Genomic DNA, 44,075 nt, shown 5'->3' on the forward strand with positions numbered 1-44,075 from the left:
CGTCGGAGATCAGGGTGGTGTCCACGCCCATCTCGGCGAGGGTCTCGGCGGTCAGCCGGGCGCCTTGCAGGTACGGCCGGGTCTCGGTGCAGAAGAAGCGCAGGCGTTTGCCGCCGCGCTGAGCCGCCAGGACCAGTTCCACCAGGTAAAGATCCGCCCAGCAGTGGGTCAGCACGCCGCCCTCGGCCGGCAGCAACGATGCGGCCGCGGTCCCCAGTGCGCGGCTTCGGCCGCGGTACAACTCGTCGCCTGCCTTGGCCGCGGTCATCGCGGTCGAGACAAGCGATTCACCGGAACCGGACACGTGCGACAGCACCGCGTGCACAGCTTTGCGCAGGTGGTTGTTGGTCGACCGGGCCCGGAGTAACCGTGTGCCGGCTTGTTCCATGTAGGCGTACGCGGCGTGCGGGCGTAAGCCCGCCGCTTCGCGGGCGGCGAGCACCATGCCGTACAGCGCGGCGAAGTACGGGCCGGAGGACTGGGTGACCATGTCCTCAATGGCCTTGGCCACTTCGGCGGATGTACGGCACAGCATCCAGTCGCGCGTGAACGGGAAGTTGCGGCGGTCCAGGATCAGCACGCCGTCGTCGGTGAGTCTGACGCTGTCCGCCAGCACCGGAGTCATCAGCTGTATCCCGTGAACGGCGGGTGCTCGCCCGTCAGGAAGTACGCGCCGACTTCCCGTGCCTTGTAGACGACCGGGTCGTGCAGGGTCAAAGTCCTCGCGTTGCGCCAGAAGCGGTCGTAGCCGAACTTGGTCGCGGTCGCGCGGGCGCCCATGAACTCGAAGACCTTCGACGTGGTCTCGTTGACCACCCGGGTGGCGAAAACCTTGGCCGACGAGATGGTGACCGCCGTGCCGGCCCGCTGTTCGGCGGTCAGCTCGGCACCGGCGGCGGCGGACTGCCGCAGGGACTCCGCGGCCCGGTCGGCCAAAGTGCCCGCTGCCTCAAGGGAAGCGACCAGTTCGCCGTAGCCGGCGAGGATGTACGGGTCCGTCGACGCGGAGTCCACACCGGACAGGAACCACGGCCGGGCCTGGCCACGGGTGTACTCGGCGGCCTCGGCCAGCGCGCCCGCCGCGATGCCCACGTAGATCTGGGTCAGCGCGAGCTGGAAACCCAGCGCGGCAAGGGAAAGCCGGATCGAGTCGGCCGGCTGCGCGCCCAGGACGTCCTGGCTGTCGACCGCCACGTCGTCGAACACGATGCCGCCGCTGGCGGTCAGCCGCTGGCCGGTGTTGTCCCAATCGGACGGGTAGGAGATCCCGGACGCCTTGGCGTCCACCGTGAACGTGAGCTTCTCGTCGGTGTCCACCCGGGTCGCGGACACCACGAGCCGGTCGGCCACCGAAGCGCCGGTGGCGAAGGTCTTGCGGCCGTTGACGACAAATCCGTCCGAAGTGGGCGTCAGCTCGAGCGCGGCGTCCAGCGGGTTGCTCACGCCCGCCCAGAACCAGTTCGCGTCGGCGCGCATCCGCTCGGCGGCCGCGGGGTTGTCGAACAGCCGCGCTCGCCAAAGGTGCAGGTAGTGGTAGCCGATGAGGTGCCCGATCGACGCGTCCGCCGCGGAGATGATCCTGGTCACCGCGTCCGCCGCCGCCTCGTCCGCGGCCAGCAGGCCGGATGAGCGCAACAGGTCCACCTCCGCGGTGGGTGGCCGGTTCGCCCGGTCCCGTTCGGCCGCGTCCGCCTTCAGCTGCGCGGCGACCTCCTCGGCCAAGCCGATCCAGTCCGTCATGGCGGAAACGGTACTGGGCTTCGGCGTCCCCGCCGTGCCCTGTCCACTCCACGAAACCTGCGCAAAAAGCAAACTTGCGTGCCGCGCAGTTTTCTGGCAGTGTCGGGTGGTGTCAGGGCTGAGAGAACGCAAGAAGCGGGCCACGCGGGAGGCGCTGAGCTGGGAGGCGTTGCGCCTCGCGGTCGAGCGCGGCATCGAGAACGTGCTGGTCGAGGACATCGCGACGGCCGTGGGTGTGTCACCGCGGACGTTCAACAACTACTTCTCGAGCAAGTACGAGGCGATCGTCTGGCGTGAGCTGGACCGGATGGTGCGGATCGGCGACATCCTGCGGGAACGACCGCCGGACGAGCCGTTCTGGCAGTCGATCGAGCAGGCGGTGCTCGCGATCTACGGCAATGACGACGAGACGACACCGCCGGACAAGTCGTGGACCGAGGGCGTACGGGAGCTGGTGAGCTCGCCGTTGCTGACGGCCGAGTACCTCAAAGCCGACGCGGCGATGAGCCGTGCGCTCGCCGAGGCCATCGCCGACCGGCTCGGCATGGACGTCGAGCGGGACATGTACCCGCAAGTGGTCGCCGGTGCGGTCGGCGCGGCTTGCAGCGTCGCGCAACAACGGTGGATGAACGCCGATCCGCTGGTGCCGCTCGGGCCGCTGATCCGCGAGGCGCTCGGTCACCTGACCGACCTAAAAGGAGGAGAACCATGATCGCGATCGCCGGGGGCGGACCGAACGGCCTGATGCTCGCGTGCGAGCTGGCACTGGCCGGGGAACGTCCCGTCGTGCTGGAGAGACTGACCGAACGAAGCCAGGAGCCCAAGGCCAACGGGATGGTCGGCCAAGTGGTCCGGCTGCTGCACCAGCGTGGCCTGCTGCGGCGGCTGGGCGGTGGGGACGTTCCCTTTCGGGCACCTGGCTTCTTTTTCGGCATGCTGCCGTTGGACCTCAGCGGCCTTGAGGACAATCCGCTCACGATTCTGCCTGTGCCGCAACGACGTCTCGAACAGGTGCTGGAGGAGCGTGCGCTGGAGCTCGGTGTCGAGATCAGGCGCGGGCACGAGGTCGCCGGTCTCACCCAGCACGACCGCGGAGTCGACGTCGAAGTGACCGGCCCGCAAGGGAAATACGCGCTGAACGCCGAGTTCCTCGTCGGTGCGGACGGTGGCCGCAGCACGGTCCGCAAGCTCGCCGGGATCGATTTTCCCGGCGTGTCAACAGAGAAAGGCGTGAACAGGGCCGCGCATGTGACCTTACCCGGGCTCGTCGACGGTCAGCTGGAGGTGCCCGGTTTCGGCCGGATCCCACCCGGCGTGCACACCCGCACCGAGCACGGCGTGTTCCTGCACATCGAGCTTGAGCCGGGCAAACCACTGGTGGTGACAATCGAGTGGGACGCGGTTGACGACGGTCCGATGACGCTCGACGACCTTCGGCAGAGCGTCCGCCGGGTGCTCGGTGCCGACGTGCCGATCGGGCCGCCGGCAGGCGACGGCCCGCACCTGCTGCGCCGGCTGTCCGGCGGGAACAGCCGGATCGCGGAGAAATACCGCTCGGGCCGGGTGTTCCTGATCGGCGACGCGGCTCACGTGCACTCCGCGAACGGCGGTCCCGGCCTGAACCTGGGCCTGCAGGAGGCGGCCAACCTCGGCTGGAAACTCGCCGCGCACAGGCAGGGCTGGGCACCGGAAGACCTGCTGGACACCTACGAGACCGAGCGGCGTCCAGCCGCCGAACGGGTGGTGATGCACACCCAGGCGCAGTCCGCCTTGGCCGGGCCGGGCCCGGAAGTGACGGCACTGCGGGAGTTCTTCGCCGAGCTGATGACCAAGGTGGACGTTGCCGGGCACATCGCGCTGACCATGGCCGGGTCGGACATCCGTTACCGGACCGGCACGGACCACCCGTTGGCCGGGCGGTTCCTGCCCGACATCGGCGAGATCGGCGGGTTGCGCGACGCACGTCCGGTGTTGCTGGACTTCGCCCGTAACACCGCACTGAAGGACATCGCGGACGGCTGGCGTGATCGGGTTGACGTAGTCGAACTCGCATGGGATGAACGACTTGCGGATGTTGTGCTGGTGCGCCCGGACGGCTATGTGGCGTGGGCGGGTGACGGTGTCCTGAGTGGACTCCGTGAGGAACTGGCCGCCTGGTTCGGCAGGCCGCGAACCCTGACAGCGGTGTCGTAGCGCGTCCGTTCGTGTGCGCTGCGTGGTCGGCGGCTTCGGCTGTTACGGTATTGAGATCCTTGGGGCGTCATGATTTCGTGCTCTAGGCCGAACAGGCCAATGTGGACTGCGCGGAATAGGCCAGTTGTGTGATTGTCTTCGCAGCTGCGTGGGGATGTGCTTCGTGGGCAGTTTCTCGCCACGATCCCCATGAAGGGTTTGGCTGTGACATCAAGATCTCCACTGCGTACCCGCGCCGGGTGGGCGGTGCTGGCGATGAGCACCGCCGTGCTCGGCCTCGCCGCGCCGACGAGCGCGATCGCGGCGCAACCACCGGAACAGCCGGTGCCTGCCGGCCAGAAGCAGCTTGACTCCCGTGACCGCGGCCTGGTCGCCGAGGCGGAGAAGGCGGGCAAGAAGTCCGTCACCGTGCTCGTCGCCGCCGAGAAGGGCCGTGCCGACGCGGCCGCCGACGAGTTACGGTCGATCGGCGCGAACGTCAAGTCCGTCGAGAAGGACGTCGACTACCTCAAGGTGACCCTGCCGCCGGACAAGGCGCGCCAGGCCGCGAAACTCGGCTCGGTCCGGTCGATCGACGTGGACGGCCTGATCGCCCGCGACGAGCCGGGCACCGACGGGATGAGCAACCCGATCCCGCAGCCCGCGCCCGGGCCGAACACCCCGCGCGACAACCCGTACCTGCCGACCGGGGACACCCACGCCGCCCAGTTCGGCCAGGTCTTCCCGTTCTGGGACGGCAAGAACGTCCTCGTTGCCGTGCTGGACAGCGGCGTCGACCTGGACCACCCGGCGCTGGCCAGGACCAGTTCCGGCGAGCGCAAGATCGTCGACTGGTACAACGCGAACTCCCCGGACTCCGGTGACAGCACCTGGGTCGCGATGTCACAGCAGACCTACACCGGCCAGTTCACCGCGGCCGGCCGGACCTGGACGGCGCCCGCGACCGGCGGCCCGTACTCGGTCGGCGTGTTCACCGAGAACGCCGGTGTCAACGACTTCGCCTCGGCCAGCAGCGAGATCGGCGGCGACGTCAACCGTGACGGCGACAAGGCCGACCGGTTCGGCGTGCTGCAGGACGTCGCGACCAAGCAGGTCCGCGTCGACCTGAACGGCAACGGTGACTTCACCGACGACACCGCGATGATCGACTACAAGGTCAAGCAGGACGTCGGCCACTTCGGCACGGACAACCCGGCCACGCCGGGTGTCAGGGAGACGGTCCCGTTCGTCGTGCAGACCGACAGGTCGGTGTACGGCACGCCGGACACTCCGTTCGTCGGCCTCGGTATTGCCGCCGCCGCACACGGTTCGCACGTCGCCGGTATCACCACCGGTAACGCGATCCTGGACGGCAAGATGGCCGGTGCCGCGCCTGGCGCGAAGCTGATGGCCATCAAGGCCTGCCTGTCCACGCCGTCGTGCACCGACAGCGGCCTGACCGACGGCGTGCTCTACGCCGCCCGCAACGGCGCCGACGTCGTCAACATCTCCATCGGTGGCCTGCCGCCGCTCAACGACGGCAACAGCGCCCGTGCGCAGATCTACAACCGGGTCATCGCGCAGTACAACATCCAGCTGTTCATCTCGTCCGGCAACAGCGGTTCCGGTGCCAACACCGTCGGTGACCCGTCGGTGGCGAGCGACGCGGTGAGCGTCGGTTCGTACATCACCAAGGAGACCTGGCTGCGGAACTACGGTTCGGAGACGGCCAAGAAGGAAGGCCTGCACCCGTACTCGTCACGCGGCCCGCGTGAGGACGGCGGTTTCAAGCCGAACATCATCGCGCCCGGCTCGGCGATCTCGTCGATCCCGCTGTGGCAGGCGGCCCAGCCGCTGCCCGGCACGTTCACGCTGCCGAACGGCTACGCGCACTTCAACGGCACCTCGATGGCCGCCCCGCAGGCGACCGGCGCCGCCGCGCTGCTGGTGAGCGCGTACAAGGCGATGCACGGCGGCAAGCGGCCGAGCATGGCCGCGCTGCGCAACGCCATCTACTCGTCGGCGCGCTTCATCGACGGTGTTGGCGCCTACGAGCAGGGCAACGGCCTGTTCGACGTGTTCCGCGCGTTCATCCACCTCGCGGCCAACCCGAACCCGGACACCGTGACCAGCTCGGTCGAGGTGAACACGGCGCTGGAGGGCTTCCTGCCCAAGCCGGGCGTCGGTGTCGGCATCCACGACCGGGAAGGCGTGGTGCGGGGCAAGCAGTACACCCGCACCTACACGTTCACCCGGACCACCGGCAGCGACCGCACGGTTCCGTACCGTCTCAAGTGGATCGGCAACGACGGCACGTTCTCGTCGCCCGGCGTGGTGCACCTTCCGCTGAACAAGCCGGTCACGTTCGACGTGCGGATCAACCCGCGCGACACCGGCGTGCACTCGGCCGTGCTCGAACTGGACAACCCGTTCACCTCCGGCACCGACACGCAGCTGCTGAACACCGTGTTCGTGCCGCAGGAACTGAACGCGGGCAACCGGTTCAGCGTCACCAACAGCGGCCGGATCGACCGCAACCAGACCAAGAACTTCTGGGTCAACGTGCCGCAGGGCACCACCGGCCTGAAGATCGACCTGACCGGTGGCGGCGCGGCCGCGGGTGCCGGACAGGTCCGGTTCGTCCGGGTCGACCCGCGCGGTATCCCGATCGACGTGACCTCGACGACCAACTGCTACAACCCGGACGCCGGTGCGGGCTGTACGACCGGTTCGCCGTTGACCCGCACGGTCACCAACCCGATGCCGGGTGTCTGGGAGTTCTATGTGGAGGCTCGGCGCACCTCGGACGTCGCCTCGGCGCCGTTCTCGGTCACCGCGACCGCGATCACCACGAAGATCGCCCCGAACCCGGACACCATCGAGTCGACGCAGGCCGGAGTTCCGGTGGCGCGCGACTACACGGTGACCAACTCGGCCGGTGCGTTCAACGGCAGGCTGGCCGGCGGTCCGTTGAGCAGTGCGCTGACGTTGCGCCCGAACATCGCGGACCTGGCTCAGCAGCAGCGCCAGATCAACGTGCTGCCGGGCTCGACCTCGTTGCGGGTCGCGATCGGCAACCCGGCTGACGTGACCGCGGACCTCGACCTGTTCCTGTTCAACTGCACCACCGGAAGCTGTGTTCTGGTGACGCAGAGCGCGGACGCGGACTCCGAGGAATCGGTCAGCGTCGCCAACCCGGCCGCCGGCGTCTGGATCTCGTTGGTCGACGGTTACTCCGTGCCCGCCGGGACGACGGACTACGACTACACCGACGTGTTCTCCTCGCCTCAGCTGGGATCGGTGACCATCAACGACGCCAACGCGCAGCGTGGCATGGGTGCCGTGTGGAACGCGCCCGGCACGGTGACCGCCGCGTCGGTGCCGCCCGCCGGTCGCAAGCTGCGCGGTGACCTGACGGTCCAGACCGACACGGGCGGAATCGTCGGCAACGGTTCGGTCCAGATCAACGCTGTCACGCAGTAAAACTCGAAAACGCCGAGGGGCGGCCGGTCACGACTGGCCGCCCCTCGGTCATGTCCTTGGTGGATCGTGCTCCGGATGGTCAGAAGATGACGTCGTTGCAGAGGTAGAAGGCCTCGCCGCTGTCGGGCATCTGACGCTGCCAGATGGTGTAGATCAGATGCCTGCCGCTCTTGCCGCTCGGCAGCCTGGTGGCGATCTGGTAGACGCCGTTGCTGATCGGCGGGTTGGTCACCTGGTGGAACTGCACGAGGTCCGACCAGCGCAGCGGGGTCAACGGGTTGTAGCCGTCGCGGGTCACGTACATCGTCCACACGCCCAGGTGCGCGGCGGTCGCCTTGACCTGGAACGTGAAGTTCGCGCCCGAGGTCAGCCGGGTGGCGGGCCAGTCGTCGCGGGCCAGGTTCAGGCCGGTGTACTTGGCCCGGCCGGCGCCGCAGAGCTGGCCGTCCGGGATGAACGCGCGGTGGTTGCCCGCGACGTTGGGCAGGTTGACCTCGTGCCAGTCGTAGAAGGCCTGCGTGCCACCGGCGGCGACCGCGGCCCGGCACGCGGCCGACGTCGGGCTCTCCGGGCTCTCGTTGAACCTGCACTGGTAGGTGCGGCTCGGCGGGTTCATCGTCGAGCCGTGCGCGCTCGCCGAGGAGATCGGCAGGACGGCGGACAACAGGATGGGGATCGCTCCGAGCAGGGCGACCATCGCACTTCTACGGCGCTTGGTCATCAGGCGTCTCCTTGACAGCGTTGCCATGAAGGTCGTCGCGCCCGACCCATGAAGAAACAGGTGTTCACCAGTGTGAATTGGTCTAATCCAAGTGGATAGGCCCGTTCGGGCTAATACCCGTGCCCAGCTCCCCTCGTGAGTGTTTGTCAGGGTTAGAACACGGCTAAACACTCACGAGCTGGGCCTGGGGGTTTTGGTCTTGGACTTGGTGTTCCGCGGCTTGCCGTGCCCGTCCGTGCCCTCCTGGGTGCCGAACGGCTCGGCTTGGGTCTGCCCCGGAGGTTCCGAGGGCGGTCCGGTGGTGGGGGTCGGCTCCGGTGTCTTCACCACGGTCTCGGTGCCGGCCTGCCGTTGGTCCGACGGACGTTGCCGCTGGCTGCTGGGCGACTGCTGTTGCTGTTGTTGTTGCTGGGCTGCCGGGGTCGCACCGCTGATCGGGGAGTCGACCGGCTTGCCGCGGTCGGGCTGGACCTGCACAGGCGTGTCCGGCCGGTTGCCCGTCGTCGGCGCGGCCACGAAGATCGCGATCGCACCCGCCGTCAGACCGGCGCCGATGACGGCAGCGGCCCTCGGCATGGTGAACCGTCGTGGCCGCGGCAGGGGAACCGTCGGCCGGTCCGCACGCAGCAGGTCGGCGCATTCCGCGGCGGTCGGCCGTTCACCGGGCGTCGACCGGGTCATCAGGTCGAGCGTCTCGGCCAGGGACTGGGGGATGGTGTCGGGAATCCGTGGCCGCCTGTTCAGCCGGGCGAGCACGGTCTCGGCGTCCAGGCCCGGGTATTCGATCTCCCCGGTCAGGCATTCCAGCAGGATCAGGCCGAGGCCGTAGATGTCGGCGGGCGGGCCGACCTCCGTGCCCAGCACCTGTTCGGGTGACAAGTAGGCGGCGGTTCCCACCAGCCGGTCGGAAGCCGTGATACCGCTGCGCGCGAGCAGCTTGGCCAAGCCGAAGTCGGCGAGGTGCGGCAGGCCTTCGGCGTCCAGCAACACGTTGCCGGGCTTGATGTCGCGGTGCACGATCCCCTTGGAATGCACGTACGCCAACGCCTCGGCGACGCCGATGCCGATCCTGCGGACCTCGTCGGGTGCCATCGGCCCGAGGTCGATCCGGCGGCCGAGGTGCGGGCCCTTGATCAGTTCGAGGACCAGGAACGGCTCACCCGCCGCGACACCGGAGTCGAACACCTTGACCAGGCCGGGGTGATCGAATCCGGCCAGCATCTTGGCCTCGTCCTCGAACCGCAGCCGGCCGACCGGGTCGGCGTGCGGCTGGAAGATCTTGATCGCCACCTCGCGATCCAGCCGTTGGTCCCATGCCTTGAGCACGCGCGCGGTGCCGCCGCGGCCGAGTTGCGTGAGCAGTCTGTATCGATCGGCCAGCACGGGCGCGGCGCGTCCGCCGGATTCCTCGTACACTTGGGCCACACTAGTGACCATGGATCTCAAATCCATAGCGGACCAGCTCTACGCCTTGCGGCCGGCCGAGTTCATGGCGGCACGCACCGAGTTCGTGCGCTCGGCGAAGGAAGCGGGCGACAAGCAGGCGGCGACGGCGATCGGCAAGTTCCGCAAGCCGTCGCAGGCGGCGTGGGCACTGAACCTGCTGGCCCGCAGGGAACCCGCTGAGCTGCACCGTCTCGCCAACCTCGGCGTGGCGTTGCGCGACGCGCACAGCCGTTTCGACGGCGAGAGCCTGCGTGAGCTGTCGAAGCAGCGGCACCAGCTGGTGCGCGCGATGGCCGCCCAGGTCAGGTCGCTGGCCGCCGAAGAGGGCCAGAAGCTGAGCGAAACCGTGATGCGCGACATCGAATCGGTGTTCGCGGCGGCGCTGGCGGACCCGGCCGTGACCGAAGTGTTGCGAGCCGGAACCCTGTCGGCCACGAATGACTTGTCTCACCCGGAAGCGTGGCCAGAACCACCCGAACCGGTGATAGACGAAGTGGCCCAGCGCCGCGAGCAACGCGCGGAACGTCACCGTCAGGAGCTGGGCCGTGCCCGCGCGGAAGCGCAGCACACCGCGGAAGTCCGCGACCGCGCACAGTCCGCACTGGCCAATGCGGAGCAGAAAGCCGAACGCGCGGCCCGTCAGGTCGAGGAGCTGACGGCGGAGCTGGAGCGAGCACGCGCGGCCGAACAGCAAGCGTCCAGCGAGGTCCGTGAGGCTCGCGCCGTGTTCCGGACAGCGGAGAAGGCCGCCGAACGAGCCCGGCGGCAACTCGAGTCGCTGGAGTGAACCGCACCCGATGGTATTAAAATACCACCCATGTGTAGTGGGAGGAGCCATCGGTGCTGGAACTGAAGACACCACAGGAGATCGCGGCGATGCGAGTGACGGGCACGTTCATCGCCGAACTGCTCGACGACCTCGCCGGCCGCGTCCGTCCGGGCATGAACCTGCTCGACCTCGAACAGCGTGCCCGTGACCTGATCGCTCAGCGCGGCGCGGAGTCGTGCTACTGGGACTACTCACCGTCGTTCGGGCGTGGCCCGTTCCGCAACGTCATCTGCCTGTCGGTGAACGATGCCGTGCTCCACGGCATGCCGCACGACTACGTCCTGCAGGACGGCGACCTGCTGAGCATGGACATCGCAGTGTCGATCAACGGCTGGGTCGCCGACTCCGCGCGGAGCCTGATCGTCGGCACGCCGCGGCCCGAGGACGTGCGCCTGATCGAGGCCACCGAACAGGCCCTCGTGGCAGGCATCGCCGCCGCCCGGCCCGGCAACCGCCTGGGGGACATCTCCGCGGCGATCGGCGCCGTGGCCGCGGACTACGGCTATCCGGTCAACACCGAGTTCGGCGGGCACGGAATCGGCCGCACCATGCACGAGGACCCGCATGTGTCCAACCGGGGGCGTGCGGGCCGTGGGCTCGTGTTGCGGCCGGGGCTGACGCTGGCGCTCGAACCGTGGTTCGCGCGCGGTACCGACAAAATCGTGTACGACCCGGACGGGTGGACGATCCGCTCCGCCGACGGATCTCGCACCGCGCACAGCGAACACACCATCGCGGTCACCGAGGACGAGGCACTCGTGCTGACCTCTTTGGAACCCGTCGTAGCGCCCGCACGCCAGTCCAGCCCGCGCTGAGCCATGCGCCACCGCATCGACAATTCCCTAGGGGGAACCCCTAATTTTCACGCTACCGCAAGACACCGACAGTTTTGGGCGAGCGGACGGAGTTGTCCACAGGGCGGTGGATGAAGGAGCTCGAACCGCTGGTTTCGGGCCGTGCGAGACGAACAAGGGCCGATCCGCGGGCGTCTACTGGACGATGCGGCGTAGTGCCGAAACCGCCCCGGCTCGGTGCTCGTTCCACAACCGCACGACCTCGCCGGCATCCCCGGCGCGGATGGCCGCGATGATCGCCTGGTGCTCGGAGTGCACGCGGGCACGGTTGTCCGACGAGCTGTAGTACAACGCGCGGTAGGCGTCGGTCGCGTCCCACATGACCCGGACAAGGCGTGTCAGACGGGGCATGCCCGACGCTTCCAGCACCGTGAAGTGGAACCGCCGGTTCGCCGCTGCCATGCCGACGATGTCGTCGGCAGAAGCAGCTCGCGTGATGTCCTCTTCGGCCTGTTCGAGGCGTTCGATGTCCTCGGGCGACAGCAACGGCACGGCGCGCAGGGTCGCCTCGGTCTCCAGCAGTTCGCGGATTCGGTACACCTCAAGCAGGTCCTCCAGTGACAGGTCCGCCACCTGGTATCCGCGGTGTGGCCGGTAGATGACCTGCCCCTCGCCCTCCAGCGTCCGCAGGGCCTCGCGGATCGGCACCCGGCTGACGCCCAGCCGCTCGGCCAGAGCGTCCTGGCGGACGGGCGTGCCGGGCGGCATCTCGCCGGTCAGGATGGCCCTGCGCAGTTCGGCGAGGACAAATTCCTGTGTCGTGGGTGGACGTTTCACAGCGGGTTGCTCCGGTACACGGCGGGCGTGCGGCTCAGGCTGATCGGGTTCGCGATGTGCGACAGCCCGTCGATCGACACGACCGGCGACAGGCCGACCGAGGAAGCCAGCGACACGGCTTCCGCCACGTCGTTGATCGGTCCACACGGGACACCGGCGGCGTTCAGCACGGTGAACCAGTGCGCGGCGTCTGCCAGGCGCAGCTTGGCGTTGATCGCCGACGTCAGCGAATCCCGGTTCGCGACGCGCGAAGCGTTCGTGGCGAAGCGTGGATCGGCGGGAAGGTCAAGCGCCGAGCACAAAGCGGCGAACTGCTTGTCGTTGCCGACCGCCAGGACCAAAGGCCGGTCGCGCGCCTCGAACACCGCGTACGGCGCGACGCTCGGATGCGCGTTGCCCAACGCGGTCGGTACGACTCCGGCCATCACGTACCCCGCGGACTGGTTGACCAGCGCGGACAGCAGTGAAGAAAGCAACGAGACCTCGACGAGCTGTCCCTGCCCGGTCACCGAGACGTGCCGCAACGCCGCAAGGATGCCGGCCATCGCGTGCAGCCCGGTGATCACGTCGACCAGCGCGACGCCTGCTTTCGTGGGTCGCTCGGGCGTGCCGGTCACGCTCATCAACCCGCCGACGGCCTGCACGAGCAGGTCATATCCCGGCAGTGACGACGAAGGGCCGAAGCCGGTGATCGAGCAGTAGACCAGCCGTGGGTTCACCGCCGACAGCGACTCGTAGTCCAGGCCGTGGCGCGCCATCGTGCCGGGACGGAAGTTCTCGACGACCACGTCGGCCGTGGACGCCAGCTCCCACGCTTCCGGATCGCCCAGGTCCAACGACACCAAGCGCTTGTTCCGGTTGAGGCCCAGGAAGTACGTGGCCTGCCCGGCGGCGTGGGGCGGGCCCCAGGCGCGGGTGTCGTCGCCGGTGCCCGGCCGTTCGACCTTGACCACCGTGGCGCCGAGGTCGGCGAGCAGCATCGTGGCGTAGGGCCCGGCCAGCACCCGGCTGAAGTCGGCGATCGTCACGCCTGCCAAAGCTTGCACGTGCCGGAGGTTACCATTGGAGAATTGATATTGGATCCAATTTCGGGCTAGTCTGCCCTTCATGACTCGTACTGCCCCGCTGGACCTGGTCGCGGCCGACGACTTGTTCTCGGACGAGGAGCGCGCGATCCGTGACACGGTCCGTAAGTTCTGCGCCGACCGGATCCGTCCCCACCTCGCGGAGTGGTTCGAGAAAGGCGAGCTGCCCGCGCGCGACCTGGCGCGCGAGATGGGCGAGCTCGGCCTGCTCGGCATGCACCTGCAGGGTTACGGCGCCGCGGGCACGAACGCTGTCTCGTACGGCCTGGCGTGTCACGAGCTCGAAGCGGCGGATTCGGGCCTGCGCAGTCTCGTGTCGGTGCAGGGTTCGCTCGCGATGTACGCGATCTACGCCTACGGCAGCGAAGAGCAGAAGAACGAGTGGCTGCCCAGGATGGTCACCGGCGAGGCAGTCGGCTGCTTCGGCCTGACCGAGGCCGACTTCGGCTCCAACCCGGGCGGCATGCGCACCAACGCCAAGAAAGACGGCTCCGACTGGGTGCTCAACGGCACCAAGATGTGGATCACCAACGGGTCGATCGCGGACGTCGCGGTCGTCTGGGCCCGTACCGACGAAGGCATCCGCGGGTTCGTGGTGCCGACGACGGTCAAGGGCTTCACGGCCAACACCGTGCCGGGCAAGTTGTCGCTACGGGCGTCGGTCACCAGCGAGCTCGTCCTCGAGGACGTCCGGCTGCCCGCCGACGCGGTCCTGCCCCACAGCAAGGGCCTCGCCAGCCCGCTCGGCTGCCTGAACGAGGCACGGTTCGGGATCGTCTTCGGGTCGCTCGGCGCCGCCCGCGACTGCCTGGAGACCGCGATCGCGTACGCGTCCGACCGTGAGGTCTTCGACAAGCCGCTCTCGGCCTACCAGCTGACGCAGGCCAAGCTCGCCGAAATGGCGCTTGAACTGGGCAAAGGCATGCTGCTGGCGGTGCGGATCGGCCGGTTGAAGGACGCGGGCACGCTCAAGCCCGAGCAGGTCAGCATGGGCAAGCTGAACAACGTACGGGTGGCGCTGCGGATCGCCAGGGAGGCCCGCACGATCCTGGGCGCGAATGGCATAACCCTGGAGTATCCGGTCATGCGACATGCGAACAACCTGGAATCAGTGCTTACCTACGAGGGGACGAGTGAGGTGCACTTGCTCGTCATCGGCCAGGCGCTCACCGGTGTGGGCGCGTTCCGCTGAGGAAAAGACGGCCTCGAGGAAGACGGCACTGTAGGAGGCGCTAAATGGGGGCGTTGTGGCACCCGTTCTCGGACATGGGTGCGGTCACCCAGAACGGCGAGTTCGTCGTAGCCCGTGGCGAGGGTGTGTACGTGTGGGATACCGACGGGCGCCGGTATCTCGACTCGACCGCGGGTTTGTGGTTCGCCAACGTCGGCCACGGCCGTGCGGAGCTGGCTGACGCCGCGGCCAAGCAGATGCGGGAGATCGCGGCGTACTACACGTTTGGCGACGTGGCCACGCCTGCGACCGTGGAGCTCGCTGAACGGTTGTCGTCGATCGCGCCCATGGCCGACGCGAAGGTCTTCTTCACCAGCGGCGGCTCGGACTCGATCGACACCGCGCTGAAGCTGGCCCGCCGTTACTGGCACGAGCACGGTAAACCCGAGAAGAACATCGTGATCGGGCGGGAACGTGCCTACCACGGCACGCATGTCGGCGGCACCGCGCTGGCCGGTATCCCCGGCAACCGCGAGGGTTACGGCTCGCTCATGCCCGACGCCGCGACGGTGACGTGGGATTCCGCCGAGGCCTTGCGGTCGGAGATCGCCCGGATCGGGGCAGGCCGGATCGCGGCGTTCTTCTGCGAGCCGGTGATCGGCGCGGGCGGCGTGTACCCGCCGCCGGACGGGTACCTCGCCGAGGTCCGCGGGATCTGCCGGGACAACGACATCCTGTTCGTCGCGGACGAGGTGATCACCGGGTACGGCCGGATCGGCGGCGCGTGGTTCGCCAGCACGCGGTTCGACCTGTCGCCGGACATGATCACCACCGCCAAGGGCCTGACGTCCGGCTACCTGCCGATGGGCGCGGTGCTGATCGCCGGGCACGTCGCCGAACCGTTCTTCAAGCCGGGAGTCTGGTGGCGCCACGGCTACACGTACTCCGGGCACGCGACGAGCGCGGCCGTCGCACTGGCCAATTTGGACATCGTGGAGCGGGAGGACCTGCTGTCGTCGGCCGCCCGCCTGGAGTCCACTTTGGACAAGGAGCTGGCCGTGCTGGCCGGTCACCCGGCGGTCGCCGAGGTGCGCAGCGGTTTCGGCGCGGTCGCGGCCGTGCAGATGGTCGATCCCGCCGACGCCATGGTGATGATCCGCCTGCTGCGCAAGCACGGCGTGTCGGGCCGTGCGGTCGGCGCGGGCGGCCTGCAGGTCTCGCCCGCGTTGATCATGACGGACGCCGAGGTCGGCGAGATGCTCGCCGGATTCGACGACGCACTGCGCGAACTCCAGGCCTGACCCACCCCACCCCCTCGTGAGTGTTTATCAGGGTTAGAACACGGATAAACACTCACGAGGGGCTACCTGGGGTTTTCTGGTCATCCCTTCGTACGACCTGCGCGGCGGCGAATTGTGCTCTGATTGTGGTCGTGTTCATGACCGAGGCAGTCCGGCGCTACCACCATCGTTCCTGGTGGAACGTGTTCGTCGCGCTGGTCTTCTTCAGTGTCGCGCTTGTGCTGTACGCCACGGACCTCTACGCGCTCTCGACCGACAACCAGCTCCCGCTGTGGATCCTGATCAGCCAGTCCTCGGTGCTGTGCGTGGCGCAGATGTTCCGCCGCAAGGCACCGGTGGCGATGCTCGCGATCGCGACCGTCATCCTGCTGGCCGACCTCACCTACGACGTGACCATCCCGGTGATCATGGTCTTCGTCGACCTGCTGTTCAGCGCGACGCTGAGTACGACGCGGCGAACCAGCCGGATCATCTTCGCGGTCGCGGTCATCATCACCGTGGGCATCGGCGTCACCCAGGGAATCCTCTCGGAGGACTGGCGCAAGGCGTTCTTCACCACCATGAACGCCTTCAGCCTGCTGATCGTCCCGGTCTGGTGGTCGTTCAACATCCGGCAGAGCGAGGAACTGCTGCGCGCCGAGCGGGAGAGCTCCCGTCAGCTGCGCCGGATCGCGGAACTGGACCGGCGCAGCGCGGTCAACGCCGAACGCGCCCGGATGGCCCGTGACCTGCACGACGTGGTGGCGGGTCACCTGTCGGCGATCGCGATCCAGTCCGAGGCCCTGCTGTCCATGGCGGACCGCGATCCGCAGGTCGTGCGTACCGTGCTGAAGTCCGTCCGGGAGAACAGCCTGCAGTCGCTGGCCGAGATGCGAGCGATGATCGACGTCCTGCGCACCGAGGGCGGCGAGGACGACCCCAGGACGGCACCCGCCCGGCTGGCCGAATTGGACAAACTGGTGGACTCGGCCCGGGCAGGCGGGCTTTCGCTGGACGTGCACAGGTCGTTCGGCGAGTTGCCGGTCGCGGTCGACCTCGCGGCGTACCGGATCGTCCAGGAGGCGCTGACCAACGCGCTGAAACACGCGGGTGGCGGCGTGGTGCGCGTCGAGGTGTGCGTCTCCGGGGAACAGTTGGTCATCGAGGTCACCAACGACCTGACCGGGGACCCGACCATGGGGAACGGGACAGGTCTGCTGAACATGCGGGAACGCGCCCACGCCGTCGGCGGTGAGTTCGAGGCAGGCCCCTGGGCCGGCGGATGGCGGGTGCGTGCGGTGTTGCCCCTGGGAGGAGTGGCGAGTTGATTCGGGTATTGGTGGCGGACGACCACGCGGCGATCCGCGCCGGGCTGGTGCTGATCCTGTCCGGCGCGGACGAGATCGAAGTCGTCGGCGAGGCGGGCGACGGCGCCACGGCCGTGCGGATGGCCCGGACGTTGAAACCGGACCTGGTGCTGATGGACGTGCGCATGCCCGGCATGGACGGCATCGAGGCCACCCGCGAACTGGTCCGTGACGGCATCTGCGACGTCCTGGTCCTGACGACGTTCGACCTGGACGAGTACGTCCACGGTGCGCTGCGCGCCGGTGCGGCGGGATTCCTGCTGAAATCCGTCGAAGCCGGCCGCCTGATCGAGTCGGTCCGCCTGGTCGCCGCCGGTGACGGCGTGATCGAGCCGAAGGTGACCCGCCGCCTGCTGACAGCGTTCGCGGCGACCGCGCCCAGGCCGGCCCGCACCCCGCCCGGCCTCGACCAGTTGACCGAGCGGGAACGGGAAGTGCTCGTCTGCCTCGGCGAAGGCCTGACGAACCAGCAGATCGGCAGGCGCCTGTTCATCGGCGAGACGACCGTGAAGACGCACGTGTCCCGGGTGCTGACCAAACTGGACCTGCGATCACGTGTGCAGGCGGCGATCCTCGCGCAGGACGCGGGCCTCGTCCCCGAATAGCGTCACCACAGGTGTTCTGCCACCTTGCGTGCTTGGTCGGCGACCGCCCTGCGGACTCCGTCGCCGCCCAGTTCGAGTACGTGGCTGATCGCCAGCCGGTACGCCGTGTCGAACGCCTCGTCGGCAGGCACGGCGATATGGGGCTGGACACCGACGCCTTCCCAGTTCGTTCCGGACACCGGGTTGATCGCCCGCCCCCAGGGCACCTTGATCCGCAGATGGGCCGAGACGCGGTGCGCGCCTGCCGGGTGGGCGCCGCCCCGGGTGACCTCGCCGACCAGCGTCGCGCGCTTCAGCTCGCGCAGGTCGTTGGCCAGCTCCTCGCCACCGGAGAACGTCTCCGCGCTGGTCAGCACGTACACCGGTTTGTCCGCACCGAACTTGGGGCCCGGCACGTAGGCGGACGTCCAGAACTGCCCGATGCCGTCATGCGGCCGGGAGTAGACGTCGTTGAGGTGAGTGGGCACGTCGAACAGGAAGCTGCACAGCAAAGCGACCATCGCCGGATCGCCGCCGCGGTTGCGCCGCAGGTCGATCAGCAGCACGTCGGTGGCGGCGAGGAGGTTCATCGCCGCCACGGCGGCCGCGCCGGACACCGCGACGGAGTGCATCGTCCGGATGTCCAGCAACCCGACGTTGCCGTCCAGCCGGCGAACCGCGGCGATGCCGTGCCCGTCGAGCTCGGCTTCCTGCCGGTACTTCTGCTCGTCGGCTGGGCCTTCGACGATCTCGGTCGCCTGGTGCTCGACACGCAGGTGCTGGTCGCCGTTCACCGACTGGAGGTCGGCCGTGACCGCCGCCGCGAAGGACTCCGCGTCGTCGATGTGGTCGTAGGTGATGGTGGAGAGGACTTCGACGATCGACTCGGCGACGTCCGGGAAGACGTAGCGTTCGGCCACCAGCCGGCTGATCGTCTCGATCTCCCACGCCCAGTCCGTCCCCATACCGGCGAACCTAGCGGCGACGAGACAACGCCGGGTACCAGAACGTGGACCAGAAACACACGAAACACACGGAATCCGAGGTCATCAAGATCACCAACCCGGAAATCGACAGCCCCCACCCGTCCCAAGGGGGTGGGGACTCCCCAAGCATCAATTATACCGGGGAAATGGGGGTTGAGCTGCTGAAACAAGGGGCGGGTCGGTGCGAACGGACCGTTCGTACGGGATTCACCCGGTCGCGCTACCACGATGGGTACGGCGGTTCGGACGGTGTTACTTGTCGACCACATGGTGAGATGATGCGTGACCAGGCGCGGGCCGGGCCTAAGGTCCGTGCTGGTCACCCGAACAGCCGACTACGGAAGGTGCCGTGTCCGACCCCTTACCGCTTGGCGGCGAAGTCACGCCGGGTGCCGCGCGTTCCCTCCCGGCCGCCCTGTGGCGCGCGATTCGCCGGGATGCCTGGACGCTGACCTGCGCGATCATCGTTGTCGCGATTGTCCTGCTCGCTGTCGGCGCCGATCTGTGGGTCGCGATCGAGGGGCAGGATCTCAACGAGAACATCGAGGCGCTCGGCCCGGACGGCCTGCCCGCCGGTCCGCTCGGCGGGGTCAGTGCTGATCACTGGTTCGGCGTGCAGCCCCTGCGCGGCATCGACCTGTTCGCCTTGGTCGCGTACGGCGCCCGGGTGTCGCTGCTCGTCGGGCTGGGTGCGACCGTGCTCGCCACGGTCCTGGGCGTGCTGATCGGAGCCAGCGCCGGGTACATCGGCGGCTGGTGGGACCGGGTCGTGTCGTGGGCGTCCGACGTGATGCTCGGCTTCCCGTCGCTGGTCTTCATGATCGCGCTGGGTGCGGTCGCGCCGATCGAGTTCCCGCGTCAGCTGCTGCTGATCGTGGTGCTCGGGATCTTCGGCTGGCCGCGGGTCGCCCGGATCGTGCGGGCGCAGGTGCTGAGCCTGAGCAAGCGCAACTTCGTGTCGGCGTCCAGAGTGATGGGCGGCGGTACGTGGCACGTGTTCACGCGGCAGCTCCTGCCGAACCTGTGGGCGCCGATCATCATCGTGTCCAGCCTGACCATCCCGTCGATGATCGGCAACGAGGCCGCGCTGTCCTTCCTCGGCGCCGGGGTGCTGCCGCCCACGCCGAGCTGGGGCCGGACGATCTCGGACGCCATCGACTACTTCGAGACCGATCCGATGTACCTGATCTTCCCCGGGCTGATGCTGTTTCTGATCACGTTGGCGTTCAACGTGGTCGGCGACAGCATTCGGGATGAGCTTGACCCGAAGTCGAAGGGCCGGGGCTGATGCGTGTCGTGAAATTCGTGGCGGGCCGGTTCGCCGGCATGGTCGTGGTGCTGCTGATCGTCTCGTTCATCACGTTCCTGGTCTTCTACGTCCTGCCGTCGGAACCCGCGCAGCTGGCGTGCGGCCGCCCGTGCTCGCCGCAGGCGCTGGAGCTCGCGCGCGAGTTCATGGGCTACAACGTGCCGTGGTACCAGCAGTACTTCGACTTCCTCGGCGGCATCTTCACCGGCCGGACGTTCGGCAGCGGGCCGTCCGCGATCCACTGCCCGGCACCGTGTTTCGGCTACGACTTCCAGAACAACGCCGAGGTGCTCGACCAGATCCTCGACCGGGTCGAGGTGAGCTTCTCGGTCGCCATCGGTGCCGCGATCATCTGGATGGTCGCCGGCGTCGGGCTCGGTGTGCTGTCGGCCCTCAAGCGCGGCACGCCGTTGGACCGGATCACCATGGCGGTGGCCATGGCGGGCGTGTCGATGCCCGCGTACCTGGCCGGCATGCTCGGCATCACGATCTTCGCGTTCGGCCTGGACGTCGTGCCGAAGAACGGGTACGTGCCGATCGGTGAGGACGTCGTGCAGTGGGCATGGCACCTCGTGACGCCGTGGCTGGTGCTGGCGTTCCTGCACGCCGCGATCTACGCGCGGCTGACCAGGGGCCAGATGCTGGAGACGCTGGGTGAGGACTTCATCCGCACCGCCCGCGCGAAAGGCCTGACCGAACGCAGAGTCGTCGGCAGGCACGCGTTGCGCAACGTGCTCCTGCCCGTGGTCACGGTGTTCGGTGTGGACCTCGGCCTGCTGCTCGCCGGAACCGTGATCACCGAACGGATCTTCAGCATGCCCGGTGTCGGCATGCTGCTCGTCGACTCGATCAGGAGCCTGAACCTGCCGATCCTGCTCGGCGTCACGTTGTTCGCGGCGCTGCTGGTCACGGTCGTCAATTTCCTGGTCGACCTGTTTTACGGCGTGCTCGACCCACGGGCACGCCTGACATGAAGGGGAACCGATGAAACGCAGGCATTCGCTCGCCGGGATAGCAGCGGTGGCAGTGTTGCTGGCCGCCTGCGGCGCCAACGACAAGCCGGCCGGGCAGAGCGGAGGTGGTCAGGTCAAGGCAGGCGGCACGCTCTACCTGCTGTCCGACTCGCCGACGCAGCAGTATGACCCGGCACGCAGCTCCAGCCTGGTGGTGACCGGCCTGCAGTTCGTGCACCGGCGTCTGACGTCGTGGAAGGTCGCGCCCGGCCAGGACACCACGATCGTGCCCGACCTGGCCACCGACACCGGCAAGCCCAGTGACGGCGGCAAGACGTGGACCTTCACCCTCAAGGACGGCCTGAAGTACAGCGACGGCACACCGATCAGATCCGCGGACGTCAAATGGGGCCTGGAGCGGTCGTTCGCGCCCGCGTTCTCCGGCGGTCTGGCGTACCACAAGGACCTGCTGTCGCCCGGCTTGACGTACAAGGGCCCGTTCGAGGGCGGCCAGGAGCTCAGCTCGATCGAGACCCCGGACGACAAGACGATCATCTTCAAGCTCGCCCGGCCGTACGGTGACTGGAACTGGGTGGCCAGCACGCCCGCGTTCGCGCCGGTGCCCAAGGGCAAGGGCGCCGAGGCCAACTACGGCGAGAAGCCGGTCGCGTCCGGCCCGTACCAGATCGAGAAGTTCGAGCGCGGCAAGGAAGCGGTCCTGGTCCGCAACCCCAACTGGGACGGCAAGACCGACGAGACCCGTCCGGCCTTCCCGGACAGGGTCGTCTGGCAGTTCAGCCAGCAGACCAACGTGATCTCCAAGCGGCTGATCGACGACACCGGTGACGACAAGAACGCCTTCGGTACCTCGTTCGCCTCGCCCGCGCAGCTCGCGCAGATCCAGGGCAACGCGTCGGCCAAGTCCCGTTTGGTCACGTCGGAATCCGGTGCGCTGGCGTACCTCGCGCTGAACACGCAGCGCGGCAAGCTGGCGGACGTCAACGTGCGCAAGGCTTTCCAGTACGCGATCAACAAGTCCGCCTACCAGGTCGCCAGCGCGGGCAACGCGCAGCTGGCCGGTGACGTCGCCACGACGCTGATCACGCCGGGCCTGGCCGGTCGCGAGCAGTTCGACCTGTACCAGACCAAGCCGGAAGGCGACCCGAACAAGACCAAGGAGCTGCTGTCCGCGGCGGGCATGCCGAACGGCCTGGACGGCCTGGTGCTGGTGTCCCGTGCGGAGAACGACTGGCCGCGCAAGGCCGAGTCGATCCAGTCGAGCCTGGCCGCGGCCGGGATCAAGGTGACGATCAAGCCGCTGGACGAGGAGACCTTCACCGCCGAGGTGCAGAACAAGGAGAACCCGGACTACGACCTGGTGCTGACCTCGTGGCAGCCGGACATCCCGTCGGCCAACGCCAACATCCAGCCGCTGTTCCAGTCCACTGAGATCGGTGGCGGTGGCTACAACGTCGCGCGCTACAACAACCCCGACGTGGACCGGCTGATCACCGAGGCGCAGGCCACAGTGGACCCGGCCGAGGCCGGGAAGAAGTGGGCCGAGCTGGACAAGAAGATCATGGCCGACTCGCCGGTCGTGCCGCTGATCTATACCCGCAACTCGTACCTGCACGGGTCCGCGGTCGGCAACGTGAAGATCGGCAGGTTCCCGGCGTACGCGGACTACCGGCAGTTCGGGATCATTCAGTGACGGATCTGCTGGAGTTGCACGGAGTTGAAGTGTCCTTCAACTCCGTGCACGCGGTTCGCTCGGTCAGTTACTCCGTCGCGGCGGGCGAAGTTGTCGCCGTGGTGGGGGAATCCGGCTCGGGCAAAACCGTGACGGCGATGTCCCTGCTGGGGTTGTTGCCGACGACCGCGAAGGTGTCCGGCCGTGCGCTGCTGGACGGCCGGGACCTGTACGACATGCCGCCCGCGGACCTGCGCAAGGTCCGCGGCGGTGCGGTCGGCATGGTGTTCCAGGAGCCGATGAGCGCGCTCAACCCGGTGTTCTCCGTGGGTGATCAGCTCGTCGAGGCGATCAAAGCGCACCAGGATCTGTCCACAGCGGACGCTCGTGAACGCGCGATCGAGTTGCTGGACCTGGTCGGCCTGCCCGAACCGGCCCGCAGGTTCCGGTCGTACCCGCACGAGCTGTCCGGTGGTCAGCTGCAACGGATCGTGATCGCGATGGCGGTGGCGAACGAGCCGAAGCTGCTGATCGCCGACGAGCCGACCACCGCGCTGGACGTCACGGTCCAGGCGGAGATCCTGGAGCTGTTGCGGGACCTGCGGTCCAGGCTGCGGACCGCGATCCTGCTGATCACGCACGACATGGGTGTGGTCGCGGACCTCGCCGACCGTGTCGTCGTGATGTACGACGGCCAGGTCGTCGAACAAGGCACGGTGACGGAAATCTTCACCGCGCCGCGCGAGAAGTACACCCAGGAGTTGCTGGGCTCGGTGATCACGCTGGGAGCCAGGGCGACCGAGGGTGTCGAACGAGCGCTTGCTTCAGAATTGGTGGTCCGGGAGAACCACCTTGCGGTGTCGGAACACCCGGCCACCTCGTCGGTGCCGGACGTGCCTGCCGTCGAGCCGGTGCTGACCGTCGAAGACCTCACGGTGGTCTACGGCGGCAGGTTGCGCGCGATCTCCGTGCGCGCCGCCGACCGCGTCAGTTTGCACGTCGAACCGGGCGAAGTGCTGGGCCTCGTGGGGGAATCGGGCTCCGGCAAGAGCACGGTGGCCGGTGCGGTCACCGGTTTGGTCAAGGCGACGAGCGGATGCGTCAAGGTCGCCGGGGCCGACATCGCCCGCGTTCGCGGCCGTGCCGCAAAGGCGTTGCGGCGCAAAATAGGCGTGGTGTTCCAGGACCCGCTGTCCTCACTGAACCCGCGCACACCGGTCGGCGACAGCGTGGCCGAACCGATTCGCCTGCACAAGGCGCTCAACGGGTCCTCAGTGGACAAGCGGGTGGCTGAACTGTTGGAGTCCGTGCAGCTTTCGGCCTCACTGCGGAACAGGTATCCGCACGAGTTGTCCGGCGGGCAACGGCAACGCGTGTGCATCGCGCGGGCGCTGGCGCTCAACCCGGACCTGCTGATCGCGGACGAGCCGACCAGTGCTTTGGACGTGTCCGTGCAGGCCAAGGTGCTGGATCTGTTCCGCTCGTTGCAGGAGGAGTACGGCTTCGCGTGCCTGTTCATCAGCCATGATTTGGCCGTGATCGAGCAGTTGGCCGGTCGGGTCGCCGTGATGCATCGCGGGCACGTGGTGGAGCAGGGTCCTACCAATGGCGTGCTGGCGGAACCTTTGCACCCTTACACCCAGCGCTTGCTTGCCGCGGCGCCGGTCGCGGACCCGGAGGAGCAGGCCCGGCGCCGGGAGGTTTGGCGGCAGCTCAAGGTGTGAGGAGGGCCAACCGCCGCCCTGCCGCGTTGGCCGTCGCGCCACCTTGGCTGGCGCTTTGACTGCCGCCTTGGCCGTCGCGCCACCTTGGTCGCCCTGCTTGCCGCCGTTGGCTGCTGCGCTTGTGCCTGGTTGGTTGCCGTGCTGCTGCCTAGGCCGCGTTGGCCGCGTTGGCCGCGTCGACGGCCGCCTCGGCTGCCGTGCTGGTGCCTTGATTCGCCGTGCCTGCCGCCTTGGTTGCCGCGCATGTGGCCAGGCTGGCGTGCCGCCTTGACGCTCGCTGCCGCCTAGGCCGCGTTGGCCGCGTTGGCCGCGTTGGCCGCGTCGACGGCCGCCTCGGCTGCCGTGCTGGTGCCTTGATTCGCCGTGCCTGCCGCCTTGGTTGCCGCGCATGTGGCCAGGCTGGCGTGCTACCGCCTTGGCTGCTGCGCTGACGCCTGGGCCCGCCGGGCCGCTGCCTTGGCTGCCGTGCCACCGCCTTGGTTGCCGTGCCCGCTGCAGCGCACCGAAACTGTCGTACCCCCTTGGTAACGTGAAATCAGGGGGACCCCCTCGGGAATTGCTGTTGCGGACGAAGCTGCGCTGGGCCGCTGCCGGGCGCGGGAACTCGCATCCGGTCCGCCCGCGCAGGTGTCTACTCGGCCGTTTCGGTCCAGGTGACCGGCAGTTCGTGGACGCCGTAGATGTTCATGTCCGACTTGAGTTTCACGTCGCCCGCCGGGATGGCGAGCTGGAGGGTGGGGAAGCGGCGCAGCAGTCCTTCGAAGCCCGCGCGCATCTCGATGCGGGCCAGTTGCTGGCCGAGGCACTGGTGGATGCCGTGGCCGAAGGACACGTGGCCGCGCGCCTTGCGGTGGATGTCCAGGGCGTCGGCGTTGTCGAAGCGCCGGGGGTCGCGGTTGGCGGCCAGCAGTGCGACGACGACGGTCGATCCCTTTCGGATCGTTTCGCCGCCGACCTCGATGTCGTCCGTCGCGTAGCGGTAGAAGATGTCGGCGATCGACAGGTATCGCATGAGTTCCTCGACGGCATCGGGCAGCAGAGCCGGGTCGGCGCGCAGTTCGGCGAGCTGCTCGGGGTGCTCCAGGAGCGCGAACGTGCCCAGCGCCAGCATGTTGGCGGTGGTCTCGTGGCCCGCGAGCAGCAGCAGGAAGGCGACGCCGGTCAGCTCCTCGATGGTGAGGTCGTCGTCGCTGGCCAGGTCGGACAGGATGTCGTCGCCGGGCGTGGCGCGTTTGCCGGTGACCAGTTCGGCCAGGTACGTCGTCAACGCGCCGAGCGCGGCCATCTTCTCTTCCAGCGTCACCTCCTTCTCCAGGAACTTCGCGGAGTTGACCTGGAAGGTCTCCCGGTCCTCGTAGGGGACGCCGAGCAGTTCGCAGATCACCAGCGACGGCACCGGCAGCGCGAACTCCTTGACCAGGTCGACCGGCGGGGTCAGCCGCGTCAGGTCGTCCAGTTGCCGGTCGACGACGTCGATGATGTGCGCTTCGAGCGTTTTCATGCGCTTGACGGTGAAGGCGCCGGTGAGCCTGCGCCGCAGCCTGGTGTGGTCCGGCGGGTCCATGGCGACGAACACGCCCGGCATCTGCGGGGACGGTTCGGTGGGCGTGGGCATACCGGGGGTCTCGAAGGGCACGTGGACGATGCCCAGGTCCTGGCGGGAGCTGAACCGGGTGTCGGCCATGACCTGGCGGACCTCGTCGTAGCCGGTGACCAGATAGCCCTCGTGACCGTCCGGGAAGATCATCGGACTGACCGGGCGGGCCTCGCGCAGCCGGGTGAGTCGGCGGGGAGGGTCGAACGGGCCCGCGTCGCGCTCCATGGGCAGTCCGTGCGGGATGGGGACCGGCTGGCTCATCGGGTTCCTTTCGTGGTGGTGTTGCTGCCACAGTCACCGACGGGCCTGACATAGGCCTGACACGGCCCAGACACCGGCCATCCCGGAGAATGGCCCAGTGCCGAACCCGGCGGCGGTGCTGAACCGGTGAGGGTCGTTGGGCTGGTGGCGGTCGCTGGGCCGGCGGCGGTGCTGAACCGGTGAGGGTCGTTGGGCTGGTGGCGGACGCTGGACCGGCGGCGGCGCTGAACCGGCGAGAATCGTTGAACCGGCGGCGGTAGCTGGACCGGCGAGGCCGTTGAACCGGTGAGGGTCGTTGAGCTGGTGGCGGACGCTGAACCCGCCAGGACTCGCTGAGCTGGCGGGAGGTAGCTGAACCGGCGAGGATCGTTGAACCGGCGAGGGCCGCCGATTGTCGGTGCCCTCTGGTTGACTTAAATCAAGGGCTCCCCTGAATGGCGGGGTTTGTCGTCGTCGTGACCAGCGGATTCGCGTCCGGCGAGCCACCGCCCGCCGGACGCGTCGGGATCAGCGGGAGGGTTGGACGCCCAGCTTGTCGGCCACGGCCGTGTGCTCGACCCGGTCGCTGATCTGCTCGCCTGCTTTGGCGCCGTCCACGTCCTTGAGGGCGACCGTCCGGGCGCCGATCACCTGGCCGTTCGCTGGATCCAGCAGTACCTCTTCCAGCAGGCGGCCGCCTCCGTACTCGATGCCGATTGAGACCGCCGTGCGGTTGTCCCGTGTGGTCGTGTCCGCGACTCGGAGGTACGGGTTGTGGCTCAGGGCTTGCAGCGTGGCACGCCGCACGGCCACGGAGAATTGGACATCGAGCAGGCGCGAAGCCGTTCGGAAGAACTGTAGCGGCGGGTCCGAGTGCTTGGCTGAGTCGTCCGCCAGGAACGAGTAGAGCTGCCGTGGATCGTGAGGTGGCTTGACAGGGCCGTCAAATGTCCGGACAGCGCCCACCAGCGCGCAGCCCTCGGTGTGCATGAAGTCGCCGCAGCGGGCCTGCGTCTCGCCGTCGGGCGTGACCAGTGGCAGGTCGAAGCGCACGTCGTCCGCACGGGCTTCCTGCTCCGAGCCTGTGATCCACTGCCGGTTCTGCGTCGTCTGGTTGCGGGCCATCCACATCTGGTTCTGGTCCGCCGGGATCCACGTCTCGGTCCGGTATTCGGCCATGTACGTGTACTTCCTGCCGCTCTTGCCCTCGTCGGTCGTCCGGCGCAGCGTCTGGGTCGAGACATACCGGTACTGGCCCGGGCCGAGCGGTGTCTCCGACACCCGGGTGGCCAGGGTGTTCAAGCTGTTCTGGGGCTGGTCCGGCATCGCGGGCATGGGTGCGTGCTGGCTGCCCGACGTGGCGGGAGGCCGTGTCGGTACGGCGCTGGACTGTGCGGTGGCGATCTCGTCTGATGGAGAAGAAGGTGAAGTGGCCACCACCAGGAGTGCACCGGCCGTGACCACCACGACGGACGCTGCCACGGCCGCCAACGGGATAGCCCGCCTGGTCTCGGCGGCACGCATGAGCTTCGCGCGCGCCCTGACTTGGGCGTCCTGATTAACGGCTGTGTCCACGTACAAGGCGGCCATCGCGTTGTCGAGTTCCTCATCGGACCACACGTCAGTCACTGTTGTTCTCCCCGAGGGTGCGTAGTTGTTTGCGGACGCGGTGCAGGCGGGATCGCACGGTTCCGGCCGGGATGCCCAGCGCTTCGGCCACCTCGTTGTTGTCCAGACCAGCCAACGAGACCAGCAGCAGGACATCGCGGTCACCTGGGGACAGCTGGGCCAATGCCGTGGCCAGCCGCCGGGCCGCGGTCTGGGCGTCCACCCGTTCGGCGACCCTGCCGTCGTGGTTGGCGTCGACGACTACCCGTGCGCCGGCGGCTCGTGCCGCCATCTCCAAGGCGCGGATTTCCGCGCGCACGTGCTGGCGGACCAGATTCGTGGCTATGCCGTACAGCCAGGTCCGTACGGCCGCTCTGGCCGGGTCGTAGCTGCGCCTGCGGTTCAGCGCGATCAGGAACGTCTCGCTGAGCAGGTCGTCCGCCGTGGCCGCGCCGACGCGCCGCGTCAGGTAGCGGTGCAGCGCGTCGGCGTGCCGGTCGAACAGCCAGCCGAACGTCTCAGCGGCCCTGGGTCCGCTGAGGTCCGGATGATCGCCGTCGTCCCGTAGTTCGGTCGTCGTCCTCACACCCTTGTGATTGGTGGATGAGGGCAGTCGTGTTCACGGTAGAGGGAACTTTCGGGGCTGGACTTGACCTTGGCGAGCGCGTAGACCTCCGGCATGGGCACGAGAAGAACGTTCCTGTCCGCATCCGTCGCCGCGGCCGCGTTGGCGGGGACCGGCATTCCCGCGGGCGCCGAGCAACTCGGTGGCTGCGGCCCCGGCAAGCCGGTCCGGCCGCAGCCACCGGACGCCGAGCTGAAGGCGATCCTGCGGGAGATCGACGAGCGCCGGATCGAGGCGATCGTCCGCAAGCTGGCCTCCTTCGGCACCCGGCACACCTTGTCCTCGCAGGACGATCCGGTCCGCGGCATCGGCGCGGCCCGTGACTGGATCTTCGCGGAGATGAGCAAGTACGCCAACGACACCATGAAGGTCGAACTTCAGTCCTACATCCAGCAACCCGCGCCGCCGAGGATTCCGGAGGCCGTCCGGATCACCAACGTGCTGGCGACCCTGCGCGGATCGACGTCCCCCGACCGGATCTACGTGGTCTCCGGCCACTACGACTCCCGATGCACCGACGCGAACGACTTCACCAGCGACGCGCCCGGTGCCAACGACGACGCGTCAGGTGTCGCGGTCGCGATGGAACTGGCGCGGATCATGTCGAAACGACGCCCGGAGGCCACGATTGTCTTCGCGGCCGTGGCGGGCGAGGAACAAGGCCTGCACGGCGCCCGGCACATGGCGACCACCTACAAGTCCGCGGGCGCGGACATCCAGGCCATGTTCACCAACGACATCATCGGCAGCAGCACGGCCGACGACGGGACCCGCGACCCCAGGACGGTCCGGTTGTTCGCCGAAGGCGTGCCGACCGCGGAAACCCCTGCCGAAGCCAATGTCCGGCGGTCTGTCGGCGGCGAGAACGACTCCAGTTCCCGCCAGTTGTCACGGTTCGTACGCAGTGTCGCGGTGAACGACGCGACCGGCATGAACGTACGTGTGATCTACCGCAGGGACAGGTATCTGCGCGGCGGCGATCACATCCCGTTCCTGGAACAGGCCTACCCGGCGGCCCGGTTCACCGAGCCGAACGAGAACTACGCGCACCAGCACCAGGATGTCCGGGTGGAGAACGGCGTCCAGTACGGCGACCTGCCGGAGTTCTGCGACTTCCCCTACATCGCACGGGTCGCGAAGGTCAACGCGGCCGCGCTGTGGTCGTTGGCCAACGGCCCCGGCACGCCGAAGGGCGTCCGTATCAACACATCGCGCCTCACCAACGACACAGACCTGTTGTGGCAGCGCGGTTCTGAGCCGGACCTCGCGGGCTACGAGGTCGTGTGGCGCGAGACCACCGCCCACGACTGGACGCACTACATCGACGTCGGCGACACGACCACGGCCAGGGTCGACCTGTCCAAGGACAACGTGTTCTTCGGCGTCCGAGCCTACGACAAGGCCGGACACCGCAGCCCAGTAGCCTTCCCCACCCCCCAGTCCTAGAAACCCCCTCGTGAGTGTTTATCGGTGTTAGAACACGGATAAACACTCACGAGGGGGTTAGTCGTTGCCTACGTCGGTGATGTGGATGACGGCGGTTCCGGCTTCGTCCGAGGCTGCCAGGTCGACCTCGCCGGAGATGGCCCAGTCGTGGTCTCCGGCGGGGTCGTCGATGATCTGGCGGACGAGCCAGCGTTCCGGTTGCTGCTCGACCACAAAAAGGTGCGGGCCGCGCGCTTCCGGACCGGCGGGCAGCGTGGAGTGCTCCTCGAAGTACGGGGTGAGGGCTTCCTGCCAGGCCTCGTAGTCCCAGCCGTCGGCGGCGTCGAGTTGGCCGAGTTCGTAGTAGTCGCGGCGGGACGCGAGTTCGACACGGCGGAAGAAAGCGTTGCGCACCAACACGCGGAAAGCCCTGGCGTTCTGGGTGACGGCGGGCGGCGTGTCGTCCTGCTGCTGGATCTGCTCGTCGTCCGGGTTGGCCAGTTTCTCCCACTCGTCGATCAGGCTGGAGTCGACCTGGCGGACCAGTTCGCCGAGCCATTCGACGACGTCCTGCAACTCCTCGGTCTTCGCCTCGTCCGGCACGGTCTGCCGCAGAGCCTTGTACGCGTCAGCCAAATACCGCAGTACCAAGCCTTCCGAGCGCGCCAACTGGTAGAAGCTGACGTAGTCGGCGAAGTTCATCGCGCGCTCGTACATGTCCCGCACGACGGCCTTGGGTTCCAGGTGGTAGTCCGCGACCCAGGGGTGTCCGTTGCGGTACATCTCATACGCCGCATGCAAAAGCTCGGCGAGCGGCTCGGGATGCTTGACCTCGTCGAGCAACGCCATGCGCTCGTCGTACTCGATGCCCTCGGCCTTCATCTTGTTCACGGCCTCGCCACGCGCCTTGTGCTGCTGCGCGGAGAGAATCTGGCGCGGGCTTTCCAAAGTGGACTCGATGACCGACAGCACGTCGAGGGCGTAGCTCGGAGACTCCTTGTCCAGCAAGTCGATCGCAGCCAGTGCCAACGGCGACAACGGCTGGTTCAACGCGAAGTCGAACTGGAGGTCGACCGTGAGCCGGACAGTACGGCCGGTTTCGTCCGGCGTGTCGAGCTTCTCCACGACACCGGCGGCCAGCAGGGCGCGGTAGATCGCGATCGAGCGGCGGATCAGCTTGCGCTGCGAGGCGCGGTCCTCGTGGTTGTCCTCCAGAAGGTGCCGCATGGCCTTGAACGCGTCGCCGGGACGGCCGATCACGTTGAGCAGCATGGAATGGCTGACGGCGAAGCTGGACGTCAACGGCTCCGGCTCGGCCGCGATCAACCGTTCGAACGTCTGCTTGCTCCAGGAGACGAAGCCCTCCGGCGGCTTCTTGCGCACGACCTTGCGGCGCTTCTTCGGGTCGTCGCCCGCCTTGGCGAGCAAGCGCTCGTTCTCGACGTCGTGCTCGGGCGCCTGCACCACCACGTTGCCGACGGTGTCGTACCCGGCGCGTCCCGCCCGCCCGGCGATCTGGTGGAACTCACGCGCCTTGAGGTGCCGCGTCTTCGTACCGTCGTATTTGGACAGTCCGGTGAACAGCACGGTCCGGATGGGAACGTTGATCCCGACGCCGAGTGTGTCCGTGCCGCAGATGATCTTCAGCAGACCTGCCTGGGCGAGCCGTTCGACGAGCCGCCGGTACTTGGGCAGCATGCCCGCGTGGTGCACGCCGATCCCGTGCCGCACCAGGCGGGACAGCGTCTTGCCGAACCCGGAGGTGAACCGGAAGCGCCCGATCAGCCGGGCGATCTCGTCCTTCTCCTGGCGCGTGGAGACGTTGATGCTCATCAACGCGTTCGCGCGCTCGATCGCCGACGCCTGCGTGAAATGCACGACGTAGATCGGCGACTGGTTGGTGTAGAGCAACTCCTCCAACGTCTCGTGCATCGGAGTCATCGCGTAGTTGTAGAACAGCGGCACCGGTCGCTGCGCCGAACTGACCACTGTGGTCTGCCGTCCGGTACGGCGGGTGAGGTCCTTTTCGAACCGCGTGACGTCCCCGAGCGTCGCCGACATCAGGACGAACTGCGCCTTGGGCAGCTCCAGCAGCGGAACCTGCCACGCCCAGCCGCGCTCGGGCTCGGAGTAGAAGTGGAACTCGTCCATCACGACCTGGCCGACGTCCGCCTCGGCGCCGTCGCGCAGCGCGATGTTCGCCAGGATCTCGGCCGTGCAGCAGATGATCGGCGCGCCCGCGTTCACGCTGGAGTCGCCGGTCATCATGCCGACGTTCTCCGCGCCGAAGACCTCGCACAGGTCGAAGAACTTCTCCGAGACCAGGGCCTTGATCGGCGCGGTGTAGAAGCTGCGCCGCCGCTCGGCCATGGCGGTGAAGTGCGCGCCCACCGCCACCAGGCTCTTGCCCGATCCGGTCGGGGTGGCCAGGATCACGTTCGACCCCGAGACGACCTCGATCAGCGCCTCTTCCTGCGCCGGGTAGAGGCTGAGCCCACGGCCGGCCGCCCAGGTGGCGAACGTGTCGAAGAGAGCGTCGGGGTCAGGGCTGGCGGGGACGAGTTCGGTGAGTGTCATGACCCCTCAAACTTAGCCGACCGCACGTGCGACCCTGGTCAGGTGATCGACCTCGGGCCAGTCCTGGCGCGGACGGCCGGGCTGCGCGGGATGACCGCCCACCGGATCCGGGTCCGCGAGGACGGCGTGCTCACCTTCTCCCTCAGCCGGCCGCCGGACGACCACCGCTGGATCGTGTGGATCTACTCGCCCGCGTGGCGGGTCGAGTCGGCGGACAGGGTGCTGGCCAGTGCGCGTGCGCTCAACGGCCGGAGACTGCGCGGCACGGACATCGAGCCGCCGAGCCTCGACACGACGTTCCGGTTCTCGACCTACGCCCTGCGGGTGTTCCCGGTCACCGCGAGGGAGGACAGCCACGCCTGGCCGCAGTGGTCGCTGCGGTCGCCGGACGGCGAGGTCTGGGACATCGGCCCGGGCTCCGAGTGGTCGGTCCGATGAGCCTGGACCGGGTGTACGGCCTGGTGGGCTGGACGGTGCGGGGCGCGCGGCTGAGCCAGCTGGCGGGCTCGTCGCTCATGATCGAACTGGGCGGTTGCCTGGTGCTGATCAACGACGCCGCGTGGCGGCTGGAGGACGAGCAGGACTTCCTGGTCGGCAGCGGCGACGACCGCGACTACGTCAGGGGCATGATCACCGAGCTGGACGGCCGGACGCTGACCACGGTCACGGTGTCGAAGTTCCTGGACCTCACCCTGGACTTCGACGGTCTCCGGCTGATCACGTTCGCCCTGCCCGCCGCCGACCACCAGTGGTCGGTGCAGTTCGAAGACGACACGACGTTCTTCGCCGGGCCCGTGGCTGGCGGGACCGATTCGTCCCACCAGCCACGGCAGTGAGGTCAGCCCTGCTCGTACAGGCTGAACGACGTGCCCTGGTCGTCCTGGCAGTGCGCGATGCGGCCGAAGCCCGGGACCGGCGCGGCGTCGCCGGGCTTGCCGCCGAGCTCGCCGATCTTGGCGAGGGTGGCGTCGAGGTCGTCGACCTGGAAGTACACCCGGCTGGCGGGCAGCTCGGCGGACTTCGGCGCGATCGCCCCGGCCGCGCCGTTGGTGACGAGGTGGTAGTCCTGGCCTTCGAACGGCTGGGTCTGCCACCCCAGGACGGCGCCGTAGAACTTCGCCGCCTTGGAGGTGTCGTCGACGGCCAGCTCGAACCAGTTGACTTCGCCAGACATGATGTTTTCCTCTCGGGTTGATCGAACTACCCGCAAGGACGACCAGGTCAGGCCCAACTCGACAGCCGTGGCGAAGATTTTTTGGCGATCAGCCGGTCAAGGTGTGGGTGAGGGTGTGCCAGGACGATTCGGGGAAGGTGAGGGTGCCGCCGGTCCGGTTCTTGGTGTCACGGACAGCAGCGGTGCCGGGAACCAAGGCCACCTCGACACAGCCGCCGTTCGATCCACTACGACTCGACTTCCGCCACTCTGCGTTTTCAAGATCCATCTTGTCTCAGCCTCTGTCGTATTCGGCTGCCATGCGGGCCAGGAACTTCACTGATTCGGATGAATCCAGTGCCGTCTCCATGAGGATATCGGTCGCTTCGTGAAACGGAGCCACATCCTCTGGCTCGTCGACGAACAGCGAGGATCGCTTGTGCTCCAGGTACACGATCGACCGGGCCCTGGTGAAATCGAGGGTCACGTAGGTGCCATCGAGACCGGTGTGAGAACCCCGGTCGAACGGGATGACCCGCACATCGACATTGGGCAAGCTGACCTGGTCGATGACATGCCGGAGTTGCTCGGCCATCACCCGGCCACCTCCGACTGGTCTGCACAGCGCGGCCTCATCGATGATCGCCAGGTACCGCGGCGGGGTCGGCCGGGTCAGAATGGCTTGGCGGCCGAGCCGCGCTGAGACCATCGCCTCCCGGTGGGAACCGGTGACACCGGCCGATGTCAGTATTTCGCGGATGTAGCTGGGTACCTGGAGCAGGCCGGGAATTCGCAGTAGCGACACCTCAACGATCCGGGCGGCTTCCGACTCGAAGGTGATCAGCGCGGGCAGCTCCTTCGGGAGCCTGGCTCCGGAGGTTTCCCACCAGCCGGGTTGGCTGGCCTCCCTCGCCATTGTCAGCAAACGTTCTCGCTCCACTCCCGTCACTCCGTAGACCACCAGCAACGCCACCATGTCCACCACTTGAATCCCGCGGTTTCCCAGCTCTATCCGGTTCAGCGTCGATGCCGACAGGCCCGCCCGGGCCGCCGCATCCCGCGTGTTCAGTCCCGCTTCCGTCCGCAGCGCCTTCAGTTCCGCTGCCAGGCCGCGCATCCGGGCAGTGCCCCGTGTGTACTTCATGCTTCCAGTGCACCGGCTTGGGACAGGCGCCCGCCACTACACGATCGGGGTCGCCGTTTCAGGTGCTGGGACAATTTCCCCTTGTGCCACAGTACTTCCATGCCAACTCGTGAAGACGTGTTCGAGGAACTCCGGGCGGCGGCCGGTGCGAATCCGCCCCGCCGGTTCGCGTTGTGCCAGATCCTGCCCGGCGACGGCGGGTTCAACGGCAAGATCATCGCCTGGGGACTCGCGCACGAGGACAAAGTCCAGGTGAACTCCGTCGAACCGGGCATGTCCGGGCACCTCAGCTCGATGGACTCGGTCAGTTTCCTCTTCGGTGACTCGTGTGAGGTCGTCTGGATCGACTGCGAGCCGTAGGACTTGACGGACCCGGCTGTTCGATGATCTGATCTCCGCCAGCGTCGCGGTGTACCCGGCAAAGAGACCGCCGAGGACATGGAGGCGTGGTACCACAGGGAAAACGTTGGATTCGAAGAGCCGTATCGCGGCCTTTGGCACTCAACTCATCGAAGTTCACGACTGGCTGCGCGAGCAGCTCGCGCGGCTGCGCGCCGACCTGGAGTCCGGCAACGCCCAGCCCAGGAAGTTGCAGGCGCACTGCCTGACCTTCTGCCAGGCGATCACCAAGCACCACACCGGCGAGGACAGCGGTGCCTTTCCGGTGCTGGCGCGGCAGTTCCCCGAACTGCGGCCGGTGCTGGACGAGCTCACCCGTGACCATGAAGTGATCACGGTGATGCTGCGGCGTCTCGACTCCGTCGACTTCGCCGACAAGGCGACGGCGTTGCGGGAACTCAACGGTGTCGAGGCGATCGTGGAGTCACACTTCACCTACGAGGAACGCAAGATCATCGACGCGCTGAACACCCTGGACAATCCGGAGTGGGACGGGGAGTTCCTCGACCGCGGTTAGCGCCGTGTCCACCTTTCCGGCACCCCGTGTGCACCTTTCCGGCACAACGAGTTGCACGTTCCGGCACCGCGAGATTCCCGTGTCGTCGGGTCGGGGTGGCGGCAGGGAATCTCATGGTGCCGGTGTGTGTATTTCATGGTGCCGGAATGGTGGACACACTGTGCCGGAATGGTGGACACGGCTAGGGGTTGGCCAGGCGGGATTCGAGGAAGCGGCGGTCGGAGTCCTCTGTGGCCAGTGCCAGGGCCCGGCGGTAGGCGTCCGCCGCTTCCTCAGTCCTTCCCAAGCGGCGCAACAAATCCGCCCGCGCCGAGTGCATCAGGTGGAACTTGTCCAGGCCTTCGATGGAGTCGATCAGCTTCAGGCCCGTTTCCGGTCCGTCGGCCATCGCCACGGCCACCGCCAGGTTCAGCCTGATCACCGGGGTCGGGTACCGCGAGGCCAGTTCCGTGTACAGGGCGACGATCTGTAGCCAGTCCGTGTCCTGTGCGGACGGAGCCTGCGAGTGCACGGCGGCGATCGCGGCCTGCAACTGGTACCGCCCAGGTCTCTTGTGCCGGAGCGCGCGATCGAGAATCCCGATTCCTTCCGCGATCTGCGAAGCGTCCCAGAGCGAGCGGTCCTGGTCCGCCAACAGGACAAGATCACCCGATCGTGTCCGTCGGGCGTCGCGCCGGGAGTCCTGCAACAGCATCAACGCCAGCAGACCGAGGGCCTCGGGCTCGTCCGGCATCAGCGACGCGATCAGCTTCCCCAGCCGGATCGCCTCGGCCGCCAGCATGCGGTCCGCGGCCGTGTAGCCCTGCGTGTAGACCAGGTACACCACCGCCAGCACGGCCGAAAGGCGGTGCGGCAGTTGATGATCAGCGGGTACGGCGAACGCGATCCCGGCGTCCCTGATCTTGCGCTTGGCCCGCACCAGGCGCTGCGCCATGGTGGACTCGGGCACCAGGAACTCACGGCCGATCTGCGCCGCGGTCAGGCCCGCCACCGCCTGCAACGTCAACGCCACGCGGGCTTCCAGGGACAACGCCGGGTGGCAGCACGTGAAGATCAGCGCGAGCCGCTCGTCGCCGATGTTCAGCAGGGTGTCCTCGCTGTGCTCCGGAACCGGGGCCACCACGTGAGCGGGCGCCCGCCTGGCCCGCCGAATCCGGTCGATCGCCCGGTTACGGGCCACGGTCACCAGCCACGCCACGGGATCGTCGGGCACGTCCGACCAGGTGCGTAACGCCTGCGCGCACGCGTCCTGCAACGAGTCCTCAGCCAGCTCCATATCGCCGAGGACCCGTGTCAACGCCGCCAGCATCCGGGTCCGATGGTCCCGGAACACCTGCTCGACGGCGTGCATCTACCGGTAGTCGGCTTCCAGGACCGGCCGGACCTCGATCGACCCGAGCTCGGCCAGCGGGCACCGGGCCGCCAGCTCGATCGCCTCGTCCAGGTCCTTGCAGTCCAGGATGAAATACCCGCCGAGCTGCTCGTGGGTCTCGGCGAAGGGCCCGTCGGTGATCAGGGTCTCCTCGTCGCGCACCCGCACCGTCGTCGCCGTGTCCGGCAGGTGCAGCGGGTCGCCCGCGAGGAACACACCGCGCTCCTTCAGATCCTCGACGTACGCCAGAACATCGTCGTAGCGGTCCGGCATCTGCTCGCGGTGGCAGTCGTAGATCAACAACATGTAGCGCACTCGATCCCCTTTCCCGAGGAGAACGACGACCCGGCCGGTCCGGACTCGGCGTCCGGACCGGACCAGAAACCTACGCCTTGGCGATCGCCGGAAGCCAGTCCACGACCGAACCTTCCGCGTCGTCCGCGTACAGCGCCTCGTGCTCGAGGTCGTCGAAGGCCGTCGAGTCGAACGCGGCGAAGGCGCGCTTGAGCGTGTCCTCGTCCAGCAGGCCGGACGCGACCAGCTCGGTCCGGGCACGGCCCTTGAGCACGTGCAGGGCCAGCGCCTCGGCGGCGTTGGTCGGGGAGCGCCACTCGTCCTCGGTCAGCCGCTCGCCCACGATCACCGTCGCGATCAGGAACCGCTTGGCGAACCAGGCCGAGTACTGGTCGGCGAACGCCTTCGGCAGCTCGTCCAGCACCAGCAGCTCGTCGTGCTGGTCGGCCGTGGTGTCGTCCTCGTCGAGCGCCTGGACGTCGTCGAACAGCTCGTCGATCACCACGACGACCGCCTCGGCCAGCGCGCCGGCCACCAGCTGGGCCTGCTCGGGCGTGACGCCGTCCTCGGTGCCGAACGAGTCCGTGCCCAGCGCCGTCACCAGTTCGGACGCGGCCGCCAGCAGGTCACGCCGCTCGTCCAGCTCCTCCTCGGACAACTCGATCAGCTCGACCTCGTCCTGCGCGAGTTCGAGTTCCTCCTCGACCGGCTCCTCCTCCAGCGCGGTCTCCAGGTCCTCGTCGCTGACGGTCACCTCGCACGTCCCGACCGTCCAGTCGGCGAGCAGCTCGGTGCGCCCGAGCAGCTCGGTCAGCACGGTCCGGGCGGCCTCCTCGGCGAATGCCAGCGCCGGAGCCTCGACCAGCCACTTGATCGACGCGCCACCCGGGTGGGCGGACACCTCGTGATCGAGCGGCTCGATCTCGACACCGTCGGGTCCTTCGATGCCGGCCAGCAGGTCAAGCTGCTCGTCGAGCAGCGACACGACGCCGTGGCGGTGCAGTGCGTCCAGTTCCGGGGTGCCCGCCGGCGGGGCGACCTCGGCCTTGAGCTGGTATTCCATGGGCGGGAGTCTGCCACCTTATGCCGTGTCGGCCGCACGCAGCCGTCGCGGTAGGTAACCGGCTCCCGGTCCGCGGGTCGCCAGCTCGTCACCCGGGTTGGAGAACGAGCACGTCCGCAGGGACAGGCACCCGCACCCGATACACGAGTCGAGGCTGTCGCGCAGCGACTCCAGGGCCTGGATCTGCTCGTTGATCCGCTCGCGCCAGCCACGGGACAGCTTGGTCCAGTCCGCTTTGGTCGGTGTCCGGCCCTGCGGCAGCGTGGCGAGTGCGGCCGCGATCTCGTCGAGCGACAGGCCCACGTTGCGGGCGGCACGGATGAATGCCAGGCGCCGCAGCACTCCTCGTTCGTAACGGCGTTGGGAGCCGGTGGTCCGCGTCGAGCTGATCAGGCCGAGGCTGTCGTAGTACCGCAGTGCCGACGGTGCGAAGCCGCTGCGCCGGGCCACCTCACCGACGCCGAGCAGGTCCCTGGTGTGCATGGTCCCCCTTGACTTCAAGTTCACTTGAACTATCAGGATGACAGCCAGGGGGATTGGAACGCAAGGAGAAGTCACATGCCTGTCGCCATCGTCACCGGGGCGTCCAAGGGATTCGGCCGGGCGCTCACACACGCTTTGTCCGCGCGGGGCTGGCAGCTGGTGGTCGACGCACGCGGAGCGGAAGCCCTGAAGGCGGCCGGATTCGGCTCGAACGTCACCGTGATACCGGGTGACGTCACCGATCCGGCGCACCGCGAGGCGCTCGTCGGCTCAGTGTCCCGTTTGGACCTTCTGGTGAACAACGCCAGCGCGCTCGGGCCCAGTCCGTTGCCCCGGCTGGCTGACTATCCACTCGGCGACTTCGTCGACTTGTACGAAACGAATGTTGTCGCACCGCTCGCGCTCACTCAATTGGCGCTGCCATCATTGACCACAGTGGACGGTACGATAGTCAACGTCAGCTCGGACGCCGCCGTGGAAGCCTACGAGGGATGGGGCGGTTACGGTTCCAGCAAAGCGGCGCTCGACCGGCTCAGTGCCGTGCTCGCCGTGGAACACCCGTCACTGCGGGTGTACGCGTTCGACCCGGGTGATATGCGGACCGACATGCACCAGGCCGCGTTCCCGGGCGAGGACATCTCGGACCGGCCCGAACCGTCGGCGGTCGTCCCGTCGCTGCTCCGCCTGCTGGACGAGCGGCCGCCGAGCGGGCGGTACACGAAATGATGATCTCGGCCGTGGAGCCGCCGGAAGCGCATGGTGTTGCCCGGGACGGTGTCCGCATGCTCGTGGCTCGCCCGTCGGGGGTGACGCATGCGCACTTCTCGGACCTCGAACGCTTCCTGCGGCCCGGCGACCTGGTCGTGGTGAACAACTCCGCGACGATGGCGGCAGCCGTCGACGGTGAGCTGACCGTGCACTTCTCCACGTGGCTCGACGACGGGTCCTGGGTCGTCGAGCTGCGGCCCGAAGGAACGGAAGGCGTTGCCGGGCAACAGATCGAGTTGCCTGTCGGCAAACTGGAGCTGGTCTCGCCGTACGTGCCGGGAAGGCTATGGCGGGCGCGCGTCTCGGTGGACGTGCCCGATCTGCTCGCCCGGTTCGGGCGGCCGATCAAGTACTCCTACGTTCCCCGGCAGTGGCCGATCGCCGACTACCAGACGGTTTTCGCCCGTGACAGCGGCAGCGCGGAGATGCCCAGTGCCGGTCGGCCGTTCTCCGTCGAGCTTGTCACATCCCTGGTGTCGGCCGGAGTGCTGTTCGCGCCGATCACCCTGCACACCGGGGTTTCGTCCATCGAGGAGGGAAAGCCGCCGCTGCCCGAACGGTTCCACGTCCCCGAATCGACCGCACGCCTGGTCCGGATGACCCGTGCGTCCGGTGGCCGCGTGATCGCTGTGGGCACGACGGTCACCCGGGCCCTGGAGTCCGCACCGGACGGTGGCGGCGGGTGGACCGGCCTGGTGCTGGGCCCGGAACGACCCGCCCGGATCGTCGACGGACTGATCACCGGATGGCACGCGCCCGGCGCGTCCCACCTGCAGTTGTTGCAGGCAGTGGCCGGTGCGGAGCTGGTCGGCACCGCCTACGCCGAGGCGTCCCGAAAGGGTTACCTGTGGCACGAATTCGGCGACAGCTGCCTACTGTTGCCTTCATGAACGACGAGGAACGGTACGAGCAGGGCATGCAGGTCCGCCGCGAGGTGCTGGGGGAGCAGCACGTCGCCCGCGCCATCGCCCGGACGGACGACTTCACGCGGGATTTCCAGGACTACATCACCCGCAACGCCTGGGGCGACATCTGGAGCAGGCCGGGCCTGCGGCGGCGGGACCGCAGCCTGATCACCGTCGCCCTGCTCGCCGCTCTGCAGCACGAAGGCGAACTCGCCATGCATATCCGGGCCGCGCTGAAAAACGGTGTCACGCGTGACGAGATCTCCGAGATATTGCTCCAAGTGGGGTTGTACGCCGGGGTGCCCACCGCGAACCGCGCGTTTGCGGTCGCGCAGGAAGTGTTGAACGGTTAATATCTGGTTATCGTTCCGAGATGTGACGGGCGATATAGGGTATACAAGTTCTCGTGGAGGTATCCAGGGGAGGAATCGCGTTGATGATCACCCAACCCGAACAGATCACCGAAACCGAGTTGGCACCAGGTTGCACGGTGTTTTCGTGGACCCCGGAAGTGCATGACTTCTACGGCGACCCGGCGTCCATTCTGCACAAGATCGACAATCAGGACATGGCCTTGTCCGACCGCCGGATCTTCGTCCTGCTGACCGAAAGCGAGGGCCGGGCGAACGTCCGCTTCTTCGAACAGGTCGACGGAAAGAACTACAGCGTGTCGACCTGGACTGGGGACTCGCTCGACGGGCTCAACGGCCGGCTGGCCGACACGATCCTGACCAACAAGGGCGTGCACTGCGTCGGTGAGCAGGTCCGGGCCCTGCTCGGCAGCGTCGACCTGGAGCTGGCCGCGACCGTGCCCGCGCCCGCGAACGCGCGTGCGGCATTCGCGCACACCATCCGTGAGCACGGTGAACAGACATTCACGCGTGCGACGTGCGCACTTTTGTGCTGATCATGTGAATCGCTCGGCGGCGCCATTCCCGGCGTCGTCGGGCGGTCGGGGGTCACATGCGGTATCATCAGTTCCCGAAATTGTGGGCGGCGACCGCGGCGAGCAATCTCGGCGACGGTCTTGTCATCGTGTGCCTGCCATTGATCGCATTGCAGATCGCCCCATCGCCGGGACTCGTCGTAGGTGTCGGCTGGGCGCAGACAATGCCGCAGCTGCTGTGCACGCTCATCATCGGTGTGCTGGTCGACCGCGCCGATCGCCGACAATTGATGTTGGTCGCGAATATCGCGCGCGCGATCGCGTGCGGTGTCCTGGCGCTCAGCCTGTTTCACTTCGCGCATCCGCTCGTCGTGCTTTACACTATCGCTTTTCTGCTCGGCGTCGGCGAGATCGTTTCCGACCTCGCGGGCGCGGCGATGCTGCCGACGGTCGTCGAGCCCGACCGGTTGACCTGGGCCAACTCCCGGCTGAAGGGCACCGAGTCGGCGCTGAACGAGTTCGTCGGCCCGCCGCTCGGCGGCGCCCTCGTCGCGGTCGGTGGTGTGGTGGCCATGAGCAGCATCGGCGGCGTGTACCTGCTAGCCGCCGGAGCGCTGTTGCTGATGCGCGGGCAGTTCCGGCCGGTGGAGCGGCCGACGGCGAAGATCTGGCCGAGCATCGCCGAGGGACTGCGCTACCTGTGGCGGCACAAGTTCCTGCGCGACTTGGCGATCATGGTGTGCGTCATGGCGGGGGCGTGGGCCGCGTGGCTGGCGGTGCTCGTGATCCATGTCGTCGAACCGGGCCCGGTGGGGTTGAGCACCACGGGATTCGGCATCCTGCTGTCCACATTGGCCGTCGGTGGCGTGCTCGGCGCGTTGGCCGCCGACCGTGTCCAGCGAGTTCTGGGCACCCGCAACGTCCTGCTCACCGACGTGATCACGACGACCGTCATGCTCGGCATGCCCGCGTTGACCGTGAACGTCTGGATCATCGGCGCCACAACGTTTCTCGGCGGCTTCGGCAGCGGGATGTGGAACGTGACCGTGGCCGCGCTGCGGCAACGGATCGTGCCGGACGAACTGCTCGGCCGGGTCTCGGCGGCCGGGCGTCTGATCGGCCTGGGTAGCAGGCCCGTCGCCATCGCCGGTGCCGCGGTCATCGTGGAAACCGTTGGCACGACTTGGGTCTTCGCTGTCGCGGGGATGCTCTGCGCGGCGCTGCTCGTGCCGTTCCTGTCCACGATCACGCCGTCCGCGATCGACCGCCTGACAACCGTTCCGGCATCCCCCAAAACCCCCTCGTGAGTGTTTATCCGGGTTCTAACCCTGATCCACCGGTGAATGTGTTGGTGGTGGGTATGTCGTAGACGGGCAGGTGCCCTCTGAGCTGGGATGATTGTTCTTGTCTAGGGAACAAGCCATCACAGAAGAGGGCACCTGTTAAGTGAAAGCATCGCATACCCGTGGTGGGATTGACGCGAGGTTCGACCATCCGACGTTGGTGTCGCAGGCCGGGCTGGTGCCGGCGATGCGATTAGCGCAGGATGCGGGCCTGTCTGAGCTGGCCGATAGGCATGTCCGGCTGGGTGGCTCGATCGGCGCCAACGCCGGCGCGAAGATCGCGTCGATCGTGGCGGGCATGGTCTGTGGCGCGGACTCGATCGACGATCTGGACGTGATCCGCCATGGCGGGCTGCCGCTGCTGTTCGACGGTATCAGGGCACCGTCCACGCTGGGCAGCTTCCTGCGGTATTTCGGCATCGGTCACCTGACCCAGTTGCAGCACGTGGCTCACGGGGTGCTGGTCAGGCTGGCCGCCCAGACCCCGCTGCTGCCCGGCGTCGATCAGCTGGCCTTTGTGGACATGGATTCCAAAACCCAGCAGGTGCACAGCAAGAAACAAGGTGCCGCGTACGGGCACAAGAACCTGTTCGGCCTGGACTACCAACTCATCACGCTGGGCACCCCGCTGGCCGCTCCGGTGATCCTCGACAGCCGGCTACGCGGCGGCAACGCCCACTCCGCCCGCAACGCCGCCAGCCTGCTGCGCCGCTCGCTGACCACCGCCCGAGCCTGCGGCGCGACCGGCCCCATCCTGGTACGCATGGACTCGGCGTTCTTCAACGGCGAGGTCATCACCGAGGTGATCACGGCCGGCGCATGGTTTTCCATCACCGCACGCCACAGCGGCAACGTCACCGCCGCCATCCACGACATCCCCGAACCACACTGGCAACCGGTCACCTTCGCCACCCCCATCCGCGACCAGGACACCGGGCAGCTGATCACCCACGCCGAGATCGCCGAGACCAGCCTGACCGTTCTCACCAACATCACCCGGCACCCCACCGGACCAGCCACCCTCCGGCTGATCGTGCGCCGCGTGCCCATCACCACCCCGCACACCGACCAACAACCACTATTCCCCGCTTACCGCTACCACGCCATCCTCACCAACTCCCCACTCGAAAAGACCCAAGCCGAGGCCTGCCACCGCCAACGAGCCGGCAGCATCGAACACGTCCTGGGCCAACTCGCCACCAGCACCCTGACCCACTTCCCGTCACACGCCTTCATCGCCAACGCCGCCTGGCTGATCCTGGCCACCATCACCCACAACCTCCTGCGCGCCACCGGCTGCCTGGCCACCGGACGCTTCGCCCGCGCCCACACCACCACCCTGCGCCGCACCCTGATCACCGTGGCCGCCCAACTCACCCGCCAAGCACGCCGCACCACCCTGCGCCTGCCCACCCACTGGCCCCACCGCAACGCCTGGCTACTGCTGTTCGACCGGGCACACTCCCCACCCCCACTCCAGCATTGACCACCCACCAAGGCACCCC

General features: G+C 67.8%; 42 protein-coding genes (1 of these 42 running past the window's edge). 24 read left to right on the forward strand and 18 right to left on the reverse strand.

All coding sequences use genetic code 11. The features are described 5' to 3' along the window. Positions 1-625 carry the 5' portion of a s-methyl-5-thioribose-1-phosphate isomerase gene (locus tag GC106_RS40020; protein ID WP_173141395.1) on the reverse strand. 389 nt of this gene lie to the left of the window's left edge, so only the first 625 of its 1,014 coding nucleotides appear in the window; it begins with the start codon at positions 623-625; its stop codon lies off the left edge, out of view. Then, positions 625-1,740 carry an acyl-CoA dehydrogenase family protein gene (locus tag GC106_RS40025; protein ID WP_173141396.1) on the reverse strand — a complete coding sequence of 372 codons (1,116 nt, stop codon included), beginning with the start codon at positions 1,738-1,740 and terminating at the stop codon, positions 625-627. Before GC106_RS40025 ends, GC106_RS40020 begins: the two co-directional genes overlap by 1 nt. Positions 1,741-1,849: 109 nt before the next feature. Here GC106_RS40025 and GC106_RS40030 point away from each other — a divergent pair, with 109 nt between their 5' ends. The 3 genes from GC106_RS40030 (at position 1,850) to GC106_RS40040 (ending at position 7,395) form a co-directional block, all read left to right on the forward strand. Then, positions 1,850-2,452, forward strand: a complete 603-nt coding sequence (locus GC106_RS40030; protein ID WP_312873254.1) for a TetR/AcrR family transcriptional regulator — start codon at positions 1,850-1,852, stop codon at positions 2,450-2,452. Continuing rightward, on the forward strand, positions 2,449-3,933 hold the full coding sequence (locus GC106_RS40035) for an FAD-dependent monooxygenase (protein ID WP_173141398.1): 1,485 nt from the start codon (positions 2,449-2,451) through the stop codon (positions 3,931-3,933). The genes GC106_RS40030 and GC106_RS40035 overlap by 4 nt, the downstream gene beginning before the upstream one ends. 255 nt (positions 3,934-4,188) lie before the next feature. Next, a complete protein-coding gene (locus GC106_RS40040; RefSeq protein ID WP_246367923.1) occupies positions 4,189-7,395 on the forward strand; it encodes a S8 family serine peptidase in 3,207 nt (1,068 codons plus the stop codon). 79 nt (positions 7,396-7,474) lie between these two features. On the opposite strand, the gene GC106_RS40045 is transcribed toward GC106_RS40040, so the two are convergent. Then, on the reverse strand, positions 7,475-8,116 hold the full coding sequence (locus tag GC106_RS40045) for a lytic polysaccharide monooxygenase auxiliary activity family 9 protein (protein WP_173141400.1): 642 nt from the start codon (positions 8,114-8,116) through the stop codon (positions 7,475-7,477). Between the two features lie 171 nt (positions 8,117-8,287). Next, positions 8,288-9,532, reverse strand: coding sequence for a serine/threonine-protein kinase (locus GC106_RS40050; RefSeq protein WP_173141401.1), 1,245 nt, complete (start codon positions 9,530-9,532; stop codon positions 8,288-8,290). Between the two features lie 19 nt (positions 9,533-9,551). On the opposite strand from GC106_RS40050, the gene GC106_RS40055 reads away from it, so the two are divergent. Continuing rightward, complete coding sequence (locus GC106_RS40055) at positions 9,552-10,349, forward strand: hypothetical protein (protein ID WP_173141402.1); 798 nt, start codon at positions 9,552-9,554, stop codon at positions 10,347-10,349. A gap of 53 nt (positions 10,350-10,402) precedes the next feature. Continuing rightward, positions 10,403-11,206: a type I methionyl aminopeptidase gene (gene map, locus GC106_RS40060; RefSeq protein ID WP_173141403.1), complete on the forward strand. Its 804-nt coding sequence runs from the start codon at positions 10,403-10,405 to the stop codon at positions 11,204-11,206. Between the two features lie 174 nt (positions 11,207-11,380). Here the strand turns inward: map and GC106_RS40065 are convergent, their stop codons facing one another. After that, on the reverse strand, positions 11,381-12,022 hold the full coding sequence (locus GC106_RS40065; protein ID WP_173141404.1) for a GntR family transcriptional regulator: 642 nt from the start codon (positions 12,020-12,022) through the stop codon (positions 11,381-11,383). Then, entirely contained in the window at positions 12,019-13,068 is a 1,050-nt protein-coding gene (locus tag GC106_RS40070) for a CaiB/BaiF CoA transferase family protein (RefSeq protein WP_312873255.1), read from the reverse strand. The genes GC106_RS40065 and GC106_RS40070 overlap by 4 nt, the downstream gene beginning before the upstream one ends. A gap of 61 nt (positions 13,069-13,129) precedes the next feature. Here GC106_RS40070 and GC106_RS40075 point away from each other — a divergent pair, with 61 nt between their 5' ends. The 4 genes from GC106_RS40075 to GC106_RS40090 all read left to right on the forward strand — a co-directional run bounded on the left by GC106_RS40075 (position 13,130) and on the right by GC106_RS40090 (position 17,530). Continuing rightward, a complete protein-coding gene (locus GC106_RS40075; protein ID WP_173141406.1) occupies positions 13,130-14,299 on the forward strand; it encodes an acyl-CoA dehydrogenase family protein in 1,170 nt (389 codons plus the stop codon). A 44-nt stretch (positions 14,300-14,343) separates the two neighbouring features. Then, positions 14,344-15,579, forward strand: a complete 1,236-nt coding sequence (locus GC106_RS40080; protein ID WP_173141407.1) for an aminotransferase family protein — start codon at positions 14,344-14,346, stop codon at positions 15,577-15,579. Positions 15,580-15,716: 137 nt separating this feature from the next. Next, complete coding sequence (locus GC106_RS40085; protein ID WP_173141408.1) at positions 15,717-16,886, forward strand: sensor histidine kinase; 1,170 nt, start codon at positions 15,717-15,719, stop codon at positions 16,884-16,886. Beyond that, complete coding sequence (locus GC106_RS40090; protein ID WP_173141409.1) at positions 16,841-17,530, forward strand: response regulator; 690 nt, start codon at positions 16,841-16,843, stop codon at positions 17,528-17,530. Before GC106_RS40085 ends, GC106_RS40090 begins: the two co-directional genes overlap by 46 nt. Before the next feature lie 2 nt (positions 17,531-17,532). Here the strand turns inward: GC106_RS40090 and GC106_RS40095 are convergent, their stop codons facing one another. After that, positions 17,533-18,474: a S41 family peptidase gene (locus tag GC106_RS40095; RefSeq protein WP_173141410.1), complete on the reverse strand. Its 942-nt coding sequence runs from the start codon at positions 18,472-18,474 to the stop codon at positions 17,533-17,535. Between the two features lie 370 nt (positions 18,475-18,844). Between GC106_RS40095 and GC106_RS40100 the strand changes: the two genes are divergently transcribed. The 4 genes from GC106_RS40100 to GC106_RS40115 are packed head-to-tail and all read left to right on the forward strand — an operon-like array spanning position 18,845 to position 24,171. Further along, entirely contained in the window at positions 18,845-19,783 is a 939-nt protein-coding gene (locus tag GC106_RS40100; protein ID WP_173141411.1) for an ABC transporter permease, read from the forward strand. Then, positions 19,783-20,778 (forward strand): ABC transporter permease, encoded by a 996-nt coding sequence (locus tag GC106_RS40105; RefSeq protein ID WP_173141412.1) that lies wholly within the window; start codon positions 19,783-19,785, stop codon positions 20,776-20,778. Before GC106_RS40100 ends, GC106_RS40105 begins: the two co-directional genes overlap by 1 nt. A 10-nt stretch (positions 20,779-20,788) precedes the next feature. After that, complete coding sequence (locus tag GC106_RS40110; protein WP_173141413.1) at positions 20,789-22,468, forward strand: ABC transporter substrate-binding protein; 1,680 nt, start codon at positions 20,789-20,791, stop codon at positions 22,466-22,468. Next, positions 22,465-24,171 carry a dipeptide ABC transporter ATP-binding protein gene (locus tag GC106_RS40115; protein WP_376777815.1) on the forward strand — a complete coding sequence of 569 codons (1,707 nt, stop codon included), beginning with the start codon at positions 22,465-22,467 and terminating at the stop codon, positions 24,169-24,171. Before GC106_RS40110 ends, GC106_RS40115 begins: the two co-directional genes overlap by 4 nt. Positions 24,172-24,802: 631 nt before the next feature. Here the strand turns inward: GC106_RS40115 and GC106_RS40120 are convergent. The 3 genes from GC106_RS40120 to GC106_RS40130 all read right to left on the reverse strand — a co-directional run bounded on the left by GC106_RS40120 (position 24,803) and on the right by GC106_RS40130 (position 28,202). After that, positions 24,803-26,029: a cytochrome P450 gene (locus GC106_RS40120; RefSeq protein ID WP_173141414.1), complete on the reverse strand. Its 1,227-nt coding sequence runs from the start codon at positions 26,027-26,029 to the stop codon at positions 24,803-24,805. 507 nt (positions 26,030-26,536) lie between these two features. Next, positions 26,537-27,637, reverse strand: coding sequence for a hypothetical protein (locus tag GC106_RS40125; RefSeq protein WP_173141415.1), 1,101 nt, complete (start codon positions 27,635-27,637; stop codon positions 26,537-26,539). Then, complete coding sequence (locus tag GC106_RS40130; RefSeq protein ID WP_173141416.1) at positions 27,630-28,202, reverse strand: RNA polymerase sigma factor; 573 nt, start codon at positions 28,200-28,202, stop codon at positions 27,630-27,632. The genes GC106_RS40125 and GC106_RS40130 overlap by 8 nt, the downstream gene beginning before the upstream one ends. A gap of 93 nt (positions 28,203-28,295) precedes the next feature. On the opposite strand from GC106_RS40130, the gene GC106_RS40135 reads away from it, so the two are divergent. Further along, positions 28,296-29,687, forward strand: coding sequence for a M20/M25/M40 family metallo-hydrolase (locus GC106_RS40135; protein ID WP_173141417.1), 1,392 nt, complete (start codon positions 28,296-28,298; stop codon positions 29,685-29,687). A gap of 57 nt (positions 29,688-29,744) precedes the next feature. Here the strand turns inward: GC106_RS40135 and GC106_RS40140 are convergent, their stop codons facing one another. After that, complete coding sequence (locus GC106_RS40140) at positions 29,745-32,243, reverse strand: DEAD/DEAH box helicase (protein ID WP_173141418.1); 2,499 nt, start codon at positions 32,241-32,243, stop codon at positions 29,745-29,747. Between the two features lie 42 nt (positions 32,244-32,285). Here GC106_RS40140 and GC106_RS40145 point away from each other — a divergent pair, with 42 nt between their 5' ends. Further along, on the forward strand, positions 32,286-32,681 hold the full coding sequence (locus GC106_RS40145; protein ID WP_173141419.1) for a hypothetical protein: 396 nt from the start codon (positions 32,286-32,288) through the stop codon (positions 32,679-32,681). Further along, positions 32,678-33,079 (forward strand): ubiquitin family protein, encoded by a 402-nt coding sequence (locus GC106_RS40150; protein ID WP_173141420.1) that lies wholly within the window; start codon positions 32,678-32,680, stop codon positions 33,077-33,079. The genes GC106_RS40145 and GC106_RS40150 overlap by 4 nt, the downstream gene beginning before the upstream one ends. A gap of 2 nt (positions 33,080-33,081) precedes the next feature. On the opposite strand, the gene GC106_RS40155 is transcribed toward GC106_RS40150, so the two are convergent. The 3 genes from GC106_RS40155 to GC106_RS40165 all read right to left on the reverse strand — a co-directional run bounded on the left by GC106_RS40155 (position 33,082) and on the right by GC106_RS40165 (position 34,540). After that, positions 33,082-33,417, reverse strand: a complete 336-nt coding sequence (locus tag GC106_RS40155; RefSeq protein WP_173141421.1) for a VOC family protein — start codon at positions 33,415-33,417, stop codon at positions 33,082-33,084. A gap of 88 nt (positions 33,418-33,505) precedes the next feature. After that, positions 33,506-33,685, reverse strand: a complete 180-nt coding sequence (locus tag GC106_RS40160) for a DUF397 domain-containing protein (protein WP_173141422.1) — start codon at positions 33,683-33,685, stop codon at positions 33,506-33,508. Between the two features lie 6 nt (positions 33,686-33,691). After that, positions 33,692-34,540 (reverse strand): helix-turn-helix domain-containing protein, encoded by an 849-nt coding sequence (locus tag GC106_RS40165; protein WP_173141423.1) that lies wholly within the window; start codon positions 34,538-34,540, stop codon positions 33,692-33,694. A gap of 99 nt (positions 34,541-34,639) precedes the next feature. Between GC106_RS40165 and GC106_RS40170 the strand changes: the two genes are divergently transcribed. Both GC106_RS40170 and GC106_RS40175 read left to right on the forward strand, forming a co-directional pair. Then, positions 34,640-34,900 (forward strand): hypothetical protein, encoded by a 261-nt coding sequence (locus GC106_RS40170; RefSeq protein ID WP_173141424.1) that lies wholly within the window; start codon positions 34,640-34,642, stop codon positions 34,898-34,900. A gap of 106 nt (positions 34,901-35,006) precedes the next feature. After that, entirely contained in the window at positions 35,007-35,456 is a 450-nt protein-coding gene (locus tag GC106_RS40175; protein WP_217281548.1) for a hemerythrin domain-containing protein, read from the forward strand. A 181-nt stretch (positions 35,457-35,637) separates the two neighbouring features. Here GC106_RS40175 and GC106_RS40180 read toward each other — a convergent pair whose 3' ends face one another. The 4 genes from GC106_RS40180 to soxR form a co-directional block, all read right to left on the reverse strand. Continuing rightward, on the reverse strand, positions 35,638-36,807 hold the full coding sequence (locus GC106_RS40180; RefSeq protein WP_173141425.1) for an RNA polymerase sigma factor: 1,170 nt from the start codon (positions 36,805-36,807) through the stop codon (positions 35,638-35,640). Then, on the reverse strand, positions 36,808-37,143 hold the full coding sequence (locus GC106_RS40185; protein WP_173141426.1) for a YciI family protein: 336 nt from the start codon (positions 37,141-37,143) through the stop codon (positions 36,808-36,810). It lies immediately after the preceding gene. A gap of 70 nt (positions 37,144-37,213) precedes the next feature. Beyond that, a complete protein-coding gene (locus tag GC106_RS40190; protein ID WP_173141427.1) occupies positions 37,214-38,185 on the reverse strand; it encodes a hypothetical protein in 972 nt (323 codons plus the stop codon). A gap of 18 nt (positions 38,186-38,203) precedes the next feature. After that, positions 38,204-38,668: a redox-sensitive transcriptional activator SoxR gene (soxR, locus tag GC106_RS40195; RefSeq protein ID WP_173141428.1), complete on the reverse strand. Its 465-nt coding sequence runs from the start codon at positions 38,666-38,668 to the stop codon at positions 38,204-38,206. 75 nt (positions 38,669-38,743) lie between these two features. Here soxR and GC106_RS40200 point away from each other — a divergent pair, with 75 nt between their 5' ends. The 6 genes from GC106_RS40200 (at position 38,744) to GC106_RS40225 (ending at position 44,056) form a co-directional block, all read left to right on the forward strand. After that, on the forward strand, positions 38,744-39,394 hold the full coding sequence (locus GC106_RS40200) for an SDR family NAD(P)-dependent oxidoreductase (protein WP_173141429.1): 651 nt from the start codon (positions 38,744-38,746) through the stop codon (positions 39,392-39,394). After that, positions 39,394-40,326 carry an S-adenosylmethionine:tRNA ribosyltransferase-isomerase gene (locus GC106_RS40205; protein ID WP_312873261.1) on the forward strand — a complete coding sequence of 311 codons (933 nt, stop codon included), beginning with the start codon at positions 39,394-39,396 and terminating at the stop codon, positions 40,324-40,326. The genes GC106_RS40200 and GC106_RS40205 overlap by 1 nt, the downstream gene beginning before the upstream one ends. After that, on the forward strand, positions 40,323-40,694 hold the full coding sequence (pcaC, locus tag GC106_RS40210) for a 4-carboxymuconolactone decarboxylase (RefSeq protein WP_173141431.1): 372 nt from the start codon (positions 40,323-40,325) through the stop codon (positions 40,692-40,694). The genes GC106_RS40205 and pcaC overlap by 4 nt, the downstream gene beginning before the upstream one ends. 83 nt (positions 40,695-40,777) lie before the next feature. Further along, positions 40,778-41,248 (forward strand): hypothetical protein, encoded by a 471-nt coding sequence (locus tag GC106_RS40215; RefSeq protein WP_173141432.1) that lies wholly within the window; start codon positions 40,778-40,780, stop codon positions 41,246-41,248. Positions 41,249-41,304: 56 nt separating this feature from the next. Beyond that, positions 41,305-42,534: an MFS transporter gene (locus GC106_RS40220; RefSeq protein WP_173141433.1), complete on the forward strand. Its 1,230-nt coding sequence runs from the start codon at positions 41,305-41,307 to the stop codon at positions 42,532-42,534. A 139-nt stretch (positions 42,535-42,673) separates the two neighbouring features. Further along, the gene (locus tag GC106_RS40225; RefSeq protein WP_312872492.1) at positions 42,674-44,056 is read left to right on the forward strand and encodes an IS1380 family transposase; all 1,383 of its coding nucleotides are present in this window, start codon (positions 42,674-42,676) and stop codon (positions 44,054-44,056) included. The last annotated feature ends 19 nt before the right edge of the window (positions 44,057-44,075 follow it).

This window comes from Kibdelosporangium persicum (genome assembly GCF_013280595.1).
Taxonomy (GTDB): Bacteria; Actinomycetota; Actinomycetes; order Mycobacteriales; family Pseudonocardiaceae; genus Kibdelosporangium; species Kibdelosporangium persicum.

What these genes read in the sequence shown, in the direction of transcription:
- GC106_RS40025 (WP_173141396.1), bottom strand. Translation starts at nt 1,740, where the DNA reads ATGACGGACTGGATCGGCTTGGCCGAGGAGGTCGCCGCGCAGCTGAAG.
- GC106_RS40035 (WP_173141398.1), top strand. Translation starts at nt 2,449, where the DNA reads ATGATCGCGATCGCCGGGGGCGGACCGAACGGCCTGATGCTCGCGTGC.
- GC106_RS40040 (WP_246367923.1), top strand. Translation starts at nt 4,189, where the DNA reads ATGAGCACCGCCGTGCTCGGCCTCGCCGCGCCGACGAGCGCGATCGCG.
- GC106_RS40045 (WP_173141400.1), bottom strand. Translation starts at nt 8,116, where the DNA reads ATGACCAAGCGCCGTAGAAGTGCGATGGTCGCCCTGCTCGGAGCGATC.
- GC106_RS40055 (WP_173141402.1), top strand. Translation starts at nt 9,552, where the DNA reads ATGGATCTCAAATCCATAGCGGACCAGCTCTACGCCTTGCGGCCGGCC.
- GC106_RS40075 (WP_173141406.1), top strand. Translation starts at nt 13,130, where the DNA reads ATGACTCGTACTGCCCCGCTGGACCTGGTCGCGGCCGACGACTTGTTC.
- GC106_RS40080 (WP_173141407.1), top strand. Translation starts at nt 14,344, where the DNA reads ATGGGGGCGTTGTGGCACCCGTTCTCGGACATGGGTGCGGTCACCCAG.
- GC106_RS40085 (WP_173141408.1), top strand. Translation starts at nt 15,717, where the DNA reads ATGACCGAGGCAGTCCGGCGCTACCACCATCGTTCCTGGTGGAACGTG.
- GC106_RS40090 (WP_173141409.1), top strand. Translation starts at nt 16,841, where the DNA reads ATGGCGGGTGCGTGCGGTGTTGCCCCTGGGAGGAGTGGCGAGTTGATT.
- GC106_RS40095 (WP_173141410.1), bottom strand. Translation starts at nt 18,474, where the DNA reads ATGGGGACGGACTGGGCGTGGGAGATCGAGACGATCAGCCGGCTGGTG.
- GC106_RS40105 (WP_173141412.1), top strand. Translation starts at nt 19,783, where the DNA reads ATGCGTGTCGTGAAATTCGTGGCGGGCCGGTTCGCCGGCATGGTCGTG.
- GC106_RS40110 (WP_173141413.1), top strand. Translation starts at nt 20,789, where the DNA reads ATGAAACGCAGGCATTCGCTCGCCGGGATAGCAGCGGTGGCAGTGTTG.
- GC106_RS40120 (WP_173141414.1), bottom strand. Translation starts at nt 26,029, where the DNA reads ATGAGCCAGCCGGTCCCCATCCCGCACGGACTGCCCATGGAGCGCGAC.
- GC106_RS40135 (WP_173141417.1), top strand. Translation starts at nt 28,296, where the DNA reads ATGGGCACGAGAAGAACGTTCCTGTCCGCATCCGTCGCCGCGGCCGCG.
- GC106_RS40140 (WP_173141418.1), bottom strand. Translation starts at nt 32,243, where the DNA reads ATGACACTCACCGAACTCGTCCCCGCCAGCCCTGACCCCGACGCTCTC.
- GC106_RS40150 (WP_173141420.1), top strand. Translation starts at nt 32,678, where the DNA reads ATGAGCCTGGACCGGGTGTACGGCCTGGTGGGCTGGACGGTGCGGGGC.
- GC106_RS40155 (WP_173141421.1), bottom strand. Translation starts at nt 33,417, where the DNA reads ATGTCTGGCGAAGTCAACTGGTTCGAGCTGGCCGTCGACGACACCTCC.
- GC106_RS40160 (WP_173141422.1), bottom strand. Translation starts at nt 33,685, where the DNA reads ATGGATCTTGAAAACGCAGAGTGGCGGAAGTCGAGTCGTAGTGGATCG.
- GC106_RS40165 (WP_173141423.1), bottom strand. Translation starts at nt 34,540, where the DNA reads ATGAAGTACACACGGGGCACTGCCCGGATGCGCGGCCTGGCAGCGGAA.
- GC106_RS40170 (WP_173141424.1), top strand. Translation starts at nt 34,640, where the DNA reads ATGCCAACTCGTGAAGACGTGTTCGAGGAACTCCGGGCGGCGGCCGGT.
- GC106_RS40180 (WP_173141425.1), bottom strand. Translation starts at nt 36,807, where the DNA reads ATGCACGCCGTCGAGCAGGTGTTCCGGGACCATCGGACCCGGATGCTG.
- GC106_RS40190 (WP_173141427.1), bottom strand. Translation starts at nt 38,185, where the DNA reads ATGGAATACCAGCTCAAGGCCGAGGTCGCCCCGCCGGCGGGCACCCCG.
- soxR (WP_173141428.1), bottom strand. Translation starts at nt 38,668, where the DNA reads ATGCACACCAGGGACCTGCTCGGCGTCGGTGAGGTGGCCCGGCGCAGC.
- GC106_RS40200 (WP_173141429.1), top strand. Translation starts at nt 38,744, where the DNA reads ATGCCTGTCGCCATCGTCACCGGGGCGTCCAAGGGATTCGGCCGGGCG.
- GC106_RS40205 (WP_312873261.1), top strand. Translation starts at nt 39,394, where the DNA reads ATGATCTCGGCCGTGGAGCCGCCGGAAGCGCATGGTGTTGCCCGGGAC.
- pcaC (WP_173141431.1), top strand. Translation starts at nt 40,323, where the DNA reads ATGAACGACGAGGAACGGTACGAGCAGGGCATGCAGGTCCGCCGCGAG.
- GC106_RS40215 (WP_173141432.1), top strand. Translation starts at nt 40,778, where the DNA reads ATGATCACCCAACCCGAACAGATCACCGAAACCGAGTTGGCACCAGGT.
- GC106_RS40220 (WP_173141433.1), top strand. Translation starts at nt 41,305, where the DNA reads ATGCGGTATCATCAGTTCCCGAAATTGTGGGCGGCGACCGCGGCGAGC.